This window comes from Rhodococcus sp. DN22, from assembly GCF_036669995.1.
Taxonomy (GTDB): domain Bacteria; phylum Actinomycetota; class Actinomycetes; order Mycobacteriales; family Mycobacteriaceae; genus Rhodococcus_F; species Rhodococcus_F erythropolis.
The window spans coordinates 5,469,943-5,526,966 of the sequence record NZ_CP133326.1 but is presented as its reverse complement, the minus strand read 5'-3'; the positions used below and the strand labels follow the sequence as shown (position 1 = coordinate 5,526,966).

The window sequence follows — 57,024 nt, the reverse complement described above, 5'->3', positions numbered from 1 at the left end:
GGTTTCGGTCGTGAATTGATGTCGGCGACGACGTTGTCGAGTTGGTCGTACGGCAAGACGACGACGGCCGGCCCGAAGATCTCCTCCTTCATGATCTGCGCGTCGGTCGGAGGGTCGACCACGATTCGCAGTGGGCGACGACGAGTGTCTGCGGAGAGTTCTTCGTCGGGAACGGTGATGATCCGTGCCCCACGTTCTTCGGCGTCCGCGATGTACCCCTCGATGCGTGCGAGGTGACGATCGCTGACTATCGAGACCATGTCTTTGTTGTCGGCGATCGTGGGAAACAGTCCCGTGAACTGGTCGGTGAACGCGTCGATGAATGCTTCCGTGTTCTCGCGCGGAACGTAGATCAGATCGGGAGAGACACAGAGTTGACCGGCGTTGGTGGACTTCGCGATAGCCAAACGCGAAGCAGCAGAGCTGATATCGGCACTGCGGCTCAAGACGCTCGGTGACTTGCCGCCGAGTTCGAGGGTGACCGGCACCAGGTTCTTCGCAGCATTGGCCATGACCAGCTTTCCGACGGTCGTGCTGCCGGTGAAGACGAGGTGGTCGAAAGGCAGGGACGTCAGCCGATCAGCGACCTCCGGGCCGCCGGTCACCACCGCGACCTCCACGGGGTCGAGAGTTCGACGCGCCGCCTCGGCCAGGACGGCCGCAGTATTGGGCACGATCTCCGACGGTTTGAGAACGGCGCGATTTCCTGCTCCGAGGGCGCAGGCGAGCGGGCTCAGGAGAGTGAACAGGGGAGCATTCCAGGTTCCGATGATGCCGATCGAACCCTTCGGCTGGTACGACACGTACGCCGTGGCACCCAACTGGTCCTGCATCGCTCCGGTTGCTCTCGGTGAGCGAATCATCCACTCTTCGAGCGAATCACGAACGTGCTTGAGTGAAACCATCGACCCGAGAACGTCATTCATCACCGAGTAGGCCGGGATTCGGCCGCCGAAGTCTTCGTTGATCGCCTCGGTCAGATCCTTGTGGTTTGCCACCAGGAGATCGACGACGCGTTGAATGCGCTCGCGTCGTGTCTGCGCGGACGGAAGACCAGCGGCTCGAGTTGCTTCCTGCTGAGCGCGCAGAATCTCTTCGAGATCAGTGGTGACGGCGGCATCGGTGCTCATGGGCACTCCTCGTAGTGGCGAAGTATTGACCGGACCGTATCGACGCGGTGCGAGTGGATGTCCTTTTCGTCTCGTTGACCGGGACGGATTCGATTGGTAGAGAGAACACATGTCGCAGACACAGGTAGAAGACACTGCAGTGAAGATTTCCGTCGAGGAATCGGTGGGACTCGGTTTCCTGACGCTCGATCGGCCGGCGCGGCGCAATCCGCTCTCGGCGGAGACCATGCGTGAGGTGACGGCTGCCCTTGTCGAATTGTCTGTAGACGAGCGCGTGCGGGTCGTGATCGTGCGCGCCGAAGGCCCGGTGTTCTCCGCCGGACACGATCTGACGGAGATGATCGGGAGAACCCTCGAGGACGAGCGGGCGATCTTCGACGGCTGTACCGAGATGATGGAGACCGTACAGCGGATTCCGCAGCCGGTGATTGCCGCAGTACAGGGCCCGGCTATCGCGGCGGGCTGCCAACTGGCCGCGTCGTGTGATCTGGTTGTTGCTGCGTCGAATGCTGTCTTCGGCACGCCGGGCGTCAAGATCGGACTGTTCTGCTCGACGCCCATGGTGGCGCTGAGCAGGGCAGTAGGGCGCAAGCGCTCGATGCAGATGTTGCTCACCGGGCAGACGATCGACGCCGACACCGCTGCGGACTGGGGTCTGGTGAACTTCGTCGTCGCGCCCGAAGACCTGGACCGAGAGGTGCGCGAACTGGCCGCCAAGATCACGACGGCCAGCCCCTTGACGGTGAAGATCGGTAAGCAGGCGTTCTATCGCCAGATCGATCTGCCGCAAGCGCAGGCGTACGAGGCGATGGCGGAAACTATGGCAACCAACGCCGTGACCTGCGACGCTCAGGAAGGTATGCAGGCCTTTGTGGACAAGCGAAAGCCCGAATGGCGCAATAAGTAACGATCGCTCTTCCGGTTTAGTTGGACGTCCTATAACCTGAGGTGCATGAGCCTGGATCCACGCACCAACACTGTCGACGGAGTGCTTCGGCGCTCGGCAGCCAAGTACCCCGACCGTGTAGCCGTCGTATTCGAAGATCGCACTCGCACCTACCGCGAACTCGACGACGCGGTGACGCGGGTCGCCGCCTACTTGCTCGGTCTGGGGCTCGAACAAGGCGACCGCGTCGCGGCATACGGAACCAACTCCGACGCCTATGCAATCGGATTTCTTGCCTGTGCACGAGCAGGTTTGGTGCATGTTCCCGTCAATTACGCACTGAAGGGGGAGGAACTCCGGTACCTCGTGGCGCAGTCAGGCGCCCGCGCGGTGTTGGTGGATCCGGCATTGGCGCCGACACTCGACTCGGTACGCTCCGACCTCGATCTCGATCACGTGATCGCACTGCGGGACGCGGAACTGTCCGTCGTCACGATCGGTGAGGCAGGCGAGGTGCCGGTCTTCGAACCGCGTGCGACGTCGACCGATCTGGCGCAACTCCTGTACACCTCGGGCACCACCTCGAAGCCCAAGGGCGCCATGATGTCTCACGGTGCACTGGTTCACGAGTACGTGTCCTCGGTGATCGCGCTCGGCCTCGACAAGAACGACAACCCGCTGATCTGCATGCCGATGTACCACTCCGCGGGCATGCACGTCTTCATGCTGCCGTACCTGTCCGTCGGCGCGACGGTCAGTCTGATGCAGGCGCCGGACATCCCGGAAATCCTGCGCCGTGTCGAAGCCGAAAAGATCGGATCGCTGTTCCTGGCGCCGACCGTGTGGGTACCGCTGGCCAACCATCCGGACCTCGAGACCCGCGATCTGTCTTCGCTGAAGAAGGCGCAGTACGGCGCCTCGATCATGCCGGTCACCGTGCTCAATCGTCTGCGCGAGCGCTACCCGGACATCGGTTTCTACAACTGCTTCGGTCAGTCCGAAATCGGCCCACTGGCAACAGTTCTCCAGCCCAGCGAGCATGCTGATCGCCCGTCTTCCTGTGGTCGCGCGGTGTTCTTCGTCGAAACCCGCGTCGTCGACGCCGACGGAAACGATGTTGCCGACGGTGAGTCCGGCGAGGTTCTCTACCGCTCACCGCAGCTGTGCAACGGCTACTGGGAGAATCCGGAAGCCACCGCCGAGGCCTTCCGTGACGGCTGGTTCCATTCGGGCGATCTGGTCGTGCGGGACGAAGAAGGGTTCATCACGGTCGTCGACCGGATCAAGGACGTCATCAACACCGGCGGCATCCTGGTGGCGTCACGCGAGGTCGAAGATGCGGTCTACACGCACCCCGCCGTGGCAGAAGTTGCCGTGATCGGTACGCCCGACGAGAAGTGGATCGAGGCCGTCACCGCGATCGTCGTGCTCAAGGACGGCAACGACGAGTTGACGCCCGAGGCGTTGATTGCCCACGTCAAGGAGCGAATCGCTCCGTTCAAGGTGCCCAAGCATGTCCGTTTCGTGGCCGAGCTTCCGCGCAACCAGAGCGGCAAGCTACTGAAGCGGGAACTGCGCACCGTCTGAAGCTTGCTATAGGTTCTGCCTTACCTTCGGTTCGTTTTCAGGTCTTTGACTCCGATTGCCTCACGGTATTGACTTCGGGGGACGGCATGGACTTCGGAAACAGCAAGGTGAGTGGTGGGAATGCAGGTCGACGCAGATGACTTCGCAGATATCTTGGCGACTGCGCGGGAGTTCATCCGTAAGGAAGTAGTTCCGCGTGAGCAGGAGATAGCCGACACCGACGCCATTCCTGAGGACATACGCAAGAAGGCCGCAGCTATCGGGCTCTTCGGTTACGCGATCCCTCAGGAATGGGGTGGGCTCGGACTCGATCTCACCCAAGACGTCGAACTGGCAATGGAATTCGGCTACACGTCTCTGGCGCTGCGTTCGATGTTCGGTACCAACAACGGAATTGCCGGACAGGTGCTGGTCGGCTTCGGTACCGACGAGCAGAAGGCTCAGTGGCTCGAGCGCATCGCCTCCGGTGATGTCGTGGCTTCCTTTGCTCTCACCGAACCGGGCGCGGGCTCCAACCCGGCCGGCCTTCGGACCAAGGCAGTGCTGGACGGATCCGACTGGGTGATCGACGGCAACAAGCGGTTCATCACCAATGCTCCACTGGCGCAGCTGTTCGTGGTGTTCGCGCGCACTCGCCCGGCGGATTCCGATGGTCCGGGAATTGCAGTGTTCCTGGTTCCGGCTGACACGCCAGGTGTCACGGTCGGTCCCAAGGACAAGAAGATGGGTCAGGAAGGTGCTTGGACCTCCGAGGTCACCTTCGACAACGTCCGAGTTCCCGACTCGGCCCTCGTCGGTGGCGACCAGGACACCGGATACCGCGCAGCGATGACGTCTCTCGCGCGCGGACGAGTCCATATCGCGGCGCTCTCGGTGGGAGCAGCACAGCGAGCGCTCGACGAATCTGTCGTGTTCTCCGTGGTCACGGAACAGGGCGGCACCGCGATCGGCGACTTCCAGCTGGTTCAAGCGATGCTGGCAGACCAGCAAGCCGGTGTGATGGCAGGGCGCGCGATGGTGCGCGAGGTGGCCGCGCGGTACGTCAGCGGTGAGGATCGCCGTCTCGGGCCTTCGGCGGCAAAGCTTTTCTGCACCGAGATGGTGGGCAAGGTCGCAGATCTCGCCGTGCAGATCCACGGGGGCAACGGGTACATGCGCGGTGTTCCGGTCGAACGCATCTACCGTGAAGTTCGCCTGTTGCGCCTGTACGAGGGAACCAGCGAGATCCAGCGTCTGATTCTCGGTGGTGGGCTCGTGGCGCAAGCGAAAAAGCAAAACCAGCGCTGACACATTTTCCAGACGAGCTTTAACCTCACGAACGGAGTGGACATGGGATTGTTGGACGGCAAGGTTGCGGTAGTGACCGGCGGAGCCCAGGGCATCGGGCTCGAAATTGCGCGCACCTTCATCAAGGAAGGCGCGACCGTCGTTCTCGGCGACATCAACGAAACCGTGGGAACGGCTGCGGTCGCCGAACTCGGTGGAGAGTCGGTCGCCCGTTTCGCTTCCTGCGACGTGCGTGACTCCGGACAGGTCGAGGCCATGCTCGATCTGGCCGAAAGCGCTTTCGGTCCAGTCGATGTCATGGTCAACAACGCCGGCATGACGCGCGACGCCACGATGCGGAAGATGACCGAGCAGGACTTCGACGACGTGATCGCCGTTCACCTCAAGGGCGCCTGGAACGGAACACGCGCTGCCGCCGCCCGCATGCGCGAGCGTGAGACGGGCGCGATCGTGAACATCTCGTCCATCTCCGGCAAGGTGGGCATGCTCGGGCAGACCAACTACTCGGCCGCGAAGGCCGGGATCGTCGGTCTGACGAAGGCCGCGGCAAAAGAGGTCGCGTTCAAGAACGTTCGCGTCAACGCCGTTCAGCCCGGACTGGTCCGCACGGCGATGACCGAGGCGATGCCCGAACGGATCTGGAACGAGAAGCTTGCCGAGATTCCGATGGGGCGCGCAGCCGAGCCTTCGGAAGTTGCTTCGGTTGTGCTGTTCCTCGCGAGCGACCTCTCGAGCTACATGACCGGCACGGTTCTCGAGATCACCGGCGGCCGCCACATCTGATCCGTCCTGTTCGAGTGCAAGAATTCAGAGTGTGAGAATTCTGGGTGTAAAACTTCTGGGGTGACTACTGACATGGGACAGCCGAACTCGGATCTTCCGCTCGACGGAATCACCGTAGTTGCACTCGAACAGGCGGTGGCGGCACCGCTCGCCACCAGACATCTCGCGGACATGGGTGCGCGGGTGATCAAGATAGAACGCGTCGGCGAGGGTGACTTCGCGCGTCACTACGACCAGGCGGTTCACGGTCAGGCATCACACTTCGTGTGGCTCAACCGTTCCAAGGAATCGATCGCCGTCGATGTGAAGTCGGAAGCCGGCCGGCAGATCCTTCTCGATCTGGTCGCGCGAGCCGATGTGTTCCTGCAGAACCTGGCTCCCGACGCAGCCGCGAGACTGGGGTTCGGCGCGGAGGAACTGCGCGATAAATACCCACGGCTCATCGTGATCGACATGTCCGGCTACGGCAGTGCCGGCCCGCGGCGCGAGCGCAAGGCCTACGACATGTTGGTCCAAGCCGAGACCGGAATGATCTCCGTGACAGGCACACCGGAGACGGCCACCAAGACCGGCATCCCGGTCTCCGACATCGCGGCAGGAATGTACGCGCTGACTTCGATTCTGAGCGCCCTGTTCCGTAGAGAGCGAACGGGCAAGGGAGCGCTCGTCGAGGTCTCGATGTTCGATTCCACCGTCGAGTGGCTGGGCCATCCGATGTACATGAAAATGTATGCGGACAAGCAGATTCCACGTGTCGGTCTCGGCCATGCCGCGATCGTTCCCTACGATTCGTATCCCACGGCCGACGGCGAAATCCTGATCGGCGTCCAGAACGATCGTGGATGGCGAGCGCTGATGGTGGACGTGTTCGAGCGAGAGGATCTGGTCGATCATCCGCGTTACCGCACCAACATCGTGCGCGTTGAAAACCGTGGCGAGGTAGACGAATTGGTGGGCTCTCTGACGCGTCTGTACTCGACGACAGATCTGGATCAGCGTCTGGCCGCCGCTGGTGTTCCGGCCGCGGCACTCAACGACATGGCCGGTCTGCTGGAACATCCGCAGCTGGAGAAGCGTGCCAGATGGCGGTCCGTGGGCACCGAGAACGGTCCGATCGATGCCGTGCTGCCTCCGATGACGTATTCGGATGTCGAAATGCGCATGGGTGACGTTCCGGCACTCGGCCAGCAGACGGATTCTCTGCTGGCCGAGTTGGGACTTACGGGCGACCGGATCGCGGAACTTCGCCGCGACGGATCGATTGGTTAACGCTTCTAGCGTCGCAGGTTCTCGAACACCGCGGCAATCCCTTGTCCGCCACCGATACACATGGTCTCGATCCCGTACCGTGCCTGGCGCCGGTCGAGTTCGCGCAGCAGATTGGCGAGGATCCGCCCACCGGTAGCGCCGACAGGATGTCCGAGCGAGATTCCGGAACCGTTGACGTTGAAGCGTTCTTCGATGTCCTGCGCGCTCAATCCCCAGGCTTTGGCGCACGCGAGAACCTGGGCGGCGAAGGCCTCGTTGACTTCGATGAGGTCGATGTCGTCCAGCGACAGATCGACACGGGAGAGAGCCTTCGCCACGGCAGGCACCGGTCCGATGCCCATCCGGTTCGGCTCCACACCGGCCACACCCCAGCTGACCAGTTTCGCGAACGGCCGCAGGCCCAGCCGTTCGGCGTTGGCCGCAGTGGTGACGATGGCCGCGGCTCCGGCGTCGTTCTGGCCGCAGGCGTTTCCGGCGGTGACTGTTGCTTCGGGGTCGACGCGACCTCGAATGGGGCGCAGTGCAGCAAGATCGGACAGTTGTATCCCTCGGCGCGGATGCTCGTCTTGGGTGACGACTGTCTGCTCACCACGGCGTCCGGGGACCGAAACGGGAATGGTCTCGTCGTCGAAATACCCGCTGTCCTGGGCGTGAACGGCCCGTTCGTGCGATCGCACCGCGTATCGGTCCTGCTCGTCGCGGGTGATCGAGTACTCCCGGCGCAAGTTCTCGGCGGTCTCGATCATGCCGCCTTCCACCGGAAAGTTGACTCCGCCGGAGTTCGTGCGCGGTTTGGCCAATCGGTCGTGGAACTCGACGGAAGGGCGCTTCGTGCCCCAACGCATGTCGGTGGAGTAGAACTCGGTTCCGCTCATGCTCTCGGCGCCGCCGGCGATGACCAGATCACTCATCCCAGTCTGTACCTGCATCGCGGCGTAGATGATCGCCTGCAATCCCGAACCGCAACGGCGATCGAGTTGTATTCCGGGAACGGACACGTCGAGACCGGCGTCGAGTGCCGCGATTCGTCCGATGGCCGCGGCCTCTCCGTTGGCGTACCCCTGACCGAAGATGACGTCGTCGACATCGGTGGACGCAATGCCGGTTCGTTCGACGAGGCCACGCACAACAGTGCCGGCGAGTGTGGTGACGGGAACGTCCTTGAAGACTCCGCCGAATCCGCCCACCGGGGTGCGAACGGGTTCACAGATGACTGCGTCGTGCATGGAATGCGCCTGTCTCGAGGAGAGTGGGGAATGCGTCGCGTGAACGGGCCGATCGAAGGGCCCACCGCGACCTGGCCTCTCGAATATCCAGCACACGTGGCGCGGTTGTCAACAGCAGGAACGACCTGTTCGGACATAGTTTCCGCCATACGGTTCGTATGCGAAATCGACTTTGACACATATACCCTTCGGGGATTGAATGGATACAGCGTCTCTGCCGCACACACGTCGCGGCGGGATGAAAGTTCCTGGAGTCGAATCAATTTCGTCGACCGGGAGGGCGCGAAGTACCGACTGACAGGTGGAACAGTGACTCGTTTGGCGCAGACGGCGGGATTGACCGAAACTCAGACCGATATCGTCGGGGCGGTACGCGAGTTCGTCGATCGTGTGGTCATCCCCGCGGCGCAGGAACTCGAACACTCGGATACGTACCCGACCGACATCGTCAAGCAGATGAAGGACATGGGTCTGTTCGGACTGACCATCGACCCCGAGTACGGGGGTATCGGCGAATCATTGCTCACCTACGCGCTGTGCGTCGAAGAATTGGCCCGTGGATGGATGAGCGTGTCCGGTGTCATCAACACGCATTTCATCGTGGCTCACATGATTTCGGCGCACGGGACGCCGGAACAGAAGGCGAAGTACCTGCCGCGTTTGGCTTCCGGGGAACTCACCGGTGCATTTTCCATGTCGGAGCCTGCCCTCGGTTCCGATGTTGCTGCCATATCGACCAGGGCGAAGCGGACGGACTCCGGCGATTACGTGATCACCGGCCAGAAGATGTGGCTGACCAACGGGGGTTCCTCGACCTTGGTGGCAGTCCTGGTCAAGACGGACGAGGGCGCGGAGAAGCCGCACAACAATCTGACGACGATATTGATCGAGAAACCCGCAGGTTTCGGCGAGGTACTCCCGGGCCTGACCATTCCGGGCAAGCTCGAGAAGATGGGGTACAAGGGAATCGACACCACGGAGATGATCTTCGACGGTTTCGAGATCGGAGCCGAGGAGGTTCTCGGTGGCACCCCTGGCTCGGGATTCCGGCACATGATGGACGGCGTCGAGGTCGGCCGGGTCAACGTCGCCGCGCGTGCCTGCGGAATTGCCCAGCGCGCTTTCGAACTGGCTGTCACCTACGCCAAGCAACGCGAGACTTTCGGCAAGCCGATCGCCGAGCATCAGGCCATCGCGTTCCGGATCGCCGAGATGGGCACCAAAGTCGAAGCGGCACATCTGATGATGGTCAACGCTGCCAGGCTCAAGGACTCGGGTGAGCGCAACGATGTCGCCGCGGGTATGGCGAAGTATCTGGCGAGTGAATTCTGCTCGGAGGTCACCCAGGACAGCTTCCGTATCCACGGCGGATACGGCTATTCCAAGGAATACGAGATCGAGCGGTTGATGCGTGAGGCGCCGTTCCTTCTGATCGGTGAAGGCACCAGCGACATCCAGAAGCAGATCATCAGCAAGGGCCTGCTTCGCACGTACAACTGAGCCGAGAAGCGGCACCGCGAATATGCGCGGTGCCGCTTTGTCGTGTCGGGTCAGCGGGTGAAGGCCAGGGTTGTCACCGGTGACCGGTTGCCGTATGCGTCAACGGCTTCGACGCGGGCTTCGTATGCGGTGCCCGCTGCGGCGTCGGGAATCGGAATGTCGAGGCTGTTCGGCCGCGGCATGAAGTAGAAGTCCGAGAGCACCTTCGACGAGACCACCTTCGCTCCGGTGGCTGTGTCCGTGACCTCGACGGCGTAGTGGTGCACCATCTGATCGTCCTTGGCCTGCGCGATCCTCAGTGCGGTCGCACCGTTTTCGCCGGTCGTCGCCGAGAGCGGAGTGCTCGAGGTGAACTCCGGCGCGTGCGTGTTCCGTGCGCCCGAGGTGTAGCGGAAGTTGTCCTTGATCTGCTGGTTGGTCGACCCGTCGAGTTCGACCGTCCACCCCGAACCGCTCAGCGTGCCCGCGCTCGAGTACGGCGGCTGCCAGTTGGCTGACCACGCGCCACCGGCGTAGATGTCGTGCTTGTCTGCCGCCATGTTGATTCGGTTGATTTCCGTGCGGTCCTGGTAGACCTCGACGAAGAGCGCTTGGGCAGTGGGTGATTCGAAACGGTTCGCGAGACCGGACTCGGTCACCATCTGGTAGCCGTGATCGATTTCGATGTACGACATCGAGCCGTCGTTGACCGACGTGAAGTCACGCTGATGGATCGACCGGTCGTCGTTGTTGTTCAGATGTGAGTGCCCGGAGAAGAAGATTGCCTGAGGGAAGGCACTCAGGTCTTCGGTCAATCGAGGGTTCGACGCCTGCTGCCCGTCCATGGCTGTGTTGCTTGCCGGCCGGTGTCCCTGGACCAGGATCGGCTTGGTCAGGTTCCCGGACTCCGCGGTGATTTCGGTCAGGCGGGACTTCAGCCAATTGCGTTGCGCTGAATCATTGTTGTAGGTTTCGGTGTTGACCGTGAAGAGATGGACACCATTGACGTCGGATTCGTAGTATCCGCCACCGGAATCCGGGAACCACTCCGCCGGGTACCCGGCTCTGATCGCCGCGAGACTTGCATCGTGATTGCCGTTGGAGATCAGGAGTTGTGTGTCGTTCATGCCCTTCCGGGCGAGGTTTGCCTGGAAGATTTCTGCGACGATCTTGTGGTCGGGCCCCTTGCCGTCTCCGTTGTCGTTGATCATGTCCCCGTTGGAGAGGATAGCGTCGGGTTTCGGGAAGATGGAACCGATTGTGTCGAAGAAGCTTTCGTGCTTCTTGTCGTTGTTCGCGTGATCGCCGACGTGGACGTCGGACATCACGACGACCTGAGCCAGCGGCTTTTCCGACGTCTTGATCAGGTAGCCGAACGAGACGGCCGCGCTCGCGTGATCGCCTCGGAAAGCTGCGACAGTGACGTTGGTGTCCTGCGCGATGTGCAGCGGACGTCCCGGCGTGGCAGCTTGGCTGTCGGTGGTGGGTGTCGTTCCGTCCACGGTGTAGCGGACGGTGGCGCCGCGCTCGGCGGTGAAGGTCAGGTCGACGGGGTGCTCGTACCGTCCGCCGGGGACGCTGACGCCGGGCGCTGCGGGCGGCGTGTTGTTCTCGCCCGAAGAGCTGCCCCATTCGAAGGACGAACTGCCCCAGCCGGGTTCGGCGTGGGATTCGGCGGGGGCGATGCCGGGAACGGCGAGAGCCGCTGTCACGGCTGCTATCGCGATGGTCGTACGTCTCACGAGGATTCCTTGTCTTCGACGCGGTGGTTCAGACCTATCCGTAATTGGTCTGGACCAATTACGGTAGGTGGCGCCGGGTAGAAGAAGGTGTGTCCTGAATGTCCGATTAATGAAGCGTGTGTGAACACCCTGCAGTGCTTGGTACCGGTATACCCGGCTGCGTTTATGGCAAAGTCGATGGAGTGGACCTACGTCAGATCGAGTACTTCCTTGCCGTTGCCGGTGGTGAGTCCTTGTCGACGGCTGCGCAGAATCTGTCGGTCACCAAGCCGTCGCTGTCGCAGGGTATTCGTGGCCTCGAGCGTGAACTCGGAGTCGAACTGTTTCACCGCGTCGGTCGCGGTTTGGTGCTGACGGCAGCAGGTCGGGCGTTGGTAGGGCCGGCGAGGCAGATGACTCGCAGCAGCGCGGCCGCGTTCGACGTCGCGATCGGTACGGCCGACGAGCCTCGTGGCCGGCTCGACATCTGCTCCGCGGCACATGGTCTCGAAGGTCCGATCGCACGCATCGTGGCAGACTTTCGTGAGCGGTGGCCTGCTGTGACCGTTCGGGTCGGTGAGTTGCCGCAGGGTGCAACGTCTGAGCAGGTGTTGGCAGACGGCGCGTGCGAGGTGGTCTTCAGTTACTGGCCACCCGACATGTCGGCGCTGTCCACGAAAGTGTTGGGGGTGAACGAGTACTGGCTGGCAGTGCCGTCGGGGGTTCATCCTGACGTCTGGCCGAATGGTGTGAAACCCGCTGCGGGAGAGCCGGTGTCATTGACGGCATTGCCCGATCTCCCCGTGGTGGGTGTGCTCAAACACTCGCGGGCTCGCCTTGCCATCGAGTCGTCTCTGCAGGCCGCCGGGGCCCGGACTCGGATGTCGACGGAGTTGGCGCAGCGGGAGACCGTCGGCGCGTTCGTCTTTGCTGGTTTGGGCATGGCATTCATGGAGCGTTCGTTGGCCGAGAGGTCGGTCGCGTCCGGCGCGGAGATATTTCCGGTGGAGCCGGCGATCTCACTGAATTACGGCGTCGAGTTCGATCCGGAGACGCTCTCGCCGTTGGGCAGGCTGTTCGTGGAGGGCTTGTGACGTGGGGAGATGTTCTCGATGTACGCAGACCCGGCCGGTGAGAGCGGGCCGTCGCGGTAGACCAAGATCGTCTGCCGGGTGATCGGTGGGAAAAGCGAGCGAACCTCAGATGCCGGGGAGTCTTGTTCGGCGATCGATCTGGGCAGCAGCGCGGCGCCTACACCTTGCCCGACCATTTCCCGGACAGCAAGGCGATCTGGCACTTCCACGACGACGTCGGTGAGTTCCAGATCGTCGTCGATCGAGTGCCCGCGCCGAACTGCGGATGCCTCGACCACCATCGGCAGGCGCGCGACCGCGGTGCGCGGAACCGGATCGGGGAGGTCTGTGGCCAGGCGAATGGGGATCGACAAGACCGTTTCCTGGGTGCTCACGGCAATTTCTCGAAGCCCGTCGGAGACTTCGGCACCCGGGTGGGTCTCGAGAAACCCGAGTTCACACGTACCTGCTCTGACGAGCGCGCGCACGTCCTGTGCGTTGGCGGAGGCGTTCGTGGAGAACCGAATTCCGGGTGCCGTCAGATGGAGGCGTCCGGCGACCTCTGCAACAGGGTCGATGGCGAGATCGGACTGAACTGCTATGGCGAGTTCCCCGGCGCGCAAAGCGGTTACCGCAGCCACCGCGGCCTCGGCCCGAGCAACGTCGGCGAGCAACGTACGGGCAGAATCGGCAACTGCCAGTCCGACCGTGGTGGGAGCCAGACCGCGAGTGGTGCGCTCGAAGAGTGTGGCTCCGAGAGCTCGTTCGAGGTTGCGCACGGCCTGCGAGAGGGACGGTTGCGAGATACGCAGGACGTCCGCGGCGGCAGTGACGCTGCCGTGATCGACGACCGCGACGAGATACTGCGCGCTGCGTATGTCCATGCCGGGTGCCTGCATCTGACGAATTCTCCCAGATGACGGAGCCTTGGCGGCGGTGACTTGCTGCGACCTGCGGACATAGGTCTGAGCTATGGCTCTGTGCGCCTTCTCGTCTTTGTGGCGCAGGCCATAGCGATGGTCGACTGTTCCAGTACCACCGACCGCGGTTCGTGCTCGGTGAGTACCTGGAACACAGGAGCGTGATGTGAGCGAGCTTCACCTACCCAACCGGATACGCCACTCGGCGTCGACACGGCCGTCCGATCCGGCAATCACGTGCGGCGACCGAACGTTGACTTGGGCTGAGCTGGATGGCGAGACCAGCACCTTGGCGAGTGCGCTGGCAGAAGTGACCACAACGGGTGCTCGTGTCGGTGCGCTACTGCGTATGGGGCTCGAAGGTGCGGAAACCTTCATCGCATGTGCGAAGGCAGGCGCTGTGTTCATACCGTTGAACTGGCGGCTCAACCCACTCGAACTCGTCGACATCGCCGAGGACGCGGAGCTCGACGTCTTGATCGTCGATGACGAGTTCGCCGCGGGGGCGGCGGCGATGTCCGCAGCGTTGCCGGACATCGAGGTCATAACCGTGGGAGCTGCAGGGGGCCTGCCGGATTCGCGAACCTGGGCGGAGTTCGTGGCATCAGGGACCGGTGTCGACCCCGGACACGGGCACGATCCGGACGCAGCAGTTCTGCAGCTGTACACGTCCGGGACAACCGGCCGGCCCAAGGGCGTCGTGGCCACGCACCGGAATCTGTACAACGAGCCCGAGGGGTTCGATGTCTACGAATTCGGTTCGAATGCAGTCGCACTCGATGCACTTCCCCTCTTTCACATCGCCGGTGCCGGCTGGATGAGTACATGCTTGTCGGCCGGAGTGCCTTTGGTGCTGCTCGGAGACATGGCGCCTGCTCGGGTCGCTGATGCCATCGCGACCCACCGCGTCACCCACGCATTTCTGGTGCCTGCAGTCATTCAGACGCTGGTAGATCTGCCGACTCTCGACAGTTTCGATCTGACCAGCCTGGAGGTGGTCGCCTATGGGGCGTCACCGATCACTCCGGCGCTCCTCGCCCACGCGATGACTGTCTTGAACTGCAAATTCGTTCAGCGATACGGGATGACCGAGACGACGGGTTCGGTATCCGTCCTTCGTGCTTACGACCATCATGTGAGCGGGCCGCGTTCGGAGTTGCTTCGCTCTGCGGGCAAGCCGATGATCGGCGTCGAGATCTCGATTCGAGACGTCACCACTGGTGAGGAATTGCCGCCCAATAATTCCGGTGAGATCGTCGCGCGCAGTAGAAACAACACTCGCGGATACTGGCGACGTGACCGTGAGACCGCCGAATTGTTCACCCACGACGGTTTCCTCCGAACGGGGGACGCCGGCCATCTGGACGACGAGGGGTATCTGTTCGTCACCGATCGACTCAAGGACATGATCATCACCGGCGGAGAGAACGTCTATCCGATCGAGGTGGAATCCATTCTGGCCGAGCACCCCTCGGTAGCCGAGGTCGCGGTGGTCGGGGTTCCCGACAAGCGCTGGGGTGAATCCGTGACCGCAGTGGTCAAACTGGTCGACGGTGCCGACGTGCCGAGCATCGACGAGTTGATCGCGTTCAGCACAGCGAAGTTGGCGTCGTACAAGAAACCTCGCCAGATCCATTTCGTGGACTCCCTACCTCGCAACGCGAGCGGAAAACTGCTCAAGTCGAGCCTGCGGACCATGCTGAACGCGAGCGGAGAAGCATCATGATCGTGACCGAAGACGTCGGTGTCGCACAACGTGAGGCGTGGGCGAACAAAGTTCTTCCACCGGTCGAACAGGTGCGGGACGGATTGTGGTCGATCCCTGTTCCCATGCCGGACAACCCTTTGCGCTACGTACTCGTCTACGCACTCGCGCTCGACGACGGACTTGCCCTCATCGACGTCGGTTGGGATCACGAACAGTCCTGGCAGGCTCTCGTCGACGGCATAGCATCGATCGGATACCACGTTTCCGAAGTGCGCTATGCGGCAATCACGCACCTGCATCCCGATCACTTCGGTCTGGCGCCGCGTCTTCGGCAGGTCAGCGGCGCGACACTTGCGATGCACGTGGCCGACGCGACGCTCCTCGGGTACCACGGGCCCGAACAGACCCGCGACGACATCAGTGGCTGGAACCTGCAGTTGTCCGAACTCGGCGCACCGGCCGAAGTGCTCGACGCGTCTCGGGTCGACCTGGTGCGGTTCGCTGAGCACGAAACCATCGACATTGTTCTGGGAGAAGGGGATTCACTCGACCTACCCGGTTGGAATCTCCGCGCCCAATGGACACCGGGGCACACTCCCGGACATCTCTGTTTCGTGGAAGAGGACAGAGGCTTGTTGTTCAGCGGCGATCACATGCTGCCGAGGATCAGCCCGAACATCTCCACGATTCCCGGTGAACTCGAGAACCCACTTCATCGTTATCTTCTCTCGCTCGAGGCGACGACAACACTGGGCGAGTGCGAAGTCCTTCCGGCACATGAATATCGATTCCGTGGGATCGCCGATCGTGCACGTCAATTGATGGGGCATCACGAGGAGCGATTGGCGGAGATCGTGGCTGCGGTGCAGGATGAGCCTGAATCCACGGCCTGGGAACTCTCACGCACGATCTCCTGGTCTCGCCCGTTCGAACAGATGTCGCCGCGACTACTTCGCTTGGCAGTCCGCGAAACCCATGCTCATCTTGTTGTTTTGGCCAAGCGGGAGATCGTGACACCGTCCGGCGGCACACCCGTGCGCTGGAGCATTCGCGCGCAGTGACCTTTCAAGAATCTCATCACGGAAGTAGGAACCGAACATGAGCGTCGTGCTCACCGACTTCGCCGACGGCGTTGCCGTCATCACCCTCAATCGTCCCGAGGCCAAGAACGCGGTCAACCTGGAACTCGCACAGGCACTCGCCGCCGCGATCGACGAGTTCGAGGAACGCCCCGATCTCACCATCGGCATTCTGACCGGATCTGGTGGAACCTTCTGCGCCGGTATGGATCTGAAGGGATTTGCGCGCGGAGAGCGGCCATCGCTACCGGGTCGTGGTTTTGCCGGTCTGACCGAGGCACCGCCGTCGAAGCCGCTGATCGCAGCCGTCGAAGGTTGGGCACTCGCCGGCGGTTGCGAACTGGCCTTGGCGGCCGACTTGATCGTGGCGTCCACGGACGCGAAATTCGGCCTGCCCGAAGTGAAGCGGGGACTTGCCGCGGCCGCCGGCGGACTCCTACGTCTGCCGAAAATTCTTCCGTATCAGTTGGCCATGGAAATCGCGATCACGGGGGATCCACTCAGTGCCACCGTGGCGCATCATCACGGCTTGGTCAATCGGCTCGCCGAACCGGGACACGCGCTGACCGTCGCACGCGAGCTTGCGGCCCGAGTAGCGGCTAACGGTCCACTGGCTGTTCGCGCGACCAAGCAGGTACTGGCAATGTCCGCCAAGTACACCGATCCGGATGCCTTTGTCGCGCAACGCGAATTCATCGATCCGGTCTTCACCTCTCGTGATGCCAAGGAGGGCGCCACGGCATTTGCCGAGAAGCGCTCTCCCGTGTGGAGTGGTTCATGAGTGCCGAGACGATCGAGCGCGCGGCCGTAAGCATCGAACGAGACGGTGCTGTCGCGACGATTGTTCTCTGTCGGCCGCACCGCCGCAACGCTCTCGATCTCGACGCCTGGATCGCTCTACGTGAAGCAGTCCTCGAACTTCAAGAGGACGCGCAGATTCGCTCGGTGATCCTGACCGGCGCGGATGGGACCTTCTGCGCGGGCTCCGATCTGGACAAGCGTGGCTCGTCGCACCCGCTCGATCGCATGCGTGTCATCAACGCAACGGCAATCGCACTGAGTGAGTTTCCCAAACCTCTGGTGGCGAAGGTCGACGGGTTTGCCGTCGGAGCCGGATGGAACATGGCGTTGCTCTGCGACTTCGTCGTGGCGGCCAAGGGTGCGAAGTTCAGCCAGATCTTTGCCAAACGGGGGTTGTCTGTCGACTTCGGTGGTTCGTGGATCCTGCCGAGACTGGTCGGCCTCCAACAAGCCAAGCGACTGGTGATGCTTGCCGAGACGATCGACGCACAGGAAGCCTACGAGCTCGGGTTGGTGACTTATCTGGTCGAACCGGCCGAGCTGGACGAACACACGTCAACACTGGCGCAGCGGCTCGCCGCCGGCCCGCCGGCCGCACTGAGTCAGTCTGCCGCCATGCTCGAACGTCACACCTCCCTCTCGTTGCGGGAGGCCTTGGACAACGAGGCGAGGGCGCAAGCGGTCAATTTTGCGACGGATGCCACCGACGCGGTTCGTGCCTTCGTGGAAAAGCGGGAGCCGATCTTCACCGGAGAGTGGGCCGTACCAGGGGCAACTCGGGTGGAGTGAGCGACGGATCGCTGGTCGTATGATGGATGAGTGGATCTGCACTTCGTCACCTACTTCGTCGCTGTTGTCGACCACGGTGGGATAACGAAGGCCGCTCAGGCTCTCTACATTTCGCAGCCCTCGCTGCCACAGGCAATTCGTACGCTCGAGCGTCGACTCGGCGCCACGCTGTTCGACCGGACGGGCAGGCGGTTGGTTCTTACCGACGCGGGCCGCACGTTCGATCTCGCGGCCAGGAGAATCCTTGCCGACGTCGAGCGCGCGAAGGCGAAAGTGACCGCCGTTCGCGAACTCGAGTTCGGTCGTGTCGACGTCGTCTCGTACTCGGCGTTCTCGATCGATCCGATGGTCGAGTTGGTCCGGCGATTCCGGGCCAACTTCCCGAAGATCGTCGTGCGTGTTCTCGACACGTACGGCCCGGCCGGGGTCGACAATGCGTTGCGGCGAGGGTCGGCCGAGGTCGGCGTCACCGATCTGAGTATCGGGTACGAAGGTTTGGTCACGGCTCCGATTGCCACTCAGGAGTTGGTGCTCGCCACCCATGCGTCGTTGTCCGGCCGACTTGCAACGCCGTTGGCGGATCCGGTTCCGCGAGCGCTCTTGCACAGTTTGCCGCTTGTGGTCGATCTCGGTGATCAATCGAATCAGTTCCGGGGCTTGCTCAGCGAAGGCGCCGAGAACGTAGTCGTGGACTGTGTCCACCCTGTGACCACGTGGGAACTCGTGCGTCGAGGAATCGGCGCCACTGTAGTGCCGAGAAGGGTTGCACAACAGCAGATGACAGACGTCTGCGCCTTCTCCTTCGATCCGCCGCTGACACGCGACGTCGGTATCGTCTATCGCTCGGGCGAGCAATCCCCGGCGGCCGCTGCATTCATCGCGACGGCTGCGGAAATGGCCACCTCCGCCGTTCCGTCCACGGAAGAGGAGTGAACTGTGGAGTTCCGGCAGATGGAGTACTTCCTCGCAGTGGTCGAGAACAAGGGGATCAACGGCGCCGCAGCGGCTCTCGGCGTTGCTCAGCCGACCGTGTCACAAGCGTTGCGCGGGCTCGAACGTGAACTGGGAGTGAGGCTGTTCCACCGCATCGGGCGCGGCATGGTGCTCAGTGCTGCCGGTCGCAGTCTGGTCGGCCCGAGTCGACAGGTTTTGCGAGACGTAGCTGCGGCGGCTGAACAGTTGACGGCATCCGATGGCGCCATCGTCGGTCGCCTCGACATCATGGCTTTCCCTGCACTGACCTCGGGGACGATCGTCGATCTGATTGCGGAGTTCTGTCGACGGTATCCGCAAGCGCGAGTAAGATTCTCGGAACTCGAGCGTGAGGACAATCTGGAAAGTCTCATCCGGGACGGCCACTGCGAATTCGCGGTGGCTCATCTGCCGCTCGAGGCGGGCGAAGGGCTCGAAATCGTCGAATTGGGGGAGCAGGAATACCGCCTGGTCTACCCGGCGGGAACGGAACTACCCGAGGGGCCGGTACGCCTTTCGGAAATGCCGGACATTCCCATGGTATTCGTTCCTCGCGGGGCAGCGATGGGTGACGCGATCGAAGATTCGATCCGAAAGGCCGGTACCAGAACGGAACTCGCGGTGGTGACCGAGCAACGGGAGTCGCGGCTCCCGATGGTCATCGCCGGACTCGGCGGCTCGTTGGTCGAGCGCTCGGTGGCGAAATCGATGCCTGGTCAGGTGGTGGAACGGGCCTGCGAGCCGAGATTCCTGCGTGCGTACGGTCTCGCCTTCGACCCCTCGACGTTGTCGCCGGTGGGACAGGTATTCGTGAACCTGATCCACGAGTACCTGTCCGACGAACGCCGGTCACAGCACTAGAGTCGGCAGATACGTTCTCGCGCGGCAGAGTACTCGGCGGCGAGACGCTCTACTACTGCATGCGTCGGAAGGACTGCATCGATCGCTCCGATGCCCTGTCCGGCGCCCCAGATGTCACGCCAGGCCTTGGTATCGGTGTCGTTGGTCGCGAAACTCATTGCGGATGGATCGGATTCGGCCAGGTTGTCGGGGTCCAAGCCGGCGGCAACGATGCTGCCCCGCAGGTAGTTTCCGTGTACTCCGGTGAACAGGTTGGAATAGACGATGTCGGAGGCCCCTGAACCCACGATCATCTCCTTGTACGCAGGATCCGCGTTAGCCTCTTCGGTTGCGATGAAAGCTGATCCGACGTATGCCAAATCGGCCCCGGCCGCGAGCGCAGCGAGAATCGAATCACCATGAGCGATGGCACCTGACAACAGCAGTGGACCGGCGAACCACTCACGAATCTCCTGAATCAGGGCAAACGGCGACTGCCTACCGGCATGACCACCGGCCCCGGCAGCTACCGCGATCAGTCCGTCGGCGCCCTTCTCGATCGCCTTGCGTGCAAAGCGATTGTCGATGACGTCATGGAGAACGATTCCGCCGTATGCGTGGACTGCGTCGTTGATGTCGGTGCGAGCGCCGAGGGACGTGATGACGATCGGAACCTCGAACTCGGCGATGGTCGCCAGATCCTCTTCCAGGCGGTTGTTGGACCGGTGGACGATGAGGTTGACGGCAAATGGCGCCGACGGATTCTCCGGGTGCTCACGATCATGTTCCTCACGAGCCACGGTGATCAGTTTGAGCCAATCCCGAAGTGCCGACTGCGGACGAGCATTCAGTGCCGGGAAGGACCCGATGATGCCAGAGGTGCACTGCGCGATGACGAGGTCAGGAGTCGAGATGATGAACATCGGTGAAGCGAGAACCGGGACACGCAGTTGCGACGTCAGGTCTGCGAAGGTCGTCACCTGGAACCGCCTTTCTGATCGACGGATTCGAGAAGTCTCGAGCGGAGGTCGGTCTTGAGGACCTTACCGGCAGCCGATGTCGGAAGGAGTTCTACCTCGACGACTTCGCGAATCTTCTTGTACGGCAGCACCTGCTCGGCGACGAACGCCTTGATCTGCTCGGCGTCGAACTCGGCGCCCGGAATCATCACCACGAAGGCTACGGGCTCCTGGCCGTTGCTCCCCACTTCGCGGCCGACAACCGCAGCAGTCGAGATCGCCGGGTGCGAAACCAGAATCTCTTCGAGTTCCCGCGGATAGACGTTGTACCCCTTGTAGATGAGCATGTCCTTGGCCCGGTCACAGATGAAGAGGTATCCGTCCGAGTCCAGGTACGCGATGTCTCCCGTGTCCAACCAACCGTCGACGAACTGTTCTGCGGTGGTTTCCGGGTGTCCGAGATAGCCGTCGGTGACCTGAGGCCCACGCACCCACAGTTCGCCGCGTTCGTTCTCGCCCAGAACGGTCTTCCGGTCGAGCTGATCGCGAATCTGGATTTCGGTGTCGAAGATCGGGAGGCCGACGCTGCTCTGCCGATATTCCGAGCCGTTGATCAGCGGTGCGGCCGTGACCACACAGGTGGCCTCGGTCAGCCCGTAGCCTTCGACGACGAGCGCTTTGGGAAATGCCCGGCGGAGTGCGGCGAGCGTGACACTGTCGATCGGGGCAGCACCCGAAGACACGACGCACACGCTGTCGGTGTTGCGCACCGTGGCGTCGGGATGAACCGACAGTGCGTGCCACATGGCGGGAGACCCGGTGAGATAGGTGGCCTCGTGCTTTTCGATCAGCTCGAGCATCCGGCCGGGTTCGAACCGACCGGCAAATACCTGGGTGAGACCGGAAATCAACAGGAACGACGTGTTGAGCAACGAATGTGCGTGGAAGAGAGGGGAGACCACGATGGTCGCCCCGGTCCCGGGCGTCGGACCGAGCACGTCGAGGCCGTCGATGCGTCGAGGCGTGACGAGACCTTCAGGACCTGCTTCCAACTCGTGACCGGTTCTCCATCCACACATCTGCGTGATGTTGCCGACGACGTTGCGGTGAAGAACACGAACACCTTTGGAGACTCCGGTGGTTCCGCCGGTGAACGCGATGTGTGCGATGTCGTCGCTACGAACCGAGGCAGGGGTGAATTCGGTGGGTAGATCGGCGATGAAGGAGTCGAATGCGACGACCGACTCCGGTGTGTCGAGCGCGCCCTCGGTGTCCTGGACCATCACGATCGTACGCACGGAGGTTCCTGAAGCGGCCGCGAGCAGTACGTGCAGCTGCGAACTCTGAGTCACTGCAGCAACGGCGGACGTCTCCTCGATCTGCTTGCGCAGGCCGAGCTCTGGCTGCAGTGGGTTGACCAATGTGACTGTCGCCCCGGCCTGTAGGCATCCGTAGTAAGCCTGGAGGAACTCGACGCAGTTCCCGAGGTGCATCAACACCACGTCGCCGACGCCCACCCCGGCTTGCCGCAGTGCGCCGGCGAATTGCGCACTGCGCTGGCCGAGTTCGCGGAAGGTGCACGTACGCTCGCCGTCCACGACGGCGAGGCGGTCACCGTAGAGCGCCGCCATGCTGGGCGCCCAGTACGCCATGGTGGTATCCGGGTATTGCATGTTGTGCCGCAGTTGTGGATTGGCGATCACGCTGGTGCCCGTCACCGGGGAGCCATTCGGATAGCGCCGTCGAGTCTGATGGTCTCGCCGTTGAGGTAGCCGTTCTCGAGCATCGAGACGGCGAGCTGGCCGAACTCGTCCGGACGACCCAGTCGTGAGGGATTGGGAACAGAGGCTTCGAGGGCCGTGCGCACGTCTTCGCGTAGGCGCGCCAGCAGGGGAGTGTCCATGATGCCGGGAGCAATGGTGTTGACGCGGATTCCGCGGCTGGCGAGATCGCGGGCAGCGGTGACCGTCATACCGACGATGCCGGCTTTGGACGCTGTGTAGTTGATCTGACCGATCTGACCTTCGAATGCTGCGACCGACGCCGTCATGACGATGGCACCTCGCTCACCGTCCACGGCGTCGAGTTCCGCCATCCGCTCGGCGCCGAGACGGAGTGCGTTGAACGAACCGACAAGATTCAGCTTGACGACGAACTCGAAATCTTCGACCGATCCGGCTTTTCCGTCCTTGTCGAGAATGCGCATACGACGCCCGGCGCCCGCGCAGTGGACGACGCCGCGGAGGCCGCCGCGCTCGTGCGCCGCGTCGAGTGCTTCGGCGAATTGTTCGCTGTCGGTGACGTCGGCCGGGGCGAATTGTGCGGCAGCACCGAGATCGGCCGCCACCTGCTTACCGTCGGACGAAGGCAGATCGATCAACGTGACCTGCGCTCCGGCGTCGAGCAGCCGTCGAGCGGTTGCCAGGCCGAGGCCTGAAGCGCCGCCGGTGATCGCGGTGGAAAGTCCCTCGAGTTTCATGGATCAATTCTTCTTTCCTGCTGGATGACGTGTCGGCCCGAAAGCGTTGTCGGGTCAGATCAATTCGAGAATGGTCGCATTGGCCATGCCGCCGGCCTCGCACATCGACTGGAGACCGTAGCGAATTCCGTTGTCGCGCATGTGATGTGCCAGGCGAGTCATCAAGATCGCACCTGATCCGCCGAGTGGGTGGCCGACCGCGATAGCGCCGCCGAGCGGATTCACACGATCGATGGCTGCGCCGGTTTCAGCCTGCCAGGCAAGCGGGACGGGGGCGAATGCCTCGTTGATCTCGAAGGCGCCGATGTCGTCGATGGACAATCCGGAGCGGTCCAATGCCTTTGCGGTGGCGGCAATCGGACCGGTGAGCATGATGACCGGGTCGTCGGCTGCGACCACTGCGGTGTGAATACGAACGAGCGGCTTCCACCCGCGTGCCCGGGCGTACTCGCTGGTCGTGACGAGTGTGGCGCCCGCCCCGTCGGAGATCTGAGAAGAGTTGCCGGCGTGGATGGCACCGTCGGTGTCGAAGGCCGGGGGCAACTTCGCGAGCGACTCCACACTTCCGCCTCGCCGAATGCCTTCGTCCTGGGACAAGCCCGCGATCGGAGTGATCTGCCCGGTGAATGCCCCTTCATCGGTGGCACGGGCCGCGAGTTCGTGTGAGCGGAGGGAGTATTCGTCCAGAGCTGTTCGTGTGAGTGCCCATTTCCGGGCCATCATCTCGGCGCCGGTCCCCTGGCTGAAACCGTCCACCCCGTAGCGTTCGAGTACCGAAGCCGGAAAATGCTCACCGTTCTTGCTGGCGGTACCCATCGGTACTCGTGACATCGATTCGACGCCTCCGGCTACGACCACGTCGTTCTGACCGGAGATGACGGTGGCCGCAGCAAAGGAAACTGCCTGCTGGCTCGATCCGCAGGCCCGGGTCAGTGTGACGCCGGGAACGCTGTCGGGCCAGCCGGCAGCGAGTGCCGCTGTGCGGGCGATGCTTCCGGCCTGCTCGCCGACCTGACTGACGCAACCCCAGATCACGTCGTCGACCGTCGCCGCGTCGAGTCCGGTCCGTTCAGCGAGCGCACGCAGTACATGGGCGGACAACTCGGCCGGATGGATCTCCGAGAGGGCGCGGCCGCGACGGCCGATCGGTGTACGTACTGCGTCGACGATGACGGCATCTCGCATGTATCTCTCCTGCTGTTCGTGCCCGGTTCTGCGACTGTGCGGTCGGGGCGTGTCTCGAGTCGATCACGAGCGGGTCGACCCGGCAATGTCTTTCGGTGAATGGCTTTGTTAGCGAATGGCTATACGTGGAGTACTCAGCCTCGGATGAGCTTGCGATCGCGCTCGGGATTGGCGAAGACGAGGACCAGAACCGCGGCGATCACTCCGATGACGCCGATTGCCTGGAAGGACTGGGCGTAACCGTCGGCCGGGGTTGCAGCGTTGTCCACGATGACTCCCGTTGCGTAAGGAGCAATCAGGCCACCGATCGACATGATGGCGAGGAAGAATCCCATCGTTCCGGCAGTCTGCTGCGGCGGGCACAGCTCCGAGATCGCAGCGTTGATGAGCGGGAAGGTGATTGCCGAGAACCCGTAGCCGATCGAGACCATGGCGACAGCGACGATGGGAGTGGAGATCTGTGGCAGGAACAGGAGAATCGATCCGCAGATCAGAACGCCGACACAGGGAACGATGACGCGAACCGTACGAGAGGTGAAGCCGCGGCCGATCAACTTGTCCGTGACGGAACCGGAGGTGATCATGAGGACGAGACCGACGATCGAGGGCAGCGCGAACATCGAACCGGCCTGCATCGCACTGTATCCGAGGCCGACCTCGAAGTACGACGGCAACCAGGTGAGAACGACGGTGGTCAGCGCGTAGATGGTCGCGATGAGGAAGCAGCAGCTGACGAAGGTGCGGGAGAGCAGGATCTTGCGCCACGGAACGTTGGGCTCGGTGACCGCCTTCGTGGCTGTCCCGGCTGCCTCGGTTGCTTCTGTATCTGCAGTCTTGGTCGCCTTGACGGCCTTGCTCGTGTACGGGCCCTCGGACCAACCGGCCAGCCAGCAACCCATCCACACGAGACCGAGAACGGAGAGCGAGAGAACCGCTGCGCGCCAGCCGTAATGAACGGCGATGAAGGTCAGTACCGGCGCGAGGGCGATCTTTGCGACAGAGGCGGATCCGGCGAGCATTGCGCCGGGAAGGCCGCGCTTGGCCGGCGGGTGCCACGAGTACGCCGCGGTGTGCATCAGCGCCGAACTGGGGCCTTCGGCAAATCCGAGGAGCATGCGCGAGACGATCAACATCGCGAGGCTGGCGCCGAGAACGAGGGGGAGCATGACTACGGACCAGATTGCGGCCAGGATCAACAGCGCCCAACGTAGGGTCAGGTACTTGTTGAGCGGTCCGGCGAGGAATCCACCGATGCAGAACATCAGGAAGAAGAGCGAGCCGACCATGCCGATTTGCGAAGACTTCAGTCCGAGCTCACGAGCGAGGGGCTGAGCGATGATTCCGAGGACTGCCTTGTCCGCGTAGTTGACGATGTAGAGGAAAACGACGAGCCCGGTCATCGTCCACGCACGCTTGCGGGTACCGAAGACGGGAACTGCTGACGAATCTGGCGTTGCTGTTGCTTCGGGCTGGACGTCGTTACGCTGTGGCGCGATGGGGGTCACGTGGCGTCCCTTCGAGACTGGTGGGCGGATGCGATCGTGCTCGAAGCGCGGCCTCGAAGCGATCGATGGTGGTGTGTTTGCCGGCTGACTCATTCAACGTGTTCTGGATCACTTTGAGCAATGTCGCGTCGATGATCGGAACGATAGCGGTTGCCTATGTATCGCAGGTCAGGCCATATTGGTACGCCCTATCGGACGCATAGCCGATGAGTGTTGGATCGAATGCGGAACATTGAGGCAAGGTGAGATCAGGATCACCCTGTCCCCTTGACCGACTGGAGTTCATACATGCAGCGCACCGTGTTCAACGAGGATCACGAGGCATTCCGGGCAACCGTTCGCGATTTCATCGCGAAGGAAGTAACCCCGGTCCACGAGAAGTGGGAAGAGGACGGTCACCCGCCCCGTGACTTCTACCGACGACTCGGAGAGCTGGGCGTACTCGGAATTCAGGTGCCGGAGGAATACGGCGGAGGCGGCGAGAAGTCGCTCAAGTTCAACGTCGTCGTCGCCGAGGAAGTTGCTGCCGCCGGGGCGTCATTCGGCTCGCAGTCGGTGCATACGAACCTGATCCTGCCCTACCTGCTCGAGTACGCGAACGAAGAACAGAAGAGCCGCTGGTTGCCGGGCTTCGCTTCCGGAGATCTGATGTTCGCGATTGCGATGACCGAACCGGGAACAGGATCGGATCTGGCGAACATCGCGACCACGGCCAAGCTGTCGGAGGACGGTACGCACTACGTGGTCAATGGTTCCAAGACGTTCATCACCGGTGGAGTACTTGCCGACCGCGTCCTGGTGGTGTGCCGTACCGCGCCCAGCACAGCGGAGAACCGGCGCACGGGGTTGTCGATTCTGGTGATCGATACGTCGTCGCCCGGATACTCGGTGGGGCGCAAGATCAACAAGATCGGGCTCAAGACCTCCGACACTGCGGAGCTTTCGTTTGTCGACGTCAAGGTGCCCGTCGAGGACCGACTCGGAGAAGAGGGCGACGGCTTCAGCTATCTGACCCACAACCTGGCTCAGGAGCGGTTGACCATCGCGTTCGGAGCGGCCGCCACTGCCAGTGCAGCGCTTCGCTTTGCCATCGACTACGTCAAGGACCGCAAGGTGTTCGGCAAGCCGGTCGCGGCCTTCCAGAACACCAAATTCGTTCTGGCCGAATGCGCTACCGAGGTTGATGCCATCCAGCTGGTGTCCGACAACGCACTCGAATGTCATGACCGCGGCACTCTGACGATTCCCGACGCAGCGAAGGCGAAACTGTTCTGCACCGAGGCGGCAGGTCGAGTGATCGACAAGTGCCTCCAATTGCACGGCGGGTACGGCTACATCACCGAGTATCCCATCGCGCGTCTTTACGCAGACACGCGTGTCACACGAATCTACGGTGGCACAAGTGAAGTCATGAAGACCATCATCGCGAAGGATCTTAGTCTCTGACGCACTCTCGACATGTTCTCGGCCTCGGAACAAATGTTCCGAGGCCGAAAACATCTTCCGGGTAGGTCAGTTCGCCGGAACCCCGACGACGCCGTCCGCGATCAGCGTCGAGGCGTGATCGGCGTTGGTTCCGAGGATGTCGGCGAGCACCGCGATCGAATCGCCGCCGACCTCGGAGGCGGGTCCGGTACCCAGGTGTGCGCCGTCGAACGAGGCAGGATTGGCGGCAGCCAGGTAGCTTCCGATTCGAGGTTGATCGAGTGCGGAGAACATCGGGTTGTTCTCCAGTTCGCCAGATTTCACCACTTCCTCGAAACTGCGGTACCTCTCGAACAGAACCGACGATGTGTCCAGCGCTGCAGCGATCTCGGCGCCGTTGTGTTCCCGGAACCAATGTGAGAACAGAGCAGTGAGTACCTCTCGATGACGGTAGCGATCCGCTTCGGTGGAGAAGTCGGCTCCGAGTGCAGCTTCGACAGCGTCGACAGCCGCCGTGGTGCCGGTGACCGACGCGAGGTCGCGGAAATGGCGGGTAGTGAGTGCAACGATCATGAACCGGTCGTTGTCGCTGGAGACGAAATCGATTCCGTACGTGCCGTAGACGGCGTTTCCGCCGGACTCGCGACTGCGACCGTTCACTTGTACCTCGGTGAGGTAACCGAGGGTTCCCGCGGTGGCCAATGCGACGTCTTCGAGTGGGAGCGTGATCCGAGATCCATGTCCGGTCGAGTCACGTTGGCGCACTGCGGCAGTGATCGACAGGGCGGCGTAGAGCCCGCATGCGACGTCCCAGGCGGGCAGTGCGTGGTTGACAACTCCGGCGTAGTCGGCGGGGCCGGTGATCTGTGGAAATCCCAAGGCGGCGTTGACCGTGTAGTCGACTCCGGGGCTGCCGTCGCGGCGTCCGAGGATCTCGAGGGTGACGACGTCGCTACGCAACTGGGCCAGGGAGTCGTGGCTCATCCACTTACGGCCGCCGGCGTTGGTGACCAGGATTCCGCCGCCAGGTCCCGGCGCCGTGACCAGTTGGCGTATCAGTTCTTGGCCGCGTTCGGCGCGCATGTCCACTGACAGTGACCGTTTGCCTTTGTTGAGTCCGGTCCAGTAGATGCTCTCGCCCTTGTCTGTGACGGGCCAGCGATTGTAATCGGAGGCACCTCCGATCGGGTCGATCCGGATCACCTCGGCGCCGAGTTGGGAGAGCGTCAGTCCGCACAGCGGCGCGGCGACAAAGCTCGAGACCTCGACGATGCGAAGCCCGGACAGCGGGCCTGGGCTCTGAGTCATGTGTGGTCCTCCGTGATAGAAGAGTGTGTGCTCATGCCATCAACACGGTGAAACGCCAGTCGAGAACCGGAGTTTGTGTTGCAGAAGCATTGTGGGAGAACACGAGCGAACGCAGTTGCACTGCGGTTCCGTGTTCGAGGGGCGACGAGTTTTCGACGTGCAGTTCGCTCGTGAGGGTATCGCCCTCGTGAACGGGTCCGGTGTGATCGCACGAGTGCCACCCGAGAACCGTCACCACGTTGGGCAGAGCGCGAGTCGCCTGGGCGAGTGCGATCCCGATGGTGTGGCCGCCGTAGACGAGGCGACCGTGGGCGCCGACGCGATCGTCGTGGTGCGTCGCTGCGATGTTCAAGCTCAGCCGGGCAAGTTCGGGTGCGCTGGAGACGACGTCGCCGCTGCTGTGGAAGACGGAGCCCACCAAATCGGAATCGAAGTGCCTGCCGGGTACCCGCTCTCGATACGTGTCGAGGTCCCAACCGTCAGGTGATACGTACGGAGCCGGTTCGGACGGACCGATCGCCCCGAGGTCGTCGGCGTGGCGAGTTCTCGCCTCGATCGGGTCGGGGCTCAGGGGGAGCATGGCGCAGCGGTAGAAGTCGAGGACCGTGTTGCCGTTCTGATCAGCAGACGTCATCCGTAGCGCGGCAAGTCCGGTGGCGCCGCGTCCCGGCTTGGCCGAGTTCTCGCGTAGACCGACAACCTCGGTGCGCGTGTACAGAGTGTCGCCGAGTACCGGGAAACGGTGGAATCGCAGTCCACGGTAGAAGAGGTTCGCCTTGACGTGGTGTGTGACCACGGTTGACTGGCCGATGGCGATGTCGGTGACCAGTCCTGGATTTGCCACTGGTGCACCGGAACCCGTGACGCTCGACGACAAGTGTGCGTCGAGAGGCAAGCGCATGCGGTCACCGAGGATCGCCTGATGGGAGGCGGCGAGTCCACTGGTCAACGTCACCGCGGGGGCTTCGTCGAAGATCTGACCATGGGTGAGCTCGTCGAAGTACGGGCCTCCCACGTAGTGCTCGCTCATACGGTGACTCCTTCGGCTCGGGCAAGCGTACGACGCGCTGCCACGGCGACAGCTTCGTCGAGCATCTGGCCGTCGAGTTGGGCGGCACCCGAACCCAGGGTTTCGGCTTCTTCGAGTGCGGTCAGTACCCGTCGGGCGTCATTGACGGCGTCGTCCGAAGGAGTGAATGCGGTAGTGGCCGAGTCGATCTGCGCCGGGTGGATGACCCATTTGCCGTCGAACCCGAGAGCGCTGGTCCAGTGCGCGGCGCGGCGGAAAGCGTCGTCGTCGGTGATGCCGAGAAAGGGCCCGTCGATGGCTGCGACGCCGGCTGCGCGGCAGGCGATCAGGATTCTGTCCTGGACGGCAAGCCAGTGTTCAGGCAGTGCCGAGCGTGAACGGCCGAGCGCTGCACCGAGATCGGCGTATCCGATGATCGCGGCTTGGAGACGAGGAGTCGCGCGGGCGATGGAGTCGGCATTCTGGACGCCGAGCGGAGTTTCGATCAGGGCTTGCAGGGTGGTGTGGTGCCCACCGGCAGTGAAGAGGATGTGCTCAGCCTCGAGTAGTTCGTCGGCGGACTCGACCTTCGGGACGATCACGCTCGTCAGCGATTCTCCGAGGGCGCCGCAGGCGATCAGGTCGTCGCGGGCCCATGGTGTGGTCAGGCCGTTGATTCGGACCGAGATGGTGCGCGCCCTACCGAACTCGTGCACCAAGGTGCTCACGAGGGTTCGCGCCAGGTCCTTGTTCGCCGAAGTGACGGCATCTTCGAGGTCGAGAATCACCTCGTCTGCGTTCGAGAAGAGTGCTTTGCGTGCCTTGCGCTCGTCTGAACCCGGCGCGACCAGGGACGCGCGACGTCTGGTGGCGCGGTAGTGGTTCTCGTCCATAGTGTGTCGATTACCTCGATCTGGAAATCAAATGTACGGCCAGTTGTGAAGTGGATGAGCTGCCGTGAACGGCGTTGATGTGCACCGAACTGCCTCGATGCTGGCAGTTGCTGCGTATCGATGTCAAGGCGCGGTATTGACATTGCGCGAACAATATCGAAATATGGCCGTACAAACTTATTTCAAGTCGAGGCGGATTCATGCTCAAGCTCAACGACGAAGAGACATTCCTGATCGAAACCGTGCGCCGGTTCGTCGACCGAGAGGTCAAGCCCACGGTCCAGGAGGTGGAGCACGCGAACGAGTATCCCGAGAAGTGGATCGATCAGATGAAGCAGATCGGGATCTACGGGCTCGCGATTCCCGAGGAGTACGGCGGATCGCCGGTGTCCATGCCCTGTTATGCGCAGGTGACGCAAGAACTGTCGCGCGGATGGATGTCCCTGGCGGGAGCGATGGGCGGGCACACTGTGGTCGCCAAGCTCATCTCGCTGTTCGGTACCGAAGAACAGAAGGTGAAGTACCTGCCGCGAATGGCAACCGGCGAGATCCGGGCAACGATGGCCCTCACCGAGCCCGGCGGAGGTTCCGATCTGCAGGCCATGACAACCAACGCCAAGAGCGACGGCACAGATCTGGTCGTCAACGGCGCCAAGACATGGATCACCAATGCCCGCCGATCCGGCGTGATCGCCTTGCTGTGCAAGACCGATCCAAGCGCAAGCCCTCGTCATGCGGGCATCTCGATCGTTCTCGTCGAGCACGGCGAAGGGCTGACCGTCTCCCGCGACCTCCCGAAGCTCGGATACAAGGGCGTCGAGAGTTGTGAACTGTCCTTCGACAATTACCGCATCTCCGAGTCGGCCATTCTGGGCGGTACTCCCGGAAAGGGTTTCGGTCAGATGATGAAGGGGCTCGAGACCGGCCGTATCCAGGTGGCTTGCCGTGCACTGGGCGTCGCCACGGCGGCACTCGAAGATTCACTTGCGTACGCGCAGCAGCGCGAGAGCTTCGGCCAGCCGATCTGGAAGCACCAGTCGATCGGCAATTACCTCGCCGACATGGCAACGAAGCTGACGGCCGCACGGCAGCTGACGTGGCACGCGGCGCAGATGTACGACAGTGGGGAGCGGTGCGACATGGAGGCGGGCATGGCCAAGCTGTACGCCTCCGAGGTGGCGATGGAAATCGCGTTGTCCGCCGTCCGCATCCACGGCGGTTACGGCTACTCGACGGAGTACGACGTCGAGAGGTATTTCCGTGATGCACCACTGATGATCGTCGGGGAGGGAACCAACGAAATTCAGCGCAACGTGATCGTTTCGCAGCTGGTTGCCCGCGGCGGTCTGTGACGGACCGGTGAGCAAGTAGGATCATGTCGCTATGAGCGGTAAGGAAAGAGAGACGGAGCCGGCGTACCAACGCCTCTCTCGTGAGCTTCGTCAGCAGATCTCTGCCGGTACCTACCGCGACGGCATTCAACTGCCCACCGAATCCGAACTGGCGCAGCATCACGGCGTGAGTCGGCAGACGGTCCGCCGAGCCTTTCACGATCTGGTTGCCGAGGGCATCGTGTACCGAGTACCCGGGCGCGGAACGTTCGTGACCGAGAACAGCGGCCGCTATCTCCGTCATCTCGGATCCATCGAAGATCTCATGAACCTTTCGCGGGACACGACGATGGAAGTTGTGTCACCGCTGCAACGGCGCGTGGACATCGAGGCGGCCAGTCGGCTTCGGCTCGACACCGACGTCGTGTACACCGTGGTCTTCCGGCGGATACACGAGGGAGTTCCGTTCGTGCAGACGACGGCGCATCTGCCGGAGGCGATCGCGCGGCAGATCATCGACCTGCCCGCCATGGCGGCCGGTGCGGTGAGCGCCAATACGGTGATCGGCTTGCTGGAACCGCTGATCGACAGTCCGATTGTCGAAGCAGCACAATCGATCACGGTGTCCCCGGCCACGGCGGACGTTGCCAGGGACGTCGATTGCGAAATCGGCCACGCCATGTTGCGGGTGGACCGTTTGTACTCCAACGCGCAGGGCGTTGCCAACGAGTTGTCGGTGAGCTATTTCTTGCCGGAGCAGTACACGTATCGGGTCACGCTGCGCCGCGGCGCACATTAGCGCTGCACTTTTCTTTGCTGTTCAACACCTTTCAGGAGAGAACTATGCGAATTTTCAACGGAATCGACGAAGTAGAGACGGCTGTCGGTGAGCACTTGGGCTACAGCGCGTGGTTCCCGGTCACACAGGATCGGATCGACAAGTTCGCCGACGCCACCGAGGATCACCAGTGGATTCACGTGGATCCCGAGCGCGCAGCGCAGGGTCCGTACGGCGGCACCATCGCCCACGGCTATCTGACTCTTTCGTTGTTGCCGGTGCTCGGGGCTCAGGTGATGCGTGTCGACGGAATCTCCATGACCGTGAACTACGGAAGCAACAAGGTGCGATTCCCCGAACCGGTCAAGGTCGGTTCTTCGGTGCGGGCAGGTGCGGAGATTCTTTCCTTCGAGCGCACCGCGAAGGGCGCGACGATAGTCGTGCGGTACACGATCGAAATCGAAGGAGCGGGTAAACCTGCGCTGGTAGCGGATACCGTGCGCCTGTTGGTCTCCTGAATCCTTTTCCATTCTTCCAGAACGAGATTCGAGGTCAGTTGTGAAACGAGCAGCATTGGTCGCGCCGGTCAGAACCGCGGTGGGCCGTTTCGGAGGGGCACTTCGTGACGTGCCTGCGGAAAGTCTGGCTGCCACCGTCGTCAAGGAGACCGTGCGTCGTAGTGGAATCGATCCGTCCCGCATCGACGACGTCGCGATGGGGCAGTCGTATGCCAATTCGGAGGCACCGTGCATCGGAAGGTGGGCGGCGCTCGAGGCCGGGTTGCCGATTTCGGTAGCCGGCTTCCAAACGGATCGCCGATGTGGAACGGGTCTGCAGGCCATCGTTACCGCGGCCATGATGGTCCAGACGGGTGCGGCCGACGTGGTTCTCGCGGGTGGCGTCGAATCGATGAGCGGGATCGAGCACTACACCACCGGAGCGCGGTGGGGCACCAGATCCGGTGGGCTGCAACTGTTCGACCGCCTCGATCGTGGCCGCGAGCGCTCGCAACCCGAGTGGCGATTCGGTCGGATCAGCGGAATGATCGAAACGGCCGAGAACGTCGCGACACGCTGCGGGATCACGCGGGAAGAGTCGGACACCTTCGCCGTCGACAGCCACCGAAAGGCAACACTGGCAAGAGAATCCGGCCGCTTCGATGCCGAAATCGTCGCCGTCGAACTGACGGATCGAAAAGGGAACGTCACACAGTTTCGTGCTGACGAGGGGATTCGTCCGGATACCTCACTCGAAACCTTGGCACGGCTGCGTGCGGTAACCGAGGGAGGCGTCGTGACCGCCGGTAACGCCAGCCAACAGAACGACGCTGCGGCAGCGATGTTGGTTGTCGCCGAGGATCGTCTGGACGAGCTGGGGCTGGAACCCATCGGGTTCCTCGACAGTTGGGCCGCGGCCGGTTGTGAACCGGCGCTGATGGGCCTCGGGCCGGTTGCCGCCGTCTCGAAACTGTTTGCTCGCACCGGGGCAGGCTTTGCCGATTTCGATCTGGTCGAGCTGAACGAGGCGTTTGCGTGCCAGGTTCTCGGCGTCGTGAAGGAATGGGGATTCGAGGACCTCGATCGCCTGAACGTCAACGGTTCCGGCATCTCGCTCGGGCACCCCGTGGGAGCGACGGGTGCGCGTATGGCAACAACCGCGCTTCACGAACTCGGCCGACGCGGCGGCGGAAAAGCGCTGTTGACCATGTGTATCGGCGGTGGCCAGGGTATGGCGGCCGTGGTGGAGTCTGCCTGACGAGGTTCGCTTCTGGGTACACTTGCGGCGGGGGATCGGAAGTTCTACGGAGGCAGTCGGTTGACGAATGCAGGCGCAGCAGACACCAGTGGCGCGCTGAGCGTCGAGGATGTTCGTCGCGCCAGGGCCGCACTCGAGGGTTTGGACGTCACCAGTTGGTCCGGTCGCTTCGAGCTTCTCTCCGACACCAACCGTCTGCGTCTGTTGCTCTGCCTTCATCACGCACCGGGTATCTGCGTCACGGATTTGTCCGTGGCGCTGGGGATGAGCGGCACAGCCGTCTCACATGCGCTGCGGCTACTGCGTAGCCAGGGGTGGGTGAGCGCGACCCGCGACGGCCGATCGATGCGATACCAACTGGCGGACGACACCGTTCACCAGCTGCTGCATTCGATCGGCGCCACACATTTTCACGACGAGACACCCACCCCCGGGCACACGCACAGCTGAGCGCTACTCAAGGAGTCGCGAAGAACTTCTCGACGGCCGGCGCAGCGTTCGGGTTTCCGTTGGTGATTCCTGCGCCGACTCCGGCAACCGTGCCGATGACTCCACCGACGATGCAGCCGGCGATGAAGTTCGGGAAGATCGACAGGCAGCCGATTCCGACGCCGAGGTTGGCTCCGATCAGGGTCGACTGCAGACCACCGTTGTTCCAGCCGATATTGACCTCGTTGGCCATCGTGTCGAACGCGGCCTGCTTCGGATCGTTACCGGGGAAGAGCATCAACGCCGCCTGGCTGTTCGACTCTGCGGTCGGTGTCAGTAGGGGTTGGGACGGATCGAAGCCCGCATTCGGGGGCGCTGCGACCGCGGTGCCGGCTCCGGCGCCGACTGCGGCGACGACGAGAACGGACATGGTGAGAGTTCGGGACAGTTTCATGGGGACGGCCAATCTGTCTGTGTGGAACCAGTCGTGAATGGTGGCGGTGCAGTTCGTTAACCAGAACTCCACCGTCTGGATCGATCGTGCGGACCTCCTCGGGCACAACGGGACCCGTCGTCTCCGCGCGACGGGCCGTGTTTGGTGGCTACCCGACTCCGAGTGCCCTGAAACCGCCTAGTCTCATTCGTTTTTCGACAACCGCGCACGCAATTCTTCGACCTCGGCAGTAAGCCGATCTACCTCGGCTTGCAGGGGTTGGCGTGCCAGAGCGAGGGATTCGTCCATGCGCTCCTTGTCGAAGCGTGGCGTGATGTTTCGACTGCAGTTCCAGTCGAACGCTTCGACGTCGATGACGATGGAACGCTGGGCTTTTGCCGTCATGGTGCCGCCGGGGACTTGCAAGAGCTGTTGCAGTAGTGCAGGGTCCTCGTCCGCTTCGATCACCTGCGCACGCCCGTAGATCTTCAATCTCGTTCGCGTCGGGTAATCGATGACGAACAGCGAGATGCGATTGTTCTCTTCCAGATTGCCGAGCGTCACGAATTGCTGATTGCCGGGGAGATCGGCGAATCCGATTCGATTCGGGCCCAACACATGCAGGAATCCGCGCGGGCCGCCGCGATGTTGGACGTACGGCCAACCGTCGGGCGTCACCGTGGACATGAAGAAGGAATCCACGGATTTCACGAATCCCTGCGCGCGGAAATCGAATTCCATCGGGCCTTCGTCGGGCTGATCGAGTTTCGAACCGTACACGGTGAAACTTCCGGTCGACCGCTGACGCTCCACCGCAGCGGGGGAGAAGGCGATGTGTGCGTATCGGGTCGACATTTTCCAACTCCTGATGCTCAGTGCCAACGGTGGTCGGCAACGGCAGTTCGCGGACCGAACTTGGGTTTGACGGCTTGCCCGCTGACCTGCAGGAGCCTCACGGCGCGGTATCGATGCGGTTGAAGGGGAGCGAGGTACTGCACCATCTCGGCGTCGTCGATCGGTTCACCCAGCAGTGACCACCCGACGACGGCAGCGAGGTGGTAGTCGCCGACCGAGAGTGCATCTGAATCGCCGAATGCACGCTGAGCCACTTCGGCGGCAGTCCAGATCCCGACGCCGGGTACCGCTCGCAACCGTTTGGTCGCCTCGGTCCTGGGGAACGTGGATGCCTGCTCGAGGCGGTCGGCGACGCGAGCGCACTGAACGATCGTCTTGGACCTCGCTGGATCGACGTTCGCGCGATGGAATTCCCATGACGGCATTCGACGCCATTGGTCCGCGGTGAGTGGAACTCGCATTCCGTCGGGCGCGGGGCCGGGTGGGCGCTCCCCGAACTTGGTCAGCAGGCGGCGCCACGCGGCAAATGCGTCGATGCCGTGGACTCGTTGCTCGAGGATCGCGGGAACGAGAGCTTCCATGACGCGGCCGGTGCGGCCGATGCGCAGATGAGGGAAGCGTCGATGAGCTTCGGCGAGCTTGGGATGTTCGGGGGCAAAATCTTCGGCCTCGTCGTCGAGACCGAGCAGCGCTTCGGCGCCGGTCAGGAATTCCGTGGCGCCGGGACCCCAGGCCTGTACCCGGACCGTATGGCGATCCGACTGGGTGATGCGGTAGGTCACAGGACCCGAAAGTTGGCGGGAAACTCGCCAGATCGCTCCGTCGGCTGACCGTCGATGTGCGGGGTCGCCGGGTCCGCGCTGATGCGGGCTGAGCGTCAGCGCGGCATCGAGTGGTCGCTGAGAAGTCACCGTGACTTCGTCGACCGGAGATAGCGGCGTCATCGAGGTCAGCGTATCGCCACCGTCCATCCTCCGTTAAGGCGTGTGTCGGTGGCGCAACGTATTGTCCGAGCCATGATCATCGTGAGCACCGACGGATCCTGTCTGCGAAACCCCGGTGGGGCTATCGGCTGGGCGTGGGTCAATCACGAGGGTCCGAGCATGTCCGGCGGAGAAGCGTCCGGTACCAATCAGATTGCCGAGTTGCGTGCGCTCTTCGAGGCCGTCGTCGCCCATCCCGGTGCTGATCCTCTGCTCATCGAATCCGACTCGCAGTACGCCATCAAGTGCGCGTCGGAATGGCTGCCGAGTTGGAAGCGCAAGGGCTGGAAGACCGCGAGCGGCGGGGCGGTCAAGAACCTCGATCTGGTGCAGAGTATCGATCGAGCCATCACCGATCGTGTCGGACCGGTGCGCTTTCGCTGGGTGCGCGGGCACGTCGGCAACCACTACAACGAAATGGCAGACAAGCTGGCCGGCGAAGCCGCACGCGCCATCGTCTCGGGGGACATCGCATCGGTCCCGCTTGCTGCCCCGGTGAAGAAGGAACCGACCGCCGTGAACTCCCCTTACAAGGAGAAGTCCACGACGGCCGAAGAACCGGAAGATTTGTTCACACTTTTCTGAGCGGTTCAGAACCCGTCGGCAACCTGAACCAGTGCCCGGCCGGTGTACTTGCCTTCGCGTACCTGATCGATCACCGAGACGACGTCGCGGACGGCAACGAGGTTCGTGATCTCCTTCAGATGACGTGGGGCCAAGTCGGAGCCCAGACGGGCCCACAGCGCGCGACGGGGTTCGATCGGCATCAATACCGAGTCCATGCCCAGCAGTGAGACTCCGCGGAGAATGAACGGCAGCACGGTCGTAGGCAGCGCGGCGCCGCCGGTCAATCCGCTGGCGGCCACAACACCGCCGTAGTTGACCGTGCTCAGAACGTGAGCGAGGGTCTTTCCACCGACGCAGTCGACGGCCGCCGCCCACTGAGATTTTCCGAGCGGGCGAGGCTTGGCGTCGGGATCTTCGGGGAGCCGGCCGATCACCGAAGACGCACCGAGTGACGTCAGAAGGTCTGCCGCGCCTGGCTTACCGCTGGAGGCGACCACGTCGAAGCCTGCGCTTGCCAGAAGGTCGACGCTGACGGTGCCGACTCCGCCGCTCGCACCCGTCACCAGGACGGGACCGTCGGCTGGCTTCACTCCGCTGGCCAGAATGGCTTGGACGCTCATGGCTGCGGTGAATCCTGCCGTGCCGATCGCGGCAGCGTCGGCAGTGGAAATGCCGTCGAGCTTCACGACCCACTCGGCAGGCAAACGGGCGATCTCGGCGTAGCCGCCGTTGCGGGCGGTCCCGATCTCGTAGCCATGTGCGACGACCTTGTCTCCCGGGGCGAATGCGTCGGACTCGGAGGCAATGACCTCGCCGGCGACGTCGATGCCGGGGACGATCGGGTACTCGCGAACCACCCCGCCTTTCGGCGTGACCGCGAGCGCGTCCTTGTAGTTGACGCTCGAGTACTCGACGCGAATGGTGACCTCACCTGCCGGGAGGAAGGATGCGTCGACGGTTTCGGGGGCGAAGTCGATGGTGCCGTCGCTGTCGCGGGCGACCCAGGCGTTGAAAGTAGTCATGGGTCGAACATAAAGGCCTTCGGCCCTGTGCGCCTTTTTGGTAGTGCGAACTACCGGAAAGGCGCACAGGGGCGGAGCCCCTAGATCAAGCTGCCCTCATGCACCGCTCGATCGAACGCCGGTAGCGGGCCACCGGCGCGCAGGGTAGTTGCCAATGCAGGATCGGCGAGATGGAGACGGCCGATCGCGATCAGATCGAACTCTCCGCTGCCGATGCGCTCCTCGAGCTGTGGGATGTTGTCGACTACAGGTGCGACGCCTTCGATGCGGCTGTCCCGCAGCGACTTTCCGATACCGACGCTGCCGACGGCCATCGTGACGGCGCCGGTCAGCTTCTTCGCCCAACCCGCCAACGAGAGATCGCTGCCTTCGAAGGCCGGCACGTCGAAACGCCTGATGCTGGCGTCGAGAACGTCGACTCCGGCGTCGACCAGCGCGCCCAGGATGACGCCCAACTCTTCGGGGGTTTCGGCGATCTTCGCGGTGAAATCTTGCTGCTTGTGCTGTGAGAAACGGTAGATGATCGGCAGATCCGGTCCGATGGCCGCGCGGATCGCGGCGACGACGGCGGCCGGGAACCTGGTACGACGCTCCAGGTCGCCTCCCCACGCGTCGTCGCGCTGGTTGGTGCCCTCCCAGAAGAAGGAATCGAGGAGGTAGCCGTGACCGCCGTGGATCGCGATGCCGTCGAAGCCGAGTTCGACGGCGTGCTTCGCGCTACGGACGTACGCGTCGATGACGTCCTGTATGTCCTGCTCGGTCATCGCTTCGGTGCTCGCCTGTGCGCGTTCGACGTAGGCAGCGGAGTACGAGGTGACGCCGAGCGGGCCCCATTCGCCTGAGGGGCGCATCGGCTTGAGTGAGGGGTCCATCTGCGTCATCGCGCCCCACAGAGGTCCGACGTGCCAGAGTTGAGGCACGATCTTGCCGCCCGCAGCGTGCACGTCGTCGACTACCTTCCGCCATCCGGCCTGAGCAGCGGGAGTGTGGAGGTTGGGGACGTTGGCGTGGTCGACAGCAGTCTCGTGATCGATCGCGACGCCTTCGGTGACGATCAGTCCGGTGCCGCCCTCAGCTCGTCGGCGGTAGTAGTCGGCAACGTCGCGGCCGGGCACACCTTCGATGGAGTACGTGCGCGTCATCGGCGACATGACTATGCGGTTGGACAGTTCGAGCGAACGGATGCGGAGCGGTTGGAACAGCGGGTTGGTCACTTCGTCACAGCGCTTTCATGAATCGGAAGAATCCGGGGTCCTGGTCGACACGGAGCCGGGTGAGGGTTCGGTAGCTGATCAGCCACTTGCCGTCTTCTTTGCGGTATTTCTCGTGGTAGTGGCCGTAGCCGTGTAGGTGCAGTTCTTTCTCACCGTCGTTCCACCACAGCATGTCCTCCATCGCCCAGATGCCGGTTGCGGTGGTGGGCGAGGTCAGCACGATTTCGGGAGTGTGTGCGTGGTGCGCCGTGGTGAGGGGGATGTCGCCGTCGAGCATGTTCCGAATTGCCGCGGTGAGTTTGTCGATGCCCACTACCTGGTTCGAGGTGTCGCCGGTCTTGGGTTGCTTGTCTGTCGGGAGTCCGCCCCACGTCTCGCTGACGACGTCTGCGGTGTGCAGGGTTGGGTAGACGTGCCACTGCTTGGTGTCCATGCAGCGTAGGCGCGCGGCGAACACACGCTTGATTTCCTCGATTGCGAGCAGTTCCTCGACGGCACTGATCGACCCCGCTTCGGACTCGGCCTGAGACATTCAACCTCCAACGGTGATCGGCAAGATGGGTTCACATTCGGGTGCTCCGGGCGGGCCGTCAACGACCTGTCCCGGTGAGCGCGACGGCACTCGGTATGGTCGAGCGAACGAAAGGGGTGTCAGACGTGTGTACCGAAGAGGTCCCATCGACCGGACCGGAGGAGATCGCCGAGGTTCGGGCTTTTTGGCGCGAGTTGGGTGTTCCTGGCGTGATCGACGTCCACACCCATTTCATGCCGAAGAGCGTCATGGACAAGGTGTGGGGTTACTTCGATTCGGCGGGACCGATGATCGGTCGTCCTTGGCCCATCGCCTACCGACTTGCCGAGGAGGAGCGGGTACACCGTCTCCGCGAGTTCGGTGTCCGGGCTTTCACGTCGATGATCTACCCGCACAAGCACGCGATGGCCGAGTGGCTCAATCAGTGGGCCGTCGAATTTGCCGCGCAAACGCCCGATTGCCTGCACACGGCCACGTTCTATCCCGAGGAGTCGGCGGCGTCGTACGTCGGAAAGGCCCTGGATTCGGGCGCGCGAATCTTCAAGTCCCACATCCAGGTCGGAAACTACGACCCGAACGACCCTCTGCTCGACAAGGTCTGGGGTCAGCTCGAGGACTCCGAGACGCCCATCGTGATCCATTGTGGATCGGGACCGGCGCCGGGGGAGTACACGGGACCTGATCGCATTGCTTCGCTGCTCGCACGGTACCCGCGCCTGTCGTTGATCGTCGCCCACATGGGGATGCCCGAGTACAGCGAATTCCTCGATCTGGCAGAGGCTTACGGTAATGTCCGCCTGGATACGACCATGGCGTTCACCGACTTCACGGAAGAGCAGTGTGCCTTCCCGAAGGCGGACGTATCACGGCTCGTCGACATGCAGGACCGGATTCTGTTCGGTAGCGACTTCCCGAACATTCCGTACCCGTATCTCACAGCCTTGCAAGCGGTTACGCGCTTCGATCTCGGAGACGAATGGCTGCGAGCCGTCGTGCACGACAACGCTGCGAAACTCTTCTCGGTGAGCTGAGCCCACCGAGAAGTATTTCGCTCATCGCAATTTGATGCTGCCGCCGTCGGCCATCAACGTCTGTCCAGTCATATACTTGGAATCGTCGCTCGCCAGGAACACCACGACGGGAGCGATATCAGTTTCGGGATCACCGATGCGTCCGAGAGGCACCTTGGCAACCGATGCGGCTGCGCGCTCAGGGAAGGCTTCCTGCCACTTGACGACGCCTTCGGTGGCGGCGAACGGGCAGACCACGTTGACCCGAATGCCTTCCGGCGCCCACTCGTTGGCGACGACGCGCGTCAGGCCTCGCACAGCTTCCTTGGCCGCAGCGTAGGACGTCTGGGTCGGCATTCCGTCCAAACCTGAACCCGACGCGAAGTTGACGACCGAACCCTTGGTCTTCGCGAGTTCGTCGTGGCACGCCTGCATGAGGTGGACAACGGGGTAGAAACCGGTGTTGAAGGACAGGTCGAACATGTCCTGCGTGGTTTCGAGCAACGGAGCCTGACGGGACGCGTGAGCGTTGTTCACCAGGATGTCGAGCTTGCCGAAAGCCTCGAGCGCGGCGTCACGGATCTGCTCGGCCGAACCGGCGGCAGCAAGGTCGACGTTCAGGAACTTGCCGGAGCCGGCCAGTTCTTGTTCGAGGGCCTGGCCCTGCTCGTCGTTGATGTCGACGAACAGGACCTTCGCGCCTTCACGGGCGAAGACTCGGGTGATGGCACGACCGATTCCACCGGCGCCGCCGGTGACGATCGCTACCTTGCCGTTCAACCTCATGAAACGCTCCTCTTTGTAAGTGCTGCTCAAACTGTTGCGGTCTCGTCGACTGCAAGTGCAATCTTTTCGAGGCCGGCGATGCTGTAGGCGGCGTAGGTCTCGTACGGCCCACGGCCGGAGAAGTAAGACGAGAGCTGGCCACCGAGTTCTTCGACGGTGAACGCGGATCCGGCTGCGTCGAAACGGTTCTCGACCTTGGGTGCTTCCATCAACGCCACCATCTTGCCGTAGACGACGAAGACCTGTCCGTTGATCTCGTCGGAATCCGGGGATGCGAGGTAGCTGACCAGGGTCGCGACGCGCTCGGGTGCAAGCGGATCGAGGCCGACGACGCCGGTGTTGTTCTCGCCGAAGGCTTCTGCCGTCATGGCGGTGCGGGCACGAGGGCAGATCGCGTTGGTGCGGACGCCGTAGCGGGAGAGACCTGCTGCGCTCGAGAGCGTCAGAGCGGTGATGCCGGCCTTGGCTGCCGAGTAGTTGGGCTGTCCGGCGCTGCCGAAGAGGAAGGCCTCGGAAGAGGTGTTGATGATGCGGCCGTAGACCGGTGCGTCGGCTGCCTTGCTGGCTGCGCGCCAGTGGACTGCGGCTGCGTGCGAGGTGGCCGCGTGGCCCTTGAGGTGCACGCGGATGACGTCGTCCCAATCGGATTCGGTCAGGTTGAAGATCATCTTGTCGCGCAGGATGCCTGCATTGTTGACGAGGATGTCGAAGGATCCGAAGTTCTTGACAGCCTCTTCGATGATGCGCCCGCCGAGCGACCAGTCGGAGACGTCGCCGGTGATGGCGAGTGCCTGTCCACCTGCGGCCTTGATCTCGTCGACCACGTCGTTGGCCGCTGCACCCATGTCGTTGACGATGACGGCTGCACCGGCAGCCGCGAGTCCGAGTGCTTCGGCGCGACCCAGGCCGGCGCCGGCGCCGGTGACGGCGGCAACTTTGCCTTCCAAGCTCAGTGATTGCGTCATGTCGTGCTCCTTCGATCCGGGCGGTCGGGTACGTCTTGCAAAATTAGTATTCATTCTAATTTGAAGTCGAGAGTTCGGTAGTCGTTCCGAAAAAATCATTCGAGCGAAATCAGAATTAGTTCTAGTTTTGAACAGAAGTTTGGCCGACTGAGGAGGAGTCTCACTCAGCGGGAGCGGTGATCTGGGTCACGAGCGCTGCATGTCACCTTGGGTCGACGCGGCGATCCCACCGCGTACGCGTTTGCGTCACCACCGATCCGCTCAGTTCTCGGCCGCATTCGTCGGCTCCAGGGTCGGATAGTTCTCACCGAAAACGCAGTACGGTCGGCCCCGAATTCACCGGGCCGGACATCAAGGAAGGCACCAGCAGTGTCACTGAATTTGGCAGATCTGTACGAGGGCATCTCGGATCTGATTCCGGACCGCACGGCGCTCGTGTGCGATGGCCGTCGTCGCACATACGTCGAACTGGACGAGGGCTCGAATCGCATCGCCCGTCACCTGGCGAGTGTCGGTGTCGGGCCCGGCGATCACGTTGCTCTGCACATGCGCAACAGCATCGAGTTCGTCGAGAGTTTGCTCGGGTGCCTCAAGATTCGCGCGGTCCCGATCAACGTCAACTATCGCTACGTCGACGCCGAACTGACCTACCTGTACAACGATTCGCAGTCGGTAGCTCTGATCGTGGACGAGGAGTTCGCTCCGGTGGTGGAGACGGTTCTCCCGGCCGCACCCGGCATCAAACACGTCGTTGTCGTCGGCAAGTCCGTGGTCCGCGACATCGAAGGTGTCGACGTCGTTGGATACGCCGACGCCGCCGCGGAGCAGCCCGCTACTCGTGACTTCGCGCCCCGCAGCAACGACGACCTCTTCGTCATCTACACCGGCGGCACGACGGGGATGCCCAAGGGCGTCATGTGGCGTCATGAAGACTTCTACTTCGCGGCGCTCACCGGCGGAAATCCGTTCGGTCCGCCGCACACGACCGCTGAGGCTCTGTTCGCCGCGGTGCCGAACGTCCCCGCGATGAACATGCTCAGTACCGCACCCCTGATGCACGGTGCGGCGTCGTACTCGCTGTTCACCGGATTCTTCATGGGCGCCAACGCAATTCTCATGGCGCGGTTCGACGCGAAGACGACCCTGCAGCTCGCCGGAAGTGAGAAGGCCGTCTCCATCACCGTCGTCGGAGACGCGATGGCACGTCCGCTCGCAGACGAATTGGCAGCAAACGCAGCAGATTACGACCTCAGCACGGTCGGAATGGTCTCGTCGGGTGGAGCCTTGTTCTCGCTCTCACTGCGGGAGCAGCTCAAGTCGATGCTTCCGAACCTGGTGATCCGCGACGGATTCGGCTCCTCGGAGTCGGGCGTCGACGGCAATCTGGAGATCGGCGAAGACGGCCTGATGCGCATCGCCGCTCGCGACGAGACCCGCGTCGTGGACGAAAGGATGCGGCCGCTGGAGCCGGGATCGCCCGAGACCGGCTACATCGCTCGCAGCGGGCACGTGCCGGTCGGCTACTTCAATGATCCGGTCAAGACCGCGGCTACGTTCCCGGTGATCGACGGGGTGCGGATGTCGGTGCTCGGCGACGTCGGGCGCGTGGAAGCCGACGGCTCGATCGTCCTGCTGGGGCGTGGTTCTCAGTGCATCAACACCGGCGGGGAGAAGGTGTATCCGGAAGAGGTCGAGCAGGCGCTCAAGAGTCACCCGGCGGTGCTCGACGCTTTGGTCGCGGGAATTCCGGATGCGAAGTTCGGTGAGCGCGTCGCTGCGGTCATCACGACCCGCGAAGGCTTCGACGTCCCGGACGCTGCCGAGATCGGTGAGCATTGCGCGTCGCAGGTCGCTCGGTACAAAGTGCCGCGCACCGTCATGAACGTTCCGTCGATCAGGCGTTCTCCCAGCGGAAAGGCCGACTATCGCTGGGCCAAGGCCACTCTCGCCGAGCAAGTCTCCTAGTCCGGCCGGAGCCGTCCAGCGCGTTTGTGAGGGACGCGTTGGGCGGCTCCGGTGCTCTAGCCTGTCACCGTCAGAACCAGCAGAGCGACGTTGAGTGCAACGATCAAGCCCGCCGCAATCCACGCCGCGACGGTCGTGAGCGGGGCATTGCGAGCGTCGCCCATGAGTTCGGGGTCCGAGGTCATTCGCACCAGTGGGATGATCGCGAAGGGGATGCACAGGCTCAAGACCACTTGGCTGAGCACGAGCGCCAGCGTCGGGTCGACGCCGAGTCCGAGCACGATCAGCGCCGGGACGAGCGTGACGATCCGGCGTGTGATCACCGGAATCCGAATGGCCAGAAGACCATGCATGATCTCGGCGCCGGCCGCGCATCCCACGGAGGTCGACGCGAGTCCGGAGGCGAGGAGGCCGATCGCGAACACCACGGCTACGCCCGGGCCGAGCGAATTCTCGATCGCGGCATGCGCGCCGTCGATGGTGTCGGTGCCGGGTACTCCGCGCAGCGCCGAAGCGGCCAGAAGCAGCATGCCGATGTTCACGCCACCGGCGATGATCAACGCGACGACGACATCCCAACGGGTGACTTTGAGTAGTCGCTGCAACCGTGGGCCGGGTTTGATGTGGCCGTGGCGATCACGTGCCAATGCGGAGTGAAGGTAGATCGCGTGCGGCATGACCGTTGCTCCGAGCATGCTGGCGGCGAGCAGTACGGTCTCGGTTCCTTCGAAGCGGGGGACCAGTCCGGCGACGGCCTCGCTGCCGGAGACGTCGGTGAAGGCGAGCCCGGTCAGGAAGCCGATGGTGATGATGGCCAGCAATCCCATGACCACGAACTCGAAAGTGCGCTGTCCGCGCCGACTTTGGATCGTCAGGATGACCATCGACACGCATCCGGTGATCAGTCCGCCGAGGAAGAGCGGGATGTTGAAGAGCAGGTTGAGTGCGATGGCGCCGCCGATGACTTCGGCGACGTCGGTCGCGATCGCCATCATCTCGGCCTGGAGCCAGAAGGCGCGACGGTTGTTCTTACGCAGGCGCTGACCCAGCATTTCGGGCAGGGATCTGCCGGAGACGAGACCGAGTTTCGCGGACAGATACTGCACGAGGACGGCCATCGCGTTGGCGAGTACGAGTACCCAGATGAGGAGGTAGCCGTACTTGGCGCCGGCGGTGAGGTTGGCGGCGACGTTGCCCGGATCGACGTACGCGATTGCCGCGACGAACGCCGGACCGAGCAGGGCGATGGATCTCCCCGTGGGTCGTCGGCGCGGAGTCGTCGGCTCTTGCGTACTGGTGCTCATCGGTCTCCTGGTCACACGTACTCGGACCTGTTGGTTCGAATAAGTGAACTATAGAGTTCGGGGAGCCGAACTTTCAACAGCTGTGCGCGGTTAACGACCGCAGAGGGTCCCTAACCGCGCACAGGCCGGTTAGGCCGTCACGCCGGCAGCCAGGAGAGCGCGGGCCTCGGGTCGGCCGTCGAGGAGGGCGTTGGTACGCAGCTCGACCTTCCACTCGCCGTCCGTCTTGATCAGTTCCCAACGGTTCGCGGTGATGCGGAGGACCTTGAATCCCGTCGGGTTCTCGGGATCTTTGATGACCAACTGTGAATGGCAGGTCGCGACGGCCTTGTTGCCGTCGATGCGGATGTGCGCGGGTGTCATCATGTGGGCCGCGCCGTTCATGATCCAGTTCTGGTGTGAGGCGCTGTGAACCATCGCGCGCAGTTCGCCGCGGCCGTGCATCGCACCGGTATCGACGTCGTAGACGCCGTCCTCGAGCCACAGGTTCGCGACCTCGTCGGCTGATCCGCTGTCGACGGCAGGGCTGTATGTGGTCAGCAGTTCGGTGATCGCGAGCTTGTCCTCGAGCAATTCCACTCGGGCGAGCAGGGATTCGATCAGGGCGGTCGAGTCGGTCATCGGTACGTCCTTTGCATTGGATTGTCGGGGAATCAGGAAGTGGTGAAAGAGAAGCCCTCGGTGAGGGCGATTCGGTGAAGTTCTTCGAGTTGTTCGCAGTAGTGCTCGACGCTTCGAGCGCCGACCGAGCAGCTGGCGATGGTCGCCCCGGCGTCGAGGACGCGAGTCAAGGCGCGAAGGGTGGATTCGCGATTGCCGAGAGGATCGAGCGGCGCACCGGCGGGAAGCACCACGTCGAATCCGTCGGGGAGCGTCGTGGCATCGAGCATTTCCTTCAGTTCGGAGAATCGCAGCCCGAACGGCACCCACCCGTCGCCGTGTGTGGTGGCCCGGCGCAGCGATCTCTTGGTCCGGCCGCCGATCCACAGCGGCACCCGTTTCTGGACGGCGTGGGGTTCGACGACAAATCCGGAGTAGTCGTAGAACTCGCCGTGATACTCCGGAGTCGGCGTCGACAGTGATGCCCGAAGTGCGGCCAAGGCATCGTCAGCGCGCGCTCCTCGGTCGGCAAATGGAGCATTTATGAGATCGAATTCTTGTTTCAGAGTCCCCACCCCGAGGCCGAGTATCAGGCGTCCATTGCTGACGCGATCAAGCGTTCCGTAACGCTTGGCGATCTCGAGGGGGTGGTGGTAGCCCAACACCAGCACCTGGGTCGCCAGCAGGATTCGTGATGTGCGTGCGGCGAGAAAACCAAGGGTGGCGAGCGGATCCCAGTAGGTTCCGCCGCGCTCGGCGGCAATCTCCTCGGGGACCGCCACATGTTCACTGCAGGTCAGATGATGGAAACCGAGTCGATCCGCCGTGGCGGCCACTGTGGCGATCTCGCCGATGTCAGCACTTGCCTCCCACTCCGAGCGCGTGCTCGGGTGCTGAATCAGGACCGGCGTGACGATTCCCAGGTGCATCGGGCGTTTATAGCGTCCCCACTCGCCCAGCGGCAGGTGAATTACCGCTGATCGGGATCGAAAAGATCGATTCACTTTCCAGAAACTGTGACCTGGGTTATAGTCGGTAGAATCAATTCCAGTTTTCGGGAGGCGTCCATGACCATTGTTGACATGAACGACACACTGTCCACCGTCCAGACTGTCGGTGGGCAACCCAAGAAGGATCTGCCGCCGTCGATGGTCGAGCGGATGACACTGATTCTCGACGCCTTCGACGGCCGCGCCGCGCGGCTGACGCTGGAAGAGGTCGCGTGCCGTACTCAGTTGCCGCGCTCCACGGTCCACCGCATTCTCGATCAGCTGGTCAAGCTGGACTGGGTCGATCACGCATCGTTCGGCTACTGCCTCGGGCGTCGCGCGCTCGGCCTCGGTGGTGGCGACGGCGGCCACAGCCAGATCCGCGAAGCCGCTGCACCGCTTCTGCACGAACTGCACCTGCAGACCGGCATGGTCGTTCACCTATCGGTGCTCGACGGACGCGAGAGCGTCTATCTCGACAAGGTCGGCGGACGATTCGCCGCGGCGCTCCCGTCCCGCGTCGGCGGCAGAGTGCTCGCTCATTCGACGGCTGGTGGCAAGGCGATGCTGGCGTGGATCGACCCCGAGCGCGTCGACGCTCTGTTCGGGTCTTCTCTTCCCCGCTGTACCGAGAACACGATCACCGACGTCGCTGTGCTCCACCAGGAACTGAACCGCATCCGTCAGCGTCGGGGACTGGCCTTCGAACGCGGGGAGTCGGCGCGTGGAGTCGCTTGTGTGGCTTCGGCAATTCGCGGACACGAGGGTCCCGTCGGCAGCATCGCGTTGTGTGGTGACATGCGGACCGCTCAGCTCGAGCGAGTTGCTCCGCTGGTCGTCGACGCGGCTCGCGAGGTCTCGCGGACGCTGTACCCCGAACTGGGTGCTCCTCGCCGCGGCCGCAAAACGCCTCCCGTTCCGACCAATACGTTCTCGGCGGAGACGATGGATCGCCTGCTGGCAGCGTCGTCCGACCACTGGATCTGACGTATTTTGATCGACTTGTCTCGCTGATCGGGACGAGTCATAGCAGCTCAGCGGTACTGATGGCACCGTTCGGACCATGACGACTGAACTGAGCTACGAGGGAACTCTGAAGGAACTGCAGACCGATCTCGGTGTGCTCCGGTACCACGAAGCCGGCGACGGCCCGCCGCTCCTGCTGCTGCACGGATCGGGCCCCGGCGTCACCGGTTGGCGTAACTACCGCGGCGTTCTCGCGGACTTCGCGGAGCACTTCCACTGCTACGTTCTCGAGTTTCCCGGATTCGGCGTCAGCGATCCCGGCCCCGACCATCCGATGATGATGGCGCAGGCGTCGGTCGGGATGTTCCTCGACGGCCTCGGCCTCGGCCCGGTCCACATGATCGGTAACTCCATGGGCGGCATCGTCGCCACCAAGGTCGCGATCGACGAGCCGCACCGGGTGAGCAAGCTCGTCACCATCGGCGGCATGGGAAAGAACACCTTCTCGCCGGGGCCCGGTGAAGGCATCAAACTTCTCATGGAGTTCACCGACAACCCCACCCGCGAAGCCCTGGTCCGCTGGTTGCATTCGATGGTCTTCGACCGCGCCGTCGTCACCGAGCAGCTCATCGAAGAGCGTTGGGCCCTGGCCACCGAGCCGACGACGCTCGAGATCGCCCGTCGTATGTACAGCAGCAAGGCCATGGCCGCCATGGGCGCGGCTGCCGCTGCGTCGACCGCCGTGCCGTACTGGGCGCAGCTGAACAAGATCAAGGCGCCGACGCTGTTGACCTGGGGACGCGATGACCGCGTCAGCCCCGTGGACATGGCGATTCTGCCGATGCGCGACATCCCCAACGGCGAAGTTCACATCTTCCCCAACTGCGGACACTGGACGATGATCGAAGCTCGCGACGCCTGGGTCGCGTCCGTTCTGGCATTTCTGACGCGTCCAGAAGGCAAGTAAGGACGGTGCGCCTTTTTGGTAGCCCCCACTACCAAAAAGGCGCACAGGGGTGCTCCCACTCACCGGGAAGCGTTTCTGCACTTCGGTGGGCTACCTGCCACCGTTTCACCAACAGATTTTCATTCTGCCCAGGCACTCGCCGGGTAGCGAAACCAGAAAGCCGGAAAAATCATGGGTCAGGTTCTGGACAACATCTCACAGTTCGCCGACGAGATCCGCGCTGACGGAGTCGAGGGTGACAAGCTGATGCGCTTGACGGACGGCAGCGCGAAGCGCTTGCGCGACTCCGGCGTCATCCGGATGTTCCAGCCGAAGGAGTTCGGTGGCCTCGAGGCGCATCCGCGTGAATTCGCCGAGACGGCAATGGCTATCGGCGCGATGGACGGTGCCACGGGCTGGGTCAGCGGCATCGTCGGTGTGCATCCGTGGGAGCTTGCGTTCTTCGACCGCAAGGCTCAGGAAGAGGTGTGGGGAACCGATCCTGATACGTGGATGGCGTCACCGTATGCGCCGATGGGTGTGGCGAGGCCGGTCGAGGGTGGGTACATCCTCAACGGTCGCTGGTCGTTCTCCTCGGGTACCGATCATTGTGACTGGATCATGATCGGTGCGATGGTCGGTGACGAGTCCGGCAAGCCGTTGATGCCGCCGAAGCACCTGCACGTGTTGTTGCCGCGTTCGGATTACGACATCGACCAGGACAGCTGGAATGTCGTGGGTCTGCGCGGTACGGGGTCGAAGGATCTGATCGTCAAGGACGCGTTCTTGCCCACCTACCGCACGATCGACGCCGGAAAGGTGTACGACGGGACGGCGTGGAAGGAAGCGGGTCGTACGGAGACGTTGTACAAGTTCCCGTTCTCGTGCATTTTCCCGTTGGGGATCACCTCGTCGTTGATCGGTATCGCCGAGGGTGCGTTGGCGTGCAACATGGCGGCGCAGCGTGAGCGTGTGACGGTCAGTGGTGTTCCGATCAAGGAAGATCCGTACGTGCTGTTCGCGATCGGTGAGGCGGCGGCCGAGATCGCTGCTTCTCGGGCTGCGATCTTGGAGACGGTGGATCGTTTCTGGGACATGACGGAGAAGGGGCAGGAAGTTTCGTTCGAGCTTCGTGCGATCGGTCGCCGTACGCAGACTGCTGCTGCGTGGCGGGCGGTGCGTGCGGTGGACGAGATCTTTGCTCGTTCCGGTGGTGGGGCTTTGCAGTTGAACACGCCGATGCAGCGGTTCTGGCGTGATGCTCATGCCGGTCTCGCGCACGCGATCCACGTACCTGGCTCCATTTTCCATGCGTCGACGCTCTCGCAGCTCGGCGGCGAACCGCAGGGTATCCACCGCTCGATGATCTAGTCCCACAAATACTTTCGAAGCAAGGACGGTTAGGCATGACTGAAATTCGGGGCCTGGGGTATCTCAGGATCCAAACGCAGGACGTGGCTCGCTGGCGCGAGCTCGTGGTCGACGGACTCGGCCTCGCGGTCGGTAGTGGCCCGGAAGCCGACGGCCTCTACTTGCGCCTGGACGAGCGTCGTGCGCGACTGATCGTCCTGCCCGGTGAGACGGACAAGGCTCTCGCAGTGGGCTGGGAAGTGCGAGATCAGTTCGCGCTCCAGCGTGTTCGTGAAGCAGTGGAGAAGGCCGGAGTCGAGGTCGAGGTTCTTTCCGAGGTCGACGCCAGCTACCGCGATGCCGAGCAGGTCATCGCATTCGACGATCCCAACGGTAACCGAGTCGAGGTCTTCTTCGGACCGGTACTCGACCACAGCCCGTTGGTCACCCCGCACGGCGGCCGTTTCGTCACCGGCGATCAGGGCCTCGGCCATGTGGTGCTTCCGGTTACGCGTTTCGACGAGGCATACACCTTCTACACCGAGGTGCTCGGATTCCTCCCGCGCGGTTCCATCCGTCTCGGCGGTATCGATGCGCCGCCGCCGGCTCGCCGCGTTCGCTTCATGGGTGTCAACCAGCGCCACCACAGCCTGGCGTTGTGCCCGGCGCCGCCGGTTGACGAGCCCGGTCTCGTGCACCTGATGATGGAAGCCGAGACTCTCGACGCCGTCGGTCAGGCTCTCGATCGTGTTGCCAAGCTCGGCTTCTCGATCTCCTCGACGTTGGGTCGCCACACGAACGACAAGATGGTGTCGTTCTACGTGCGCGCACCGGGTGGATGGGATCTGGAGTTCGGTTGCGAAGGCATGCTTGTCGACGAAGCCTTCTACACCGCTGAGGAAATCACGGCCGACAGCTACTGGGGCCATGACTGGTCCGAGAGTGAACCGCTGGCCGCGTTCACTCCCAAGAGCTAGCTCTTACGCAACGAAAAAGCTCGGTCCCAATGCATATCGGGGCCGAGCTTTTTCGTGCGATAGATCAGGAAGCTGCTGCGGCCAAACCGGTTTCGAGGTCGGCGAGAATGTCGTCGATCCCTTCGATGCCGACCGCGAGGCGGACGAGCCCCGGCGTGACGCCCGAAGCGAGCTGCTCCTCGGGGGTGAGCTGCGAGTGCGTCGTCGACGCGGGGTGGATGACGAGTGAGCGAACGTCACCGATGTTGGCGACGTGGCTGTGCAACGTCAGAGCGTTGACGAACTTCTTGCCTGCGTCGACTCCACCGGCGAGCTCGAACGCGACGATGGCGCCGGTTCCCTTGGGCGCCAGCTGCTTTCCGCGCTCGTGCCAGGGCGAGGATTCCAGTCCGGCGTACGCGACCGACGTGACCTCGGCGCGGCCCTCGAGGAATTCCGCGACCTTCTGGGCGTTGGACACGTGGCGCTCGATGCGCAGGCTCAGTGTCTCGATACCCTGCGAGATGAGGAAGGCGTTGAACGGTGCGATGGCCGAGCCGAGGTCGCGCAGAAGCTGAACGCGTGCCTTGAGGGCGTAGGCGGGTGCACCGAGATCGGCAAAGGTGACGCCGTGGTAGCTGGGGTCGGGGGTCGTGAAGTTGGTGTGGCGTCCCTGGGTCCAGTCGAAGGTGCCACCGTCGACGATGACGCCGGCGATCGCGGTGCCGTGTCCGCCAAGGTATTTGGTGGCGGAGTGGACGACGATGTCGGCGCCGTGCTTCAGCGGCTGAATGAGGTACGGAGTTGCGACCGTGTTGTCCACGATCAGCGGGATGCCGTGCTCATGGGCGACTGCGCTGATGCCGGGGATGTCGAACACGTCGTTCTTGGGGTTGGAGATGGTTTCGCCGTAGAACGCCTTGGTGTTCGGACGGATTGCCTCACGCCAGTGATCGAGGTTGTCCGGGTCCTCGACGAAGTCGACGGTGATACCGAGCTTGGGCAGCGTGTAGTGGAAGAGGTTGTACGTGCCGCCGTACAGGCGAGGGCTTGAGACGATGTGGTCCCCGGCCTCGGCGAGGTTGAGGATCGCGAAGGATTCGGCGGCCTGACCGGACGCAACCAGCAGAGCCGCGACTCCGCCTTCGAGGGCGGCGATGCGCTGCTCGACGGCGTCCTGCGTCGGGTTCATGATGCGGGTGTAGATGTTGCCCGGCTCGGCGAGGCCGAAGAGCGCCGCCGCATGGTCGGTGTTGTCGAAGACGTAGCTGGTGGTCTGGTAGATCGGAAGCGCCCGAGCGTTGGTAGCGCTGTCCGGGCCCTGTCCGGCGTGGACCTGCTTGGTTTCGAACGACCAATCGGCGGTCGGATCGGTATCGACGGGGGTGTTCTCGCTCATGAATTCATACTCCGTGGTGAAGGTGGGTTGGTGCGGGTCAGGCGGTTTCGACGACTGTATGCACTGGGACGGGATTGCGGGTGAGATCGAGTACGGGGCAGTGTGCGTCGACCGTTTCCTGCAGTTCCAGGTAGCGCTCGCGGGTTTCGGGGCCGGTCAGGGTGACGACCACGCGGACCTCGGAGAATCCCGGACGGACGGCGTCGTCGAAGCCGAAGAATCCACGAACGTCGAGGTCACCTTCGGCCCTGGCCGAGATGTCGTCGAGAGCGATACCGAGTTTGTCCGCCCAGACGCGGTAGGTGACCACCTGGCAGGAGAGCAGGGAAGCAAGGTAGTACTCGACAGGATTGGCTGCGGTGTTCTCGCCGCCGAGGGCCGGCGGCTCGTCGACCTCGACGCTGTACTTACCGATAGAAATGGTGCTGGCAACGGCGTCGTGCGCCTGGGCGGAAGCCTTGAATACGACGTGCGCTTTGCTGGCGTCTTTGTCGATGGCGTCGGCGTTGGCTGCTACGACGGAACTCAGGTGTGAGATGGAGGCGGTGGTCATGACAGAAATGTCCCCTGATCTGGGTGTACATACGAGTATCGACGTGAGCGGCGCTCACGTCGTAGGTCCGATCAGTAGATCGGACACCCGGAGGTACAGACATGCGCAAAGTCGACATGGCGCCGCCGCGTCAGCAGCGTGCCCGTCTCGTATGCGCCGATTCCCGTCACAGGAGAGACTGTAACCGGTTCATACCCTTTCCGACCAGACGTATAGGAAATCTGTCTCGGATTGTGGTCTGTCATGCGGGCGGCAGTCCGCTCCACCGGGGTGTCCGACGATTGGCGAAAGCGTCGAGTCCTTCGGCGATGTCCGGAGAGCGCAACACTGCGTCCTTGGCGTCGTCGGTGACCTTCCATCCGTCGGCGTCGGCGTCGGCGTAGAGAGCCTCGATGGCCTTCAGACTCAGACTCACGGAGGTGGGGGAGGACTCGCAGATCTCCGCTGCCATCACCAGTGCCTCGTCGAGTGCCTTACCAGGGGCAGTGACTGCATTGACGACGCCGAGGTCCTTTGCCCGTTCGGGATCGAGTGTGCGGCCGGTGATCAAGAGTTCACGGGCGACGTTGATCGGAAGCGCGCGAGGAGCCCGAAAGAGTGCGCCGGACGTCGCAACCAGACCGCGTTTGGTTTCGGGAAGGCCGAATTGCGCTGTGGCAGAGGCGACGATCAGATCGCAGGCCAGTGCGATTTCGAAACCGCCACCAAGCGCGTAGCCCTCGACTGCAGCGATCAGGGGCTTGTTCCGCCGGCGCCGAATGACGCCGTACTCACCGCCGCGAGGCATGCGAAGGTCGGCCCGCTCTCGGATATCGGTTCCGGCGCAAAAGATGTTGGGGGTTCCGGTGATGATGCCGACCCACAGATCAGGGTCGTCGTCGAGAAGATTCAGCGCGGCTTCGATTCCCTCGGCAGTCTCACGGTTGATCGCGTTACGGCGTTCTTCGCGTTCGATCCTGACGATGAGAACGCGGTCATGGCGTTCGGTGGAAACAGTCGACATAATTGGACTGTAGTCCACCTATCGGAGGCGGAGGTGCGTCACCTGACGGGACGGACATTGGACACATTCCGGACTGTGGCGAAGACTGTGTTCTGAGGCGGAGAAGGGCAGGTCGACGTGATTTCCAAACGAGAACAGAACAAGCGCGACACCAACGACAGGTTGCTCTCGGCTGCTCGAATTCTGTTCTCGGCGCAGGGTTTCGCCAGCACGACCGTCGACGACATCGCCGAGCGAGCCGAGGTGTCGCGAGCCACCTTCTTCAATTACTTCCAGGGCAAGGACTCGGTTCTCGAGGCGTTGCACAGTGATCATCTCGATCAGCTTGCGGCACTGGTGGATCAGCTCATGGAATCGCCGATGCCGACTTCTGATCGGATCTCCCGGATTTTTCAGGACTTTGCGCAGCAAGCGATCATGCACCCGCGCTATCTGCGCATGGTGACTGCAGAACTCGAGCGCGACTTCGCCTCCTCCGGAGCGGGGGCGGCCCACGATCATCGGTTCCACGTGGAACTTCTGCGGATCGTCACTGCCGGTATCGAAGCCGGCGAAGTGAGATCGGACTACCCGCCGCTCTTTCTCGCACAGATGATCGGTGGTACGTACGGAGCGTTGGTCCGCTTCTGGCGGCAAGACGCCGATTACGACGTGGTCGGAGAATTCGATCGCGGAGCCAGGTACGTCGCGGAAGGCATCGCTGCTCGCTGATCAGGGAGTGGGCACTACCAGAGGCAGCATCTGCTGGACGCTCACCGAAAGATAGTTTGCGGCAGTCTGATCGCCGGACAGATGGCGCAGCAGGCTCTGCTGGAACAGGCCGTCGAAGATTGCGTACATCGCCGCCGAGGTGACCGATGCCTCTACGTCGAGAAGCTCGGCGTAGCGAGAAACAATGCGCCAGATCATGTTTTCGAGACTCTCGTCGATCGCGGCGACGTCGGCTCGGAACGACTCCTCGAACATCGACTGCGCGCGCAGGTCGTACCAGAGGCGGTGCATCGTGGGTTCTTCGATCATGGTCTCGGCGAGCAGTGCGCCGAAACCGGTTTTCAGTTCCTCCGGTGTCTTCGCGGTGGCGACGATGCCGTCGTAGCGGGTGACGCAGCGTGCCTTGTAGTGGCGCACGCAGTGGGTGATGAGATCGACCTTGTCGCTGAAGTAGTAGTGCAGGACGCCGTGGGAGAACTCCGAATTCTGGGCGATTTCGCGCAGGCTCGTGCGTGCGTAGCCCAATTCGGCCAGGGTTTGCAGTGCGGCCTCGGCGAGTTGATCACGTCGCTCGGAGAATTTGTCGACCTGGCGACGCGACACCTTGTCTGCGTTGGACCGCTTGGCGGAGTCGGACCGCTTCGCGGAGTCGGACTGCTGGCCCGGTGAGCTAGGTGCAGCCTTTTTCCCTGCCTCACTAGGCTTCTCGACTGTCGTGGTCACGATGGCACGTCCTGTTCCCTGCGGTTTCCACAGCGGCACGATCACCGCGTCCGAATCAGTGTAACCCCTGGTCTTTGACGAGCGTGTAACAAAATCTTGACAGTCGTCAAGATTTCTCTTGACACTCGTCCAAAGTTGAATACTCTGTGACTCACACCACTTGGCAGCGTCGCTGTGAACGGTGGCATCGCGAGAGTCGTTTCAGTCATGGAGGCAGTCGAAAATGAGCGTGTTTGATCTCGAGGGACGAAAAGCACTGGTCACAGGTGGTGCCAAGGGGCTCGGAGCCGGAATGGCTGAGGCGTTGGCGAAGGCGGGGGCGTCAGTGATGATCGGCGACGTTCTCGAAGACGAGGGTCGTGCCACCGCAGAGGCTGTTGGTTCGGGCGGAGTCAAAACCGGCTTCGTAAAGCTGGACGTCACCGACGACGCCAACTGGGAAGAGGCAGTCGCCGCCACCGCGGAGACTCTCGGCGGCTTCGACATCCTCGTCAACAACGCAGGCATCGAGATTTCCTCGCTGGTGGTCGACCTCGATCCGAACGACATCCGCCGTATGTGTGAGGTCAACATCCTCGGAACAGCG

General features: G+C 62.8%; 55 protein-coding genes (2 of these 55 cut by a window edge). 28 read left to right on the top strand and 27 right to left on the bottom strand.

The genetic code is table 11. The annotated features are described in order from the left end of the window. On the bottom strand, positions 1–1,130 hold the 5' portion of the coding sequence (locus RA302_RS25340; RefSeq protein WP_003940108.1) for a coniferyl aldehyde dehydrogenase. It extends 301 nt beyond the left edge of the window; only the first 1,130 of its 1,431 coding nucleotides appear in the window; it begins with the start codon at positions 1,128–1,130; its stop codon lies off the left edge, out of view. 109 nt (positions 1,131–1,239) lie between these two features. On the opposite strand from RA302_RS25340, the gene RA302_RS25335 reads away from it, so the two are divergent. The 5 genes from RA302_RS25335 (at position 1,240) to RA302_RS25315 (ending at position 6,942) form a co-directional block, all read left to right on the top strand. Further along, positions 1,240–2,037: an enoyl-CoA hydratase gene (locus RA302_RS25335; protein WP_003939812.1), complete on the top strand. Its 798-nt coding sequence runs from the start codon at positions 1,240–1,242 to the stop codon at positions 2,035–2,037. A 45-nt stretch (positions 2,038–2,082) separates the two neighbouring features. Continuing rightward, positions 2,083–3,603 carry an acyl-CoA synthetase gene (locus tag RA302_RS25330; RefSeq protein ID WP_030537202.1) on the top strand — a complete coding sequence of 507 codons (1,521 nt, stop codon included), beginning with the start codon at positions 2,083–2,085 and terminating at the stop codon, positions 3,601–3,603. A gap of 120 nt (positions 3,604–3,723) precedes the next feature. Further along, positions 3,724–4,890 carry an acyl-CoA dehydrogenase family protein gene (locus RA302_RS25325; RefSeq protein WP_030537201.1) on the top strand — a complete coding sequence of 389 codons (1,167 nt, stop codon included), beginning with the start codon at positions 3,724–3,726 and terminating at the stop codon, positions 4,888–4,890. Positions 4,891–4,932: 42 nt separating this feature from the next. After that, a complete protein-coding gene (gene fabG, locus RA302_RS25320; RefSeq protein ID WP_003940214.1) occupies positions 4,933–5,673 on the top strand; it encodes a 3-oxoacyl-ACP reductase FabG in 741 nt (246 codons plus the stop codon). 72 nt (positions 5,674–5,745) lie between these two features. Beyond that, positions 5,746–6,942: a CaiB/BaiF CoA-transferase family protein gene (locus RA302_RS25315; protein ID WP_007729534.1), complete on the top strand. Its 1,197-nt coding sequence runs from the start codon at positions 5,746–5,748 to the stop codon at positions 6,940–6,942. Between the two features lie 5 nt (positions 6,943–6,947). Here RA302_RS25315 and RA302_RS25310 read toward each other — a convergent pair whose 3' ends face one another. Further along, the gene (locus RA302_RS25310; RefSeq protein ID WP_007729531.1) at positions 6,948–8,168 is read right to left on the bottom strand and encodes an acetyl-CoA C-acetyltransferase; all 1,221 of its coding nucleotides are present in this window, start codon (positions 8,166–8,168) and stop codon (positions 6,948–6,950) included. A 309-nt stretch (positions 8,169–8,477) separates the two neighbouring features. Between RA302_RS25310 and RA302_RS25305 the strand changes: the two genes are divergently transcribed. Beyond that, positions 8,478–9,668 carry an acyl-CoA dehydrogenase family protein gene (locus RA302_RS25305; RefSeq protein WP_030537200.1) on the top strand — a complete coding sequence of 397 codons (1,191 nt, stop codon included), beginning with the start codon at positions 8,478–8,480 and terminating at the stop codon, positions 9,666–9,668. Between the two features lie 50 nt (positions 9,669–9,718). On the opposite strand, the gene RA302_RS25300 is transcribed toward RA302_RS25305, so the two are convergent. Next, positions 9,719–11,389, bottom strand: a complete 1,671-nt coding sequence (locus RA302_RS25300) for a chitobiase/beta-hexosaminidase C-terminal domain-containing protein (RefSeq protein WP_030537199.1) — start codon at positions 11,387–11,389, stop codon at positions 9,719–9,721. Between the two features lie 182 nt (positions 11,390–11,571). Here RA302_RS25300 and RA302_RS25295 point away from each other — a divergent pair, with 182 nt between their 5' ends. After that, complete coding sequence (locus RA302_RS25295; protein WP_030537198.1) at positions 11,572–12,462, top strand: LysR family transcriptional regulator; 891 nt, start codon at positions 11,572–11,574, stop codon at positions 12,460–12,462. On the opposite strand, the gene RA302_RS25290 is transcribed toward RA302_RS25295, so the two are convergent. Next, the gene (locus tag RA302_RS25290; RefSeq protein WP_051720896.1) at positions 12,396–13,340 is read right to left on the bottom strand and encodes a LysR family transcriptional regulator; all 945 of its coding nucleotides are present in this window, start codon (positions 13,338–13,340) and stop codon (positions 12,396–12,398) included. The two genes, RA302_RS25295 and RA302_RS25290, sit on opposite strands and share 67 nt — an antisense overlap. Positions 13,341–13,527: 187 nt before the next feature. Between RA302_RS25290 and RA302_RS25285 the strand changes: the two genes are divergently transcribed. From RA302_RS25285 to RA302_RS25260, 6 genes are read left to right on the top strand one after another with little or no spacing between them, the layout of a single operon-like run. After that, a complete protein-coding gene (locus RA302_RS25285) occupies positions 13,528–15,087 on the top strand; it encodes a long-chain-fatty-acid--CoA ligase (RefSeq protein ID WP_030537196.1) in 1,560 nt (519 codons plus the stop codon). Further along, positions 15,084–16,130 (top strand): MBL fold metallo-hydrolase, encoded by a 1,047-nt coding sequence (locus tag RA302_RS25280; RefSeq protein ID WP_030537195.1) that lies wholly within the window; start codon positions 15,084–15,086, stop codon positions 16,128–16,130. The genes RA302_RS25285 and RA302_RS25280 overlap by 4 nt, the downstream gene beginning before the upstream one ends. Before the next feature lie 37 nt (positions 16,131–16,167). Continuing rightward, entirely contained in the window at positions 16,168–16,929 is a 762-nt protein-coding gene (locus tag RA302_RS25275; protein WP_030537194.1) for a crotonase/enoyl-CoA hydratase family protein, read from the top strand. Further along, the gene (locus RA302_RS25270; RefSeq protein WP_030537193.1) at positions 16,926–17,738 is read left to right on the top strand and encodes an enoyl-CoA hydratase-related protein; all 813 of its coding nucleotides are present in this window, start codon (positions 16,926–16,928) and stop codon (positions 17,736–17,738) included. Before RA302_RS25275 ends, RA302_RS25270 begins: the two co-directional genes overlap by 4 nt. A gap of 30 nt (positions 17,739–17,768) precedes the next feature. Further along, positions 17,769–18,671 (top strand): LysR family transcriptional regulator, encoded by a 903-nt coding sequence (locus RA302_RS25265; protein ID WP_338478375.1) that lies wholly within the window; start codon positions 17,769–17,771, stop codon positions 18,669–18,671. A gap of 3 nt (positions 18,672–18,674) precedes the next feature. Next, positions 18,675–19,571, top strand: coding sequence for a LysR family transcriptional regulator (locus RA302_RS25260; protein WP_003939949.1), 897 nt, complete (start codon positions 18,675–18,677; stop codon positions 19,569–19,571). Here the strand turns inward: RA302_RS25260 and RA302_RS25255 are convergent. The 5 genes from RA302_RS25255 to RA302_RS25235 form a co-directional block, all read right to left on the bottom strand. Further along, entirely contained in the window at positions 19,568–20,530 is a 963-nt protein-coding gene (locus RA302_RS25255; protein ID WP_030537192.1) for a nitronate monooxygenase family protein, read from the bottom strand. The two genes, RA302_RS25260 and RA302_RS25255, sit on opposite strands and share 4 nt — an antisense overlap. Then, complete coding sequence (locus RA302_RS25250) at positions 20,527–22,182, bottom strand: AMP-binding protein (protein WP_176742040.1); 1,656 nt, start codon at positions 22,180–22,182, stop codon at positions 20,527–20,529. The genes RA302_RS25255 and RA302_RS25250 overlap by 4 nt, the downstream gene beginning before the upstream one ends. A gap of 41 nt (positions 22,183–22,223) precedes the next feature. Next, positions 22,224–22,988 (bottom strand): SDR family NAD(P)-dependent oxidoreductase, encoded by a 765-nt coding sequence (locus tag RA302_RS25245; protein WP_003939944.1) that lies wholly within the window; start codon positions 22,986–22,988, stop codon positions 22,224–22,226. A gap of 54 nt (positions 22,989–23,042) precedes the next feature. After that, positions 23,043–24,173 (bottom strand): thiolase family protein, encoded by a 1,131-nt coding sequence (locus RA302_RS25240; protein WP_030537190.1) that lies wholly within the window; start codon positions 24,171–24,173, stop codon positions 23,043–23,045. 134 nt (positions 24,174–24,307) lie between these two features. Further along, positions 24,308–25,771: an MFS transporter gene (locus tag RA302_RS25235; RefSeq protein WP_174519483.1), complete on the bottom strand. Its 1,464-nt coding sequence runs from the start codon at positions 25,769–25,771 to the stop codon at positions 24,308–24,310. Between the two features lie 195 nt (positions 25,772–25,966). Between RA302_RS25235 and RA302_RS25230 the strand changes: the two genes are divergently transcribed. Further along, a complete protein-coding gene (locus RA302_RS25230) occupies positions 25,967–27,124 on the top strand; it encodes an acyl-CoA dehydrogenase family protein (protein WP_030537189.1) in 1,158 nt (385 codons plus the stop codon). A gap of 66 nt (positions 27,125–27,190) precedes the next feature. On the opposite strand, the gene RA302_RS25225 is transcribed toward RA302_RS25230, so the two are convergent. From RA302_RS25225 to RA302_RS25215, 3 genes are read right to left on the bottom strand one after another with little or no spacing between them, the layout of a single operon-like run. Beyond that, on the bottom strand, positions 27,191–28,411 hold the full coding sequence (locus tag RA302_RS25225) for a CoA transferase (RefSeq protein WP_007729485.1): 1,221 nt from the start codon (positions 28,409–28,411) through the stop codon (positions 27,191–27,193). Positions 28,412–28,442: 31 nt separating this feature from the next. Further along, positions 28,443–29,441 carry a MaoC family dehydratase gene (locus tag RA302_RS25220; RefSeq protein ID WP_030537188.1) on the bottom strand — a complete coding sequence of 333 codons (999 nt, stop codon included), beginning with the start codon at positions 29,439–29,441 and terminating at the stop codon, positions 28,443–28,445. Then, positions 29,438–30,313, bottom strand: a complete 876-nt coding sequence (locus tag RA302_RS25215) for a CoA ester lyase (protein WP_030537187.1) — start codon at positions 30,311–30,313, stop codon at positions 29,438–29,440. The genes RA302_RS25220 and RA302_RS25215 overlap by 4 nt, the downstream gene beginning before the upstream one ends. 200 nt (positions 30,314–30,513) lie before the next feature. On the opposite strand from RA302_RS25215, the gene RA302_RS25210 reads away from it, so the two are divergent. From RA302_RS25210 to RA302_RS25190, 5 genes are read left to right on the top strand one after another with little or no spacing between them, the layout of a single operon-like run. Beyond that, on the top strand, positions 30,514–31,665 hold the full coding sequence (locus RA302_RS25210; protein ID WP_003940468.1) for an acyl-CoA dehydrogenase family protein: 1,152 nt from the start codon (positions 30,514–30,516) through the stop codon (positions 31,663–31,665). A gap of 31 nt (positions 31,666–31,696) precedes the next feature. Next, complete coding sequence (locus RA302_RS25205) at positions 31,697–32,443, top strand: GntR family transcriptional regulator (RefSeq protein WP_003940169.1); 747 nt, start codon at positions 31,697–31,699, stop codon at positions 32,441–32,443. A 44-nt stretch (positions 32,444–32,487) separates the two neighbouring features. Continuing rightward, positions 32,488–32,940: a MaoC family dehydratase gene (locus RA302_RS25200; RefSeq protein ID WP_003940415.1), complete on the top strand. Its 453-nt coding sequence runs from the start codon at positions 32,488–32,490 to the stop codon at positions 32,938–32,940. Between the two features lie 40 nt (positions 32,941–32,980). Then, positions 32,981–34,177, top strand: coding sequence for an acetyl-CoA C-acetyltransferase (locus RA302_RS25195; RefSeq protein WP_003939885.1), 1,197 nt, complete (start codon positions 32,981–32,983; stop codon positions 34,175–34,177). 60 nt (positions 34,178–34,237) lie between these two features. Next, complete coding sequence (locus tag RA302_RS25190) at positions 34,238–34,627, top strand: metalloregulator ArsR/SmtB family transcription factor (protein ID WP_003940184.1); 390 nt, start codon at positions 34,238–34,240, stop codon at positions 34,625–34,627. 7 nt (positions 34,628–34,634) lie between these two features. Here RA302_RS25190 and RA302_RS25185 read toward each other — a convergent pair whose 3' ends face one another. The 3 genes from RA302_RS25185 to RA302_RS25175 all read right to left on the bottom strand — a co-directional run bounded on the left by RA302_RS25185 (position 34,635) and on the right by RA302_RS25175 (position 36,865). Beyond that, positions 34,635–35,132 carry a hypothetical protein gene (locus RA302_RS25185; RefSeq protein WP_003940625.1) on the bottom strand — a complete coding sequence of 166 codons (498 nt, stop codon included), beginning with the start codon at positions 35,130–35,132 and terminating at the stop codon, positions 34,635–34,637. 111 nt (positions 35,133–35,243) lie between these two features. Beyond that, positions 35,244–35,894, bottom strand: a complete 651-nt coding sequence (locus tag RA302_RS25180; protein ID WP_003940212.1) for a pyridoxamine 5'-phosphate oxidase family protein — start codon at positions 35,892–35,894, stop codon at positions 35,244–35,246. Positions 35,895–35,911: 17 nt separating this feature from the next. Beyond that, the gene (locus RA302_RS25175) at positions 35,912–36,865 is read right to left on the bottom strand and encodes a DNA-3-methyladenine glycosylase (RefSeq protein WP_030537185.1); all 954 of its coding nucleotides are present in this window, start codon (positions 36,863–36,865) and stop codon (positions 35,912–35,914) included. 45 nt (positions 36,866–36,910) lie between these two features. On the opposite strand from RA302_RS25175, the gene RA302_RS25170 reads away from it, so the two are divergent. Next, complete coding sequence (locus tag RA302_RS25170) at positions 36,911–37,462, top strand: ribonuclease H (RefSeq protein ID WP_030537184.1); 552 nt, start codon at positions 36,911–36,913, stop codon at positions 37,460–37,462. Between the two features lie 5 nt (positions 37,463–37,467). Here the strand turns inward: RA302_RS25170 and RA302_RS25165 are convergent, their stop codons facing one another. The 3 genes from RA302_RS25165 to RA302_RS25155 form a co-directional block, all read right to left on the bottom strand. Beyond that, complete coding sequence (locus RA302_RS25165; RefSeq protein ID WP_030537183.1) at positions 37,468–38,466, bottom strand: acryloyl-CoA reductase; 999 nt, start codon at positions 38,464–38,466, stop codon at positions 37,468–37,470. Positions 38,467–38,546: 80 nt separating this feature from the next. Beyond that, the gene (locus RA302_RS25160; RefSeq protein WP_003940612.1) at positions 38,547–39,680 is read right to left on the bottom strand and encodes a 12-oxophytodienoate reductase; all 1,134 of its coding nucleotides are present in this window, start codon (positions 39,678–39,680) and stop codon (positions 38,547–38,549) included. Positions 39,681–39,684: 4 nt separating this feature from the next. Continuing rightward, positions 39,685–40,212 carry a nuclear transport factor 2 family protein gene (locus tag RA302_RS25155; RefSeq protein WP_030537182.1) on the bottom strand — a complete coding sequence of 176 codons (528 nt, stop codon included), beginning with the start codon at positions 40,210–40,212 and terminating at the stop codon, positions 39,685–39,687. Positions 40,213–40,337: 125 nt separating this feature from the next. On the opposite strand from RA302_RS25155, the gene RA302_RS25150 reads away from it, so the two are divergent. After that, positions 40,338–41,243, top strand: a complete 906-nt coding sequence (locus tag RA302_RS25150; RefSeq protein ID WP_172403435.1) for an amidohydrolase family protein — start codon at positions 40,338–40,340, stop codon at positions 41,241–41,243. 21 nt (positions 41,244–41,264) lie between these two features. Here the strand turns inward: RA302_RS25150 and RA302_RS25145 are convergent, their stop codons facing one another. Then, the gene (locus tag RA302_RS25145; protein ID WP_030537180.1) at positions 41,265–42,008 is read right to left on the bottom strand and encodes an SDR family oxidoreductase; all 744 of its coding nucleotides are present in this window, start codon (positions 42,006–42,008) and stop codon (positions 41,265–41,267) included. 26 nt (positions 42,009–42,034) lie between these two features. Further along, positions 42,035–42,973, bottom strand: coding sequence for a 3-oxoacyl-ACP reductase (locus tag RA302_RS25140; RefSeq protein ID WP_007729451.1), 939 nt, complete (start codon positions 42,971–42,973; stop codon positions 42,035–42,037). 369 nt (positions 42,974–43,342) lie between these two features. Here RA302_RS25140 and RA302_RS25135 point away from each other — a divergent pair, with 369 nt between their 5' ends. Continuing rightward, positions 43,343–44,938, top strand: coding sequence for an acyl-CoA synthetase (locus RA302_RS25135; protein ID WP_030537179.1), 1,596 nt, complete (start codon positions 43,343–43,345; stop codon positions 44,936–44,938). Between the two features lie 56 nt (positions 44,939–44,994). Here RA302_RS25135 and RA302_RS25130 read toward each other — a convergent pair whose 3' ends face one another. The 3 genes from RA302_RS25130 to RA302_RS25120 form a co-directional block, all read right to left on the bottom strand. Then, entirely contained in the window at positions 44,995–46,242 is a 1,248-nt protein-coding gene (locus RA302_RS25130; protein ID WP_007729446.1) for an Nramp family divalent metal transporter, read from the bottom strand. Between the two features lie 129 nt (positions 46,243–46,371). Beyond that, a complete protein-coding gene (locus RA302_RS25125; RefSeq protein ID WP_003939809.1) occupies positions 46,372–46,863 on the bottom strand; it encodes a nuclear transport factor 2 family protein in 492 nt (163 codons plus the stop codon). A 32-nt stretch (positions 46,864–46,895) separates the two neighbouring features. Continuing rightward, the gene (locus tag RA302_RS25120; protein ID WP_030537178.1) at positions 46,896–47,771 is read right to left on the bottom strand and encodes a TIGR03619 family F420-dependent LLM class oxidoreductase; all 876 of its coding nucleotides are present in this window, start codon (positions 47,769–47,771) and stop codon (positions 46,896–46,898) included. A gap of 138 nt (positions 47,772–47,909) precedes the next feature. Here RA302_RS25120 and RA302_RS25115 point away from each other — a divergent pair, with 138 nt between their 5' ends. The 4 genes from RA302_RS25115 (at position 47,910) to bphC (ending at position 52,070) form a co-directional block, all read left to right on the top strand. After that, a complete protein-coding gene (locus RA302_RS25115; RefSeq protein ID WP_030537177.1) occupies positions 47,910–48,818 on the top strand; it encodes an IclR family transcriptional regulator in 909 nt (302 codons plus the stop codon). 76 nt (positions 48,819–48,894) lie between these two features. Beyond that, the gene (locus RA302_RS25110; protein ID WP_019745379.1) at positions 48,895–49,764 is read left to right on the top strand and encodes an alpha/beta fold hydrolase; all 870 of its coding nucleotides are present in this window, start codon (positions 48,895–48,897) and stop codon (positions 49,762–49,764) included. A gap of 171 nt (positions 49,765–49,935) precedes the next feature. Then, a complete protein-coding gene (locus tag RA302_RS25105; RefSeq protein WP_003940250.1) occupies positions 49,936–51,114 on the top strand; it encodes an acyl-CoA dehydrogenase family protein in 1,179 nt (392 codons plus the stop codon). A gap of 35 nt (positions 51,115–51,149) precedes the next feature. Continuing rightward, positions 51,150–52,070, top strand: a complete 921-nt coding sequence (gene bphC, locus RA302_RS25100) for a biphenyl-2,3-diol 1,2-dioxygenase (RefSeq protein WP_003940493.1) — start codon at positions 51,150–51,152, stop codon at positions 52,068–52,070. A 64-nt stretch (positions 52,071–52,134) separates the two neighbouring features. Here bphC and RA302_RS25095 read toward each other — a convergent pair whose 3' ends face one another. The 3 genes from RA302_RS25095 to RA302_RS25085 all read right to left on the bottom strand — a co-directional run bounded on the left by RA302_RS25095 (position 52,135) and on the right by RA302_RS25085 (position 55,004). After that, the gene (locus tag RA302_RS25095; RefSeq protein WP_003939848.1) at positions 52,135–53,448 is read right to left on the bottom strand and encodes a bifunctional o-acetylhomoserine/o-acetylserine sulfhydrylase; all 1,314 of its coding nucleotides are present in this window, start codon (positions 53,446–53,448) and stop codon (positions 52,135–52,137) included. A gap of 37 nt (positions 53,449–53,485) precedes the next feature. Then, a complete protein-coding gene (locus tag RA302_RS25090) occupies positions 53,486–54,001 on the bottom strand; it encodes an OsmC family protein (RefSeq protein WP_030536951.1) in 516 nt (171 codons plus the stop codon). Positions 54,002–54,242: 241 nt separating this feature from the next. Further along, entirely contained in the window at positions 54,243–55,004 is a 762-nt protein-coding gene (locus RA302_RS25085) for an enoyl-CoA hydratase-related protein (protein ID WP_030536952.1), read from the bottom strand. A gap of 117 nt (positions 55,005–55,121) precedes the next feature. Here RA302_RS25085 and RA302_RS25080 point away from each other — a divergent pair, with 117 nt between their 5' ends. Then, on the top strand, positions 55,122–55,715 hold the full coding sequence (locus tag RA302_RS25080) for a TetR/AcrR family transcriptional regulator (protein ID WP_003940428.1): 594 nt from the start codon (positions 55,122–55,124) through the stop codon (positions 55,713–55,715). Here RA302_RS25080 and RA302_RS25075 read toward each other — a convergent pair whose 3' ends face one another. Next, on the bottom strand, positions 55,716–56,318 hold the full coding sequence (locus RA302_RS25075) for a TetR/AcrR family transcriptional regulator (protein WP_030536953.1): 603 nt from the start codon (positions 56,316–56,318) through the stop codon (positions 55,716–55,718). A 343-nt stretch (positions 56,319–56,661) separates the two neighbouring features. Between RA302_RS25075 and RA302_RS25070 the strand changes: the two genes are divergently transcribed. Further along, positions 56,662–57,024: the 5' end (the start) of an SDR family oxidoreductase gene (locus RA302_RS25070; RefSeq protein ID WP_007732778.1), read on the top strand. It continues 441 nt past the right edge of the window; only the first 363 of its 804 coding nucleotides appear in the window; its start codon is at positions 56,662–56,664; the stop codon falls past the right edge of the window.

Coding starts and splice junctions, on each gene's coding strand:
- RA302_RS25335 (WP_003939812.1), top strand. CDS start 1,240: ATGTCGCAGACACAGGTAGAAGACACTGCAGTGAAGATTTCCGTCGAG.
- RA302_RS25330 (WP_030537202.1), top strand. CDS start 2,083: ATGAGCCTGGATCCACGCACCAACACTGTCGACGGAGTGCTTCGGCGC.
- RA302_RS25325 (WP_030537201.1), top strand. CDS start 3,724: ATGCAGGTCGACGCAGATGACTTCGCAGATATCTTGGCGACTGCGCGG.
- fabG (WP_003940214.1), top strand. CDS start 4,933: ATGGGATTGTTGGACGGCAAGGTTGCGGTAGTGACCGGCGGAGCCCAG.
- RA302_RS25315 (WP_007729534.1), top strand. CDS start 5,746: ATGGGACAGCCGAACTCGGATCTTCCGCTCGACGGAATCACCGTAGTT.
- RA302_RS25310 (WP_007729531.1), bottom strand. CDS start 8,168: ATGCACGACGCAGTCATCTGTGAACCCGTTCGCACCCCGGTGGGCGGA.
- RA302_RS25290 (WP_051720896.1), bottom strand. CDS start 13,340: ATGCAGGCACCCGGCATGGACATACGCAGCGCGCAGTATCTCGTCGCG.
- RA302_RS25280 (WP_030537195.1), top strand. CDS start 15,084: ATGATCGTGACCGAAGACGTCGGTGTCGCACAACGTGAGGCGTGGGCG.
- RA302_RS25275 (WP_030537194.1), top strand. CDS start 16,168: ATGAGCGTCGTGCTCACCGACTTCGCCGACGGCGTTGCCGTCATCACC.
- RA302_RS25270 (WP_030537193.1), top strand. CDS start 16,926: ATGAGTGCCGAGACGATCGAGCGCGCGGCCGTAAGCATCGAACGAGAC.
- RA302_RS25250 (WP_176742040.1), bottom strand. CDS start 22,182: ATGCAATACCCGGATACCACCATGGCGTACTGGGCGCCCAGCATGGCG.
- RA302_RS25245 (WP_003939944.1), bottom strand. CDS start 22,988: ATGAAACTCGAGGGACTTTCCACCGCGATCACCGGCGGCGCTTCAGGC.
- RA302_RS25240 (WP_030537190.1), bottom strand. CDS start 24,173: ATGCGAGATGCCGTCATCGTCGACGCAGTACGTACACCGATCGGCCGT.
- RA302_RS25235 (WP_174519483.1), bottom strand. CDS start 25,771: ATGAGTCAGCCGGCAAACACACCACCATCGATCGCTTCGAGGCCGCGC.
- RA302_RS25230 (WP_030537189.1), top strand. CDS start 25,967: ATGCAGCGCACCGTGTTCAACGAGGATCACGAGGCATTCCGGGCAACC.
- RA302_RS25225 (WP_007729485.1), bottom strand. CDS start 28,411: ATGACTCAGAGCCCAGGCCCGCTGTCCGGGCTTCGCATCGTCGAGGTC.
- RA302_RS25220 (WP_030537188.1), bottom strand. CDS start 29,441: ATGAGCGAGCACTACGTGGGAGGCCCGTACTTCGACGAGCTCACCCAT.
- RA302_RS25215 (WP_030537187.1), bottom strand. CDS start 30,313: ATGGACGAGAACCACTACCGCGCCACCAGACGTCGCGCGTCCCTGGTC.
- RA302_RS25210 (WP_003940468.1), top strand. CDS start 30,514: ATGCTCAAGCTCAACGACGAAGAGACATTCCTGATCGAAACCGTGCGC.
- RA302_RS25205 (WP_003940169.1), top strand. CDS start 31,697: ATGAGCGGTAAGGAAAGAGAGACGGAGCCGGCGTACCAACGCCTCTCT.
- RA302_RS25200 (WP_003940415.1), top strand. CDS start 32,488: ATGCGAATTTTCAACGGAATCGACGAAGTAGAGACGGCTGTCGGTGAG.
- RA302_RS25180 (WP_003940212.1), bottom strand. CDS start 35,894: ATGTCGACCCGATACGCACACATCGCCTTCTCCCCCGCTGCGGTGGAG.
- RA302_RS25175 (WP_030537185.1), bottom strand. CDS start 36,865: ATGGACGGTGGCGATACGCTGACCTCGATGACGCCGCTATCTCCGGTC.
- RA302_RS25170 (WP_030537184.1), top strand. CDS start 36,911: ATGATCATCGTGAGCACCGACGGATCCTGTCTGCGAAACCCCGGTGGG.
- RA302_RS25165 (WP_030537183.1), bottom strand. CDS start 38,466: ATGACTACTTTCAACGCCTGGGTCGCCCGCGACAGCGACGGCACCATC.
- RA302_RS25155 (WP_030537182.1), bottom strand. CDS start 40,212: ATGTCTCAGGCCGAGTCCGAAGCGGGGTCGATCAGTGCCGTCGAGGAA.
- RA302_RS25145 (WP_030537180.1), bottom strand. CDS start 42,008: ATGAGGTTGAACGGCAAGGTAGCGATCGTCACCGGCGGCGCCGGTGGA.
- RA302_RS25140 (WP_007729451.1), bottom strand. CDS start 42,973: ATGACGCAATCACTGAGCTTGGAAGGCAAAGTTGCCGCCGTCACCGGC.
- RA302_RS25130 (WP_007729446.1), bottom strand. CDS start 46,242: ATGAGCACCAGTACGCAAGAGCCGACGACTCCGCGCCGACGACCCACG.
- RA302_RS25125 (WP_003939809.1), bottom strand. CDS start 46,863: ATGACCGACTCGACCGCCCTGATCGAATCCCTGCTCGCCCGAGTGGAA.
- RA302_RS25120 (WP_030537178.1), bottom strand. CDS start 47,771: ATGCACCTGGGAATCGTCACGCCGGTCCTGATTCAGCACCCGAGCACG.
- RA302_RS25115 (WP_030537177.1), top strand. CDS start 47,910: ATGACCATTGTTGACATGAACGACACACTGTCCACCGTCCAGACTGTC.
- RA302_RS25110 (WP_019745379.1), top strand. CDS start 48,895: ATGACGACTGAACTGAGCTACGAGGGAACTCTGAAGGAACTGCAGACC.
- RA302_RS25105 (WP_003940250.1), top strand. CDS start 49,936: ATGGGTCAGGTTCTGGACAACATCTCACAGTTCGCCGACGAGATCCGC.
- bphC (WP_003940493.1), top strand. CDS start 51,150: ATGACTGAAATTCGGGGCCTGGGGTATCTCAGGATCCAAACGCAGGAC.
- RA302_RS25095 (WP_003939848.1), bottom strand. CDS start 53,448: ATGAGCGAGAACACCCCCGTCGATACCGATCCGACCGCCGATTGGTCG.
- RA302_RS25090 (WP_030536951.1), bottom strand. CDS start 54,001: ATGACCACCGCCTCCATCTCACACCTGAGTTCCGTCGTAGCAGCCAAC.
- RA302_RS25085 (WP_030536952.1), bottom strand. CDS start 55,004: ATGTCGACTGTTTCCACCGAACGCCATGACCGCGTTCTCATCGTCAGG.